The sequence below is a fragment of the Eikenella sp. NML03-A-027 genome (assembly GCF_001648395.1).
Taxonomy (GTDB): Bacteria; Pseudomonadota; Gammaproteobacteria; order Burkholderiales; family Neisseriaceae; genus Eikenella; species Eikenella exigua.
The window spans coordinates 617,118-661,035 of sequence record NZ_LXSM01000016.1; the positions used below are offsets into that span (position 1 = coordinate 617,118).

39 protein-coding genes, 1 other RNA gene and 1 pseudogene are annotated in these 43,918 nt (G+C 56.2%); 28 read left to right on the forward strand and 13 right to left on the reverse strand.

The genetic code is table 11. The annotated features are described in order from the left end of the window. Nucleotides 1-88: 88 nt before the first annotated feature. Nucleotides 89-757 (forward strand): ribose-5-phosphate isomerase RpiA, encoded by a 669-nt coding sequence (gene rpiA, locus A7P96_RS08505; RefSeq protein WP_067526268.1) that lies wholly within the window; start codon nt 89-91, stop codon nt 755-757. Between the two features lie 331 nt (nt 758-1,088). Here the strand turns inward: rpiA and queA are convergent, their stop codons facing one another. After that, nucleotides 1,089-2,120, reverse strand: coding sequence for a tRNA preQ1(34) S-adenosylmethionine ribosyltransferase-isomerase QueA (gene queA, locus A7P96_RS08510; protein ID WP_067526384.1), 1,032 nt, complete (start codon nt 2,118-2,120; stop codon nt 1,089-1,091). Nucleotides 2,121-2,358: 238 nt separating this feature from the next. Between queA and A7P96_RS08515 the strand changes: the two genes are divergently transcribed. Next, a complete protein-coding gene (locus A7P96_RS08515; RefSeq protein ID WP_067526270.1) occupies nt 2,359-4,515 on the forward strand; it encodes an AsmA family protein in 2,157 nt (718 codons plus the stop codon). Between the two features lie 238 nt (nt 4,516-4,753). Here the strand turns inward: A7P96_RS08515 and bfr (A7P96_RS08520) are convergent, their stop codons facing one another. After that, nucleotides 4,754-5,227, reverse strand: a complete 474-nt coding sequence (gene bfr, locus A7P96_RS08520; RefSeq protein WP_067526272.1) for a bacterioferritin — start codon at nt 5,225-5,227, stop codon at nt 4,754-4,756. A gap of 17 nt (nt 5,228-5,244) precedes the next feature. Then, entirely contained in the window at nt 5,245-5,709 is a 465-nt protein-coding gene (gene bfr / locus A7P96_RS08525; RefSeq protein WP_067526274.1) for a bacterioferritin, read from the reverse strand. A gap of 674 nt (nt 5,710-6,383) precedes the next feature. Between bfr (A7P96_RS08525) and thiE the strand changes: the two genes are divergently transcribed. From thiE to rnpB, 5 genes are all read left to right on the forward strand, one after another. Further along, nucleotides 6,384-7,004, forward strand: a complete 621-nt coding sequence (gene thiE / locus A7P96_RS08530) for a thiamine phosphate synthase (protein ID WP_067526276.1) — start codon at nt 6,384-6,386, stop codon at nt 7,002-7,004. A 123-nt stretch (nt 7,005-7,127) separates the two neighbouring features. Further along, on the forward strand, nt 7,128-7,874 hold the full coding sequence (gene rlmB / locus A7P96_RS08535) for a 23S rRNA (guanosine(2251)-2'-O)-methyltransferase RlmB (protein ID WP_067526278.1): 747 nt from the start codon (nt 7,128-7,130) through the stop codon (nt 7,872-7,874). Between the two features lie 178 nt (nt 7,875-8,052). Continuing rightward, nucleotides 8,053-8,988, forward strand: coding sequence for a cation diffusion facilitator family transporter (locus A7P96_RS08540; RefSeq protein WP_067526280.1), 936 nt, complete (start codon nt 8,053-8,055; stop codon nt 8,986-8,988). Nucleotides 8,989-9,358: 370 nt separating this feature from the next. Then, the gene (locus tag A7P96_RS08545; protein ID WP_067526283.1) at nt 9,359-10,264 is read left to right on the forward strand and encodes a patatin-like phospholipase family protein; all 906 of its coding nucleotides are present in this window, start codon (nt 9,359-9,361) and stop codon (nt 10,262-10,264) included. Nucleotides 10,265-10,431: 167 nt separating this feature from the next. Continuing rightward, nucleotides 10,432-10,786: RNase P RNA component class A (gene rnpB, locus A7P96_RS08550), an RNA gene on the forward strand. Nucleotides 10,787-10,952: 166 nt separating this feature from the next. On the opposite strand, the gene A7P96_RS08555 is transcribed toward rnpB, so the two are convergent. Continuing rightward, a complete protein-coding gene (locus A7P96_RS08555; RefSeq protein ID WP_067526285.1) occupies nt 10,953-11,159 on the reverse strand; it encodes a glycine zipper 2TM domain-containing protein in 207 nt (68 codons plus the stop codon). A gap of 162 nt (nt 11,160-11,321) precedes the next feature. Between A7P96_RS08555 and A7P96_RS08560 the strand changes: the two genes are divergently transcribed. The 8 genes from A7P96_RS08560 to A7P96_RS08595 all read left to right on the forward strand — a co-directional run bounded on the left by A7P96_RS08560 (nt 11,322) and on the right by A7P96_RS08595 (nt 19,433). Then, nucleotides 11,322-11,555 (forward strand): hypothetical protein, encoded by a 234-nt coding sequence (locus A7P96_RS08560; protein ID WP_067439548.1) that lies wholly within the window; start codon nt 11,322-11,324, stop codon nt 11,553-11,555. 242 nt (nt 11,556-11,797) lie between these two features. Next, a complete protein-coding gene (gene rimP / locus A7P96_RS08565; RefSeq protein WP_067526287.1) occupies nt 11,798-12,223 on the forward strand; it encodes a ribosome maturation factor RimP in 426 nt (141 codons plus the stop codon). A 39-nt stretch (nt 12,224-12,262) separates the two neighbouring features. Then, a complete protein-coding gene (gene nusA / locus A7P96_RS08570; protein ID WP_067526288.1) occupies nt 12,263-13,759 on the forward strand; it encodes a transcription termination factor NusA in 1,497 nt (498 codons plus the stop codon). A 15-nt stretch (nt 13,760-13,774) separates the two neighbouring features. Continuing rightward, nucleotides 13,775-16,492 (forward strand): translation initiation factor IF-2, encoded by a 2,718-nt coding sequence (gene infB / locus A7P96_RS08575; RefSeq protein WP_067526290.1) that lies wholly within the window; start codon nt 13,775-13,777, stop codon nt 16,490-16,492. Between the two features lie 292 nt (nt 16,493-16,784). Then, nucleotides 16,785-17,117 (forward strand): hypothetical protein, encoded by a 333-nt coding sequence (locus tag A7P96_RS08580; protein ID WP_067447331.1) that lies wholly within the window; start codon nt 16,785-16,787, stop codon nt 17,115-17,117. 21 nt (nt 17,118-17,138) lie between these two features. Continuing rightward, nucleotides 17,139-17,510, forward strand: a complete 372-nt coding sequence (gene rbfA, locus A7P96_RS08585; protein ID WP_067439562.1) for a 30S ribosome-binding factor RbfA — start codon at nt 17,139-17,141, stop codon at nt 17,508-17,510. Nucleotides 17,511-17,619: 109 nt separating this feature from the next. After that, nucleotides 17,620-18,528 (forward strand): MoxR family ATPase, encoded by a 909-nt coding sequence (locus tag A7P96_RS08590; RefSeq protein ID WP_067526292.1) that lies wholly within the window; start codon nt 17,620-17,622, stop codon nt 18,526-18,528. After that, nucleotides 18,525-19,433 (forward strand): DUF58 domain-containing protein, encoded by a 909-nt coding sequence (locus A7P96_RS08595; protein ID WP_067526294.1) that lies wholly within the window; start codon nt 18,525-18,527, stop codon nt 19,431-19,433. The genes A7P96_RS08590 and A7P96_RS08595 overlap by 4 nt, the downstream gene beginning before the upstream one ends. A gap of 127 nt (nt 19,434-19,560) precedes the next feature. On the opposite strand, the gene A7P96_RS08600 is transcribed toward A7P96_RS08595, so the two are convergent. The 8 genes and pseudogenes from A7P96_RS08600 to guaB form a co-directional block, all read right to left on the reverse strand. Continuing rightward, the gene (locus tag A7P96_RS08600; RefSeq protein WP_067526296.1) at nt 19,561-20,526 is read right to left on the reverse strand and encodes a transposase; all 966 of its coding nucleotides are present in this window, start codon (nt 20,524-20,526) and stop codon (nt 19,561-19,563) included. A 277-nt stretch (nt 20,527-20,803) separates the two neighbouring features. Then, nucleotides 20,804-21,781 (reverse strand): zonular occludens toxin domain-containing protein, encoded by a 978-nt coding sequence (locus A7P96_RS08605; protein WP_067526298.1) that lies wholly within the window; start codon nt 21,779-21,781, stop codon nt 20,804-20,806. A gap of 36 nt (nt 21,782-21,817) precedes the next feature. Next, a pseudogene (locus A7P96_RS08610) lies at nt 21,818-22,720 on the reverse strand (replication initiation factor domain-containing protein); the annotation flags it as partial. 62 nt (nt 22,721-22,782) lie between these two features. Further along, the gene (locus A7P96_RS08615) at nt 22,783-23,064 is read right to left on the reverse strand and encodes a hypothetical protein (RefSeq protein WP_067444336.1); all 282 of its coding nucleotides are present in this window, start codon (nt 23,062-23,064) and stop codon (nt 22,783-22,785) included. 187 nt (nt 23,065-23,251) lie between these two features. Further along, nucleotides 23,252-23,704, reverse strand: coding sequence for a dUTP diphosphatase (dut, locus tag A7P96_RS08620; protein WP_067526300.1), 453 nt, complete (start codon nt 23,702-23,704; stop codon nt 23,252-23,254). A 98-nt stretch (nt 23,705-23,802) separates the two neighbouring features. Then, nucleotides 23,803-24,549 carry a 3-oxoacyl-ACP reductase FabG gene (gene fabG, locus A7P96_RS08625; protein ID WP_067526302.1) on the reverse strand — a complete coding sequence of 249 codons (747 nt, stop codon included), beginning with the start codon at nt 24,547-24,549 and terminating at the stop codon, nt 23,803-23,805. A 182-nt stretch (nt 24,550-24,731) separates the two neighbouring features. Continuing rightward, complete coding sequence (gene fabD / locus A7P96_RS08630; RefSeq protein WP_067526304.1) at nt 24,732-25,655, reverse strand: ACP S-malonyltransferase; 924 nt, start codon at nt 25,653-25,655, stop codon at nt 24,732-24,734. 99 nt (nt 25,656-25,754) lie between these two features. Beyond that, nucleotides 25,755-27,221 (reverse strand): IMP dehydrogenase, encoded by a 1,467-nt coding sequence (gene guaB, locus A7P96_RS08635; protein WP_067526306.1) that lies wholly within the window; start codon nt 27,219-27,221, stop codon nt 25,755-25,757. Nucleotides 27,222-27,390: 169 nt separating this feature from the next. On the opposite strand from guaB, the gene A7P96_RS08640 reads away from it, so the two are divergent. From A7P96_RS08640 to pepN, 7 genes are all read left to right on the forward strand, one after another. Next, nucleotides 27,391-27,858, forward strand: coding sequence for a hypothetical protein (locus A7P96_RS08640; protein ID WP_067447099.1), 468 nt, complete (start codon nt 27,391-27,393; stop codon nt 27,856-27,858). Nucleotides 27,859-27,929: 71 nt separating this feature from the next. Beyond that, nucleotides 27,930-29,756, forward strand: coding sequence for an excinuclease ABC subunit UvrC (gene uvrC, locus A7P96_RS08645; RefSeq protein WP_067526308.1), 1,827 nt, complete (start codon nt 27,930-27,932; stop codon nt 29,754-29,756). An 11-nt stretch (nt 29,757-29,767) separates the two neighbouring features. Next, on the forward strand, nt 29,768-30,358 hold the full coding sequence (gene pgsA / locus A7P96_RS08650) for a CDP-diacylglycerol--glycerol-3-phosphate 3-phosphatidyltransferase (RefSeq protein ID WP_067447388.1): 591 nt from the start codon (nt 29,768-29,770) through the stop codon (nt 30,356-30,358). 288 nt (nt 30,359-30,646) lie between these two features. Beyond that, complete coding sequence (locus A7P96_RS11060; protein ID WP_067526310.1) at nt 30,647-30,841, forward strand: hypothetical protein; 195 nt, start codon at nt 30,647-30,649, stop codon at nt 30,839-30,841. 82 nt (nt 30,842-30,923) lie between these two features. Then, nucleotides 30,924-32,171: a uroporphyrinogen-III C-methyltransferase gene (locus A7P96_RS08660; protein WP_067526312.1), complete on the forward strand. Its 1,248-nt coding sequence runs from the start codon at nt 30,924-30,926 to the stop codon at nt 32,169-32,171. Further along, complete coding sequence (locus A7P96_RS08665) at nt 32,168-33,388, forward strand: heme biosynthesis HemY N-terminal domain-containing protein (protein WP_067526314.1); 1,221 nt, start codon at nt 32,168-32,170, stop codon at nt 33,386-33,388. Before A7P96_RS08660 ends, A7P96_RS08665 begins: the two co-directional genes overlap by 4 nt. Nucleotides 33,389-33,607: 219 nt before the next feature. Next, the gene (gene pepN / locus A7P96_RS08670) at nt 33,608-36,277 is read left to right on the forward strand and encodes an aminopeptidase N (protein WP_067526315.1); all 2,670 of its coding nucleotides are present in this window, start codon (nt 33,608-33,610) and stop codon (nt 36,275-36,277) included. A 285-nt stretch (nt 36,278-36,562) separates the two neighbouring features. Here the strand turns inward: pepN and A7P96_RS08675 are convergent, their stop codons facing one another. Continuing rightward, on the reverse strand, nt 36,563-37,693 hold the full coding sequence (locus A7P96_RS08675; RefSeq protein WP_067526317.1) for an anhydro-N-acetylmuramic acid kinase: 1,131 nt from the start codon (nt 37,691-37,693) through the stop codon (nt 36,563-36,565). 212 nt (nt 37,694-37,905) lie between these two features. Here A7P96_RS08675 and argH point away from each other — a divergent pair, with 212 nt between their 5' ends. The 6 genes from argH (at nt 37,906) to A7P96_RS08705 (ending at nt 43,708) form a co-directional block, all read left to right on the forward strand. Further along, nucleotides 37,906-39,294 carry an argininosuccinate lyase gene (gene argH, locus A7P96_RS08680; protein WP_067526319.1) on the forward strand — a complete coding sequence of 463 codons (1,389 nt, stop codon included), beginning with the start codon at nt 37,906-37,908 and terminating at the stop codon, nt 39,292-39,294. A 99-nt stretch (nt 39,295-39,393) separates the two neighbouring features. Then, nucleotides 39,394-39,603 carry a DUF2788 domain-containing protein gene (locus A7P96_RS08685; RefSeq protein WP_067526321.1) on the forward strand — a complete coding sequence of 70 codons (210 nt, stop codon included), beginning with the start codon at nt 39,394-39,396 and terminating at the stop codon, nt 39,601-39,603. 273 nt (nt 39,604-39,876) lie between these two features. After that, a complete protein-coding gene (gene trxA / locus A7P96_RS08690) occupies nt 39,877-40,203 on the forward strand; it encodes a thioredoxin TrxA (protein WP_067439738.1) in 327 nt (108 codons plus the stop codon). A 255-nt stretch (nt 40,204-40,458) separates the two neighbouring features. Beyond that, complete coding sequence (rho, locus tag A7P96_RS08695) at nt 40,459-41,718, forward strand: transcription termination factor Rho (protein WP_067526323.1); 1,260 nt, start codon at nt 40,459-40,461, stop codon at nt 41,716-41,718. Nucleotides 41,719-41,892: 174 nt separating this feature from the next. Continuing rightward, on the forward strand, nt 41,893-42,687 hold the full coding sequence (gene cysE / locus A7P96_RS08700) for a serine O-acetyltransferase (RefSeq protein WP_067526325.1): 795 nt from the start codon (nt 41,893-41,895) through the stop codon (nt 42,685-42,687). A gap of 133 nt (nt 42,688-42,820) precedes the next feature. Next, nucleotides 42,821-43,708: a lipid A biosynthesis lauroyl acyltransferase gene (locus A7P96_RS08705; RefSeq protein WP_067526327.1), complete on the forward strand. Its 888-nt coding sequence runs from the start codon at nt 42,821-42,823 to the stop codon at nt 43,706-43,708. Nucleotides 43,709-43,918 lie beyond the last annotated feature (210 nt).

Sequence of the window (43,918 nt, forward strand, 5' to 3'; positions counted from 1 at the left end):
TTAATCCACTATGAACCCCTGCCGCATAGTAGAATAAGGCTACCTGAAACGAAGCTAAGCTTGTCAATCCCGCTAACAGGAGAATCCTATGTCCGCTCAAGACCAACTCAAATGCACCGCCGCCCAAAAAGCCCTCGAATTCGTGCCTGAAAACGCCTATATCGGCATCGGCACCGGCAGCACCGTCAATTTCTTCATAGAAGAGTTGGCCAATAGCGGCATCCGCATTAAAGGTGCTGTTTCCACCTCCAAAGCCACCAGCGAGCTCTTGAAACAACACGGCATTCCCGAAGTATCGCTCACCGAAGCCACCGAGCTGCCCGTGTATATCGACGGCGCCGACGAAGTCAACCACAGCCTGCAAATGATTAAAGGCGGCGGCGGCGCACTCTTGGCCGAAAAAATCGTGGCCAGCGCCGCCGAAAAATTCATCTGCATCGTAGACGAGAGCAAATACGTTTCCCGGCTGGGCAAATTCCCGCTGCCGATCGAAATCATCCCCGCCGCCCGCTCGCTGGTGTCGCGCCAGCTGCTCAAATACGGCGGCAGCCCGCAGCTGCGCTTGAATTTCAACACCGACAGCGGCCACAAAATCATCGATGTGCACAATATGCCCATCAACGAGCCGCTCAAACTGGAAGACGAGCTCAACCGCATCCCGGGCATCGTCGAAAACGGCCTGTTCGCCCGCCATCCCGCCCACGTGCTGATTATCGGCCGTGCAGAAGGTGCGGAAGTGATCAAAATCGGCGGCTGATTGTAGCCGTTTGGCCTGGTCGTGCGGCACAGGCTACCTGAACATGGCAGCCTGCAGTTTGGAGCGCAAACCTAGATAAATGCCCGCACTCCATTGGATATTTCCATATTTCAGGTAGCCTTAAGCGTTCATCAGGCTACCTGAAAACATAAAACTTAAGCGGCGAGATTGTGTATTTGTAGCCAGTTTTATCCGTTGTTTAAACATGAAAAGTTCTACTTAATTAAAATGAATAATATTAAAGTTCACATAATATATATTATGTAAAATTATTATATTGGTATATAGCTTCGGTATTTGTTTATTGCTTTGGTTGTCCATAAATGCGTTTTTAGGAAGCTTCTGATCGGGTGAGCAGCATGGCATCGCCGTAGCTAAAAAAGCGGTATTGTTGCTCGATGGCGTGGCGGTAGGCGGCGCGGATGTGTTCGACGCCGGAAAAGGCGCTCACCAGCATCAGCAGGGTGGATTTGGGCAGATGGAAGTTGGTAATCAGGCCGTCGGCTACCTGAAAACGGTAGCCCGGGGTGATGAAAATATCGGTATCGCCCTTGCCTGCTTGCAGATGGCCGCTTTGGGCGGCGGCTTCCAGGCTGCGCATGGAGGTGGTGCCGACAGCCCATACGCGTTTGCCGTTTGCTTTGGTTTCCGCAATAGTTTCAACGGTTTCGGCAGGAATGCTGTACCACTCTTTGTGCATTTTGTGTTCGGCAATATTTTTGCTGCGCACGGGCTGGAAGGTGCCGGCGCCCACATGCAGGGTAATTTCGGCGCGACGGATGCCATTTGCTTGCAGCCCTGCCAACAATTCGGGGGTGAAGTGCAGGCCAGCGGTGGGTGCGGCAATGGCGCCTTGGTGTTTGGCGTAAACGGTTTGGTATCGTTCGTCGTCGGCTGCATCGGCGGCACGCTCGATATAGGGAGGCAGTGGCAGGCGGCCGGTTTGTTCGAGGATTTGGTATACGTTGAGGCTACCTGAAAACCGAAGCTTAAAAAGCTCGCCTTCGCGTTCTTCCATTTGCGCCTGAATGCTGCCGTCAAATTCTAACAAGCTGCCGGGCTTGGGCGACTTGGAGGAACGGATGTGCGCCAGGGCGCAGTGTTTGTCCAATACACGTTCAATCAAAGCTTCAATACGCCCGCCGCTCGCTTTATGCCCGAACAGGCGGGCTTTCATCACTTTGGTGTTGTTGAACACAAGTAGGTCGCCGACTTCGAGCAGGTTGGGCAGCTCGGCAAACAGGCGGTCGCATAGGGATCGGCCGGGGCGGGCATCGAGCAGTCGGCTGCTGCCGCGCTGTTCGGGCGGCTGCTGGGCAATAAGGTGTTCGGGCAGGTGAAAATCGAAATCGGCAAGCTGCATGGCGCAGTAGGCAGTCGGAGAAAAGCGGGCATTATATAACCTTTTTGCTTGGGTGTTGGGGGTTTGCATTTTCAGGTAGCCTCATACTGGCAAAGGCTACCTGAAAAATCGGCAAGCATTTTAAACAAATATTTTCAGATTGCCCTTCGCCACCTCTGAAAAAATCGGCTAAAACCCTTGCCAGACGGGCATAAAGCAGCTACCTTTCGTTTGATTTCCTATTGCGTACGGTATTTCGATGAGCAAACAGCTGTATTCCGGCAAAATTTGGAGCAAACTCTGGCTGAAAGCGCTGCTTTTCGGCCTGGTTTTGTTGGCATTGTGGCTAGGCGCATCATTCGGGTTGAGCCGATTGTTCAGTGAAGCCCGCATCCGCCAAACCGCCAATCAAATGCTTGCCGCACAAGGCCAGCAGCTGAATTTTGATGGCCGCCAAATCGAACGCGGCTGGTTCCCCTACCCTTATGTGGTGCTGCGCCAAGTGGGATTAAGCCGCACACAGGAAAGCGGTCAAACGATGGATGCCGAATCCGTGAGGCTTTCCTTCGGTTGGTCGGCCTTGTGGGGCGATGTGTCTATCCACAGCCTGTCCCTACAACATGCTAGCATCAGCGCGCGTCAGCTGGAAAGCGGGCAGTGGGAAGTGGCTGGATTCACCGCTAATCAAGCAACAAGCAGCACCCTGCCCCGCCGTATCGAACTTGATGATTGTTCCCTGCGCCTGCAGTACGGCGAACAAAAACAAACCATGCGTCAAGTATCCGGCTTTATCGATCGTGTCGATGAGAACTTCAGCCTCTCTGCCAGCCTGTTTGCCCCGCAGGAATACAGGATACAGGCCTCCGGCGCCTATAGCGGCAGCCACTTTGAACAACTACAAGCCAATCTTGCCGGCTTCCTGCCCAACGGCCAGCCCTTCACCGCCGCCTGGCAAGGCAATGCCAACTATACCGCCGAGCAAAGCCGTCTCAATACCAAAGACGGCCAGCTCAGCATCCAAGTTCCTGCCTGGTCGCTTAATATTGATGGCAATACCCGCAACTGGCAATTCTCCCCCGACAGCGTCGTTTTGCCTGAAACCCACATTGTCTTCAACGTCGACTCAGAAAATGGTCAATCCTCGGCTGAAACCGTGCGGCATAGCGGCAGCGGCAGCATCAACAAAGTTTCCTATCAAAACCGCACATTAGCAATCGCTGGTTTCCAACTCAGTGGTACAGTGGAATACGAGCAAGGCAGCAGCGGCTACAGCGCCAACGGCCGCCTCCAAGCACAGCCCGGACATTTTCAAATCGACAACCTCTACCTCAGCACCCGCCACAACGCCGCACCCGGCAGCATGCCCTATCTCTCCGGTCAATGGCATGGCCAAGCCGCCGGCAATAGCCAAAACTGGAAAGCAGAGCTGCGAGGCAGCCTTGATAACAACGAAGGCTACCTGAAAATTTCCGGTAGCCTCAACGATCAAGGCCACAACATCGAAGCGACTCTCAATCTGAGTAAACTTTCACTCAGCAGCTATCTCGAAACCAAACGCCCTGCCCCTGCCGCCGAAAACACCGCAGCCCCTTTGTGGCTGCAATACTGGCCACGCGCCCTGCGTCATCGCCAAATTCAGCTTACCCTCGATATTGGCACGCTTGAAAGCTCCGGCCTGCAAATCCAAAACTTCCACAGTACCCTGCACCTTGATGCCGACAAGCTCGAAGCCCAAACTATCAAAATGCAGATGTATGATGGCAATGCCGAGGGCAGTGCCGTGCTACACCACGGCAGCCGGCCAAAATGGGAAACCTCTATCCAATTCAACAATATCCAAATCAAACCCCTGCTGCAAGATGCCTTTCGCTTCAACCACCTCAGCGGGCGCGGTAACGCATCCTTCCGCCTGGGTGCAGAAGGCCTCAAACGCAGCGAATGGCACACCACCCTTGCCGGACAAGGCAAAATCGTGCTCGACAATGGTGCGTGGCAAGGCATCAACCTTGGCAAGCTCCTCAGCAAGCCCGACAACCTACCCGCCCAAAACCTGATCCGCTACAACGCCGAGAGCAACACCCCCTTCCGCCATTTCAGCATCGAAGCCAGCGTGGAAAACGGTATTGGCACCACGCCCAGCCTCAGCCTGCAAAGCGACAGCCTCAACCTCAGCGGCCAAGGCAGCTTCGACATTCGAGCCACCACCCTCAACTACGCCGTGCTCGCCAGTGTCGGCCAAGATCTCTGGCTGCCGTTAAAAATCAACGGCAGCATCAGCCGCCCCAACTTTGCCCTCGACTACCAACGCATCACTGGCAACCTGCAAAGCCCCGAACAAAAACAACGTGCCCTGCAAAATGTACTGCAACAGCAATGGCAGTGGATACAGAAACTGCCTGAAAATCAACAGCAATAGCTGTCTGCGTATCTCCAGGCCGCCTGCTTTGTTGGCAACAATTTTCAGGTAGCCTCAACCAGCCAAACAAAGGCTACCTGAAAGCATAAGCTTTAACGAAGTTAAAACCTGCGGCGCGATTTTTCAGGTAGCCTTTTACTGGAAGCGAATTGAATTGCACAAAACAGCCTGCTGCTGAAGCGCACAGGCTGTTGCTATTTGGAAAGGGTCTTGCCTAGTTTGGCAATGGCTTGGTGTTTTAATCCCCTTGCACCCCGAGTTGCAGGTAGTTTTGCAAACCCAAACTTTCCATCAGATCGAGCTGGGTTTCCAGCCAGTCGAGACGTTCTTCGTTTTCGTCTTTCTGTTTTTCCAAAAGCTGACGGGAAATGTAGTCCTGCTTTTCTTCGCATACGGCAATGGCTTCCACCAGTGCCTGGTGTTTGTCTTGCTCTTTTTGCCGGTCGCATTGGATGATTTCTTCGGTGTTTTCGCCAATCAGCAGTTTGCCGAGCTCTTGCAGGTTGGGCAGACCTTCCAGCAGGAGGATACGCTCAATCAGGGCATCGGCTGCTTTCATATCGGTGATGGATTGTTTGTGGAAATAACCGCCCAGCTCTTCCAAACCCCAGTTTTTCAGAATGCGAGCATGCAGGAAATACTGATTGATGGTGATAAGCAGGATGCCCAGGTTTTTATTGAGCTGGCGGATAACTTCGCGATCGCCTTTCATACGTTTTCCTTTCCGTATTACAGCTGGCTTTGCAGGTAGTTCTGCTCGCCGAGCAGGTCGATAAGGCGCAGTTGCTGTTCGAGCCAGTGGGCGTGATCTTCTTCGGTGTCTTTGAGCTGGTTGATCATCAAATCACGGGTTACATAGTCTTGTTTTTCTTCGCATAATTTAATGCCGCGTTTGAGGTTTTCGCGCACTTCGTGTTCGGTATCCAAATCAAATTGCAGCATTTCGCGCACGTTGCGGCCGATGCGCACGGGAGCAGGCACCATCTGCGGAGTGCCGCCGATCATGAGGATACGGCGGATGAAATCGGCAGCGTGCTCGGTTTCGTCTTCCATTTCATGGCCGATACGGGCGAAGAGCTTGGTGTATCCCCATTCGTCGTACATGCGGGAGTGGATGAAATATTGGTCGCGGGCGGCGAGCTCACCGGCCAAGAGTTGGTTCATGTAGTCGATAACTTCTTTGTTGCCTTGCATTGTTTTACTCCTGTGGATAAATGGAATGATGCGTGTAATGGCAGCGGTAATATATGCTGTCGTTTCAACCTAGTGGATTATACGCAGCTTGTTGCAAAAATTCTCATATTGCGCTTATTAATGCGAATAATTATCCTGAAAAGTAAGCGATTCTCTTTCGGCATGTGGTATGAAATTTCAGAAAAATAAAATGGTTAAGCAGATTAGCTTAATCAGCTGAATTTGCCAATGATTATCAATGGGCAAAATATTTACTTTTCTTTGCATTATATGGTGTGTTTTTTAGGAATCCTATTAGAAACATTATCTTGCGTATGATAACTATTGCCATTTCATTAAGCAGCCAGCCATTTGCTTATCTTGCCTTCTGTATCGGCAAAGGCTACCTGAAAATAGGTTCCCATGAGGAAAATGGTTTTCAGGTAGCCTTTTATTATATTGAGGCATAATTGTTTTCATACCAAGCAGCGAACCATGAACAATGCAGCCGGTAGGCAAAACGTGCCGACGCCGCAGCATGCCTGTTGCGACAAGGCTATATGCTCAGGCAACCGCCATATCTGCCCTAAAGGCTACCTGAAAACTCCAATCCATTTTCAGGTAGCCTTTTCCATCCCGGCCAGTGGCGGCTGCGCTATAATAGCCACCCCGCAACCACCCGCAGGCCGCCCGCTATGCAACCCTTTCCCTCCATCATCCGCCCCCTCAAATTCTACGCTGTAGTGCCCGATGCTGATTGGGTGGCGCGTATGGCCGATGCCGGCGCAGACACCGTGCAGCTGCGCAGCAAAACCCTCACCGGCGAAACCCTGCGCCGGGAAATCCGCCGTGCTATCGCCGCCACCAGCGGCTCGCACAGCCAACTTTTCATCAACGACCACTGGCAGCTCGCCCTCGAAGAAGGCGCCTACGGCGTGCACCTCGGCCAAGAAGACATGGACAGCGCCGACTTTGCCGCCCTCGCCCGCGCCGGCATCCGCTTGGGGCTGAGCACCCACGACGAAGCCGAAATGGCGCGCGCCTTGGCCGTGCAACCCAGCTACGTGGCCTGCGGCGCCGTATTCGTCACCAACACCAAAGCCATGCCCACCGAGCCTCAGGGGCTGGACAAACTGCGCCGCTACGTGCAACAAGCCGGCAACACCCCCACCGTGGCCATCGGCGGCATCACGCTGGAAAACGCGCCCGCCGTGCTCGCCACCGGCGTGTCCTCGCTGGCCGTGGTCAGCGCCGTAACCCACGCTCCTGACCCCGCCGCCGCCGTGCGCGCCTTCCAAAAATTGTGGCCGGAATAAGGCCACCCAACACGCGGCCATCAGAAAGCGCAAGCTGCCGCGTAGATTAAACCTCGATATCCAAAAGGCTACCTGAAACCATATCTGCTTTTTCAGGTAGCCTGCATCACGAAAGCAAACCATATGTCCAACCGCCGCCTGATCTATGGCTTCCACGCCGTCAACGCCCGCCTGTGGCAAAACCCCAAAAGCCTCACCGAGCTCTACGCCCTGTCCGGCCGCCACGATACCCGTATGCAGCAGGCTTTGGAGAAAGCCGAGCAGGAAAATATTCCCGTTCACTTCGTGGAAGCCGCCCGCCTTGATAATCTGTGCCGCCACGCACGCCACCAAGGCATCGCCGGCTTTATCGACGCTTCGCACAACCACGTCCACCTCGACGATGTGCTCGACAACCTTACCGGGCCGCCCCTGCTGCTCATCCTCGATGGCATCACCGACCCGCACAACCTCGGCGCCTGCCTGCGCGTGGCCGACGCCATGGGCGTGCACGCCGTGATTGCGCCAAAAAACCGCAGCGTCAGCCTGAATGCCACTGTGAGCAAAGTGGCCTGCGGCGCCGCCGAAACCGTGCCCTACATCGCCGTCACCAACCTTGCCCGCACCCTGCGCGAACTCAAAGAGCGCGACATCTGGATAGTGGGCACCGACATGGGCGGCGAAGCCGATCTGTTCCACTACGACATCCCCGCCGCCGTAGCCTGGGTGATGGGCAACGAAGGCGAAGGCATGCGTCGCCTCACCCGCGAACACTGCGACGCGCTGGTGTCCATCCCCATGCTCGGCACAGTGGAAAGCCTCAACGTATCCGTGAGCACCGGCATGGTGCTGGCCGAAACCCGCCGCCAGCGCGCGCTGAAAGCAGACTAACCCCAGCGGCTGCAAATTTTCAGGTAGCCAGTTAGGCAAGCAAGCCGTGGGATGAACACTCGCTGCCTATACATTTTTATTTCTAAGGCTACCTGAAACCACGCGGGCATTTATGCCCGCTTCTATTGTCTTCTCATTTTCAGGTAGGTAGCCCCACCCTATCCCCCAAGGAGCGTCCATGTCCTTCCACAGCCACGAACACAACCATTCCCACGTCCACAGCACCAACACCCATATCCTGCGCGTATCGTTAGCCGTGATTGCCGGCTTTATGCTGGTGGAAGCAGCGGCAGGCTGGCTCAGCGGCAGCTTGGCACTCCTCTCAGACGCGGGACATATGTTTTCCGATGCCGCCTCGCTCGCCCTGGCGCTTTTTGCCTTCAAATGGGCGGAGAAGGCTGCCAACTCGCAGAAAAGCTACGGCTATCAGCGTGTAGAAATCCTTGCCGCCACGCTCAATGGGCTTACGCTGGTGGTGATGGCGGCGTGGATTGTGGTCGAAGCCGTTATCCGCGCCTTCAAGCCCGTGCCCGTAGCAGGCGGCGTGATGCTGATGGTGGCTGCATTCGGGCTGTTGGTAAACCTGTTTATCGCGTGGTATATGCTGCGCGGCGAGAAAGACAACCTGAACATGCGCGGCGCATTTTTGCATGTGGTGGGCGATTTGCTCGGCTCCGTTGCAGCAGTGGCGGCCGGCCTGCTGATACAGTTTTACGGCTGGAACTGGGCAGATTTAGCGGCCAGCACGGCGGTGGCTCTGCTCATCGGCAAAAGCGGCTGGAGTGTGCTCGCAGGTAGCCTGCACATCCTGATGGAAGGCACGCCCCAAGGCACGGATTTGGTAAAAATTGCCGAAGACATACAGAAAATCAACGGTATATTGGGCGTACACGATTTGCACACCTGGACGATTACCAGCAAAAAACACGCCATGTCCTGCCACATCATCGTGCGTGGCGACCTAACCGTGGCACAAGCCGCCACTTTGGCGCAACAAGTGCAGGCAACGGTGCAAACTCACGGCATCGGGCACATCACCGTGCAGACCGAACCCGCAAATACCGGCGCAGCATGCTGCCAAGCGTGCGAACAGCCTACGCATGAGCATAATTAACAGCCGATATGGTTTTGGCACTTATAGTGTGACTCCTAACAGCCGACAAACCGAAGATAGCTTGAGTGGCAGTAAGAAGAGCCAACACCACATCATTCCTATTTTAACCTCTCGTTTTAGCCTCTCGTTGCAACTGCGCTTTCAGGTAGGCTTGTTCTTTAGCAATAACTCCTTATCGTTCCAACGCCAACACCAGCAACTCGCCGGCAATCATAGCTATCCGATATAGCGGACTAAATCAACTTTCGATACCAGGCGGCAAACCGCAGACAGTATAAAACTACAATAAAGCAAACCAAGGCCGTAGCGAAAATTGAGTTACTTTGCTATACAATACCGGCTCCCCCGCTTAATAACATAGGATTCCCCCATGAACAGCCTATTGCACCGCAGCCTCGGCATTTCCCTGCTCACCTTCACCCTCTCCGCCTGCAACCTCATCAGCGGCAACTCGCAGAACCCATCACGCCAGCCGCTCACCGCCACCCGTAAGCCCCAAGTCGTCATCGGCTTGGCCTTGGGCGGCGGCGCATCCAAAGGCTTCGCCCATATCGGCGTGATTAAAGTATTGGAAGAAAACAATATTCCCATAAAAATCGTTACCGGCACCAGCGCAGGCGCCCTGGTGGGCAGCCTCTATGCCTCCGGCATGAACGCCCCCCGCCTGCAGCGCGAAGCCGAAAACCTGCAACGCGCCGATTTGGTGGATCTAACCCTTTCCACCAGCGGCTTTATCCGCGGCGAAAAACTGCAAAACTACATCAACCGCCAAGTGGGCAACCGCCCCATCCAAAACCTGCCGCACAAATTCGCCGCCGTGGCCACCGAATTCGACACCGGCCGCAGCGTGGTATTCCGCAGCGGCAACACCGGCCAGGCCGTACGCGCCTCCGCCAGCATCCCCAACGTGTTCCAGCCCGCAGTAATCAACGGAAAACGCTATGTGGACGGCGGCCTCACCGCCCCCGTGCCCGTATCCGCCGCCCGCCAGATGGGCGCCAACGTGGTGATTGCGGTGGACATTTCCGCCAAACCCGCCCGCCTATCCCAAAGCGGCTTCTTCTCCTACCTCGACCAAAGTCTCAACATTATGAGCACCCCCGCCCTCAACAGCGAGCTGGCCAAGGCCGACGTGGTGATCAAACCACAGGTGCAGCATCTCGGCGCCGTAGGCGGCTTCGATGAAAAAGCCCACGCCATCAAACTCGGCGAAGACGCCGCCCGCGTCGCCCTACCGCAAATCCGCGCCGTATTGCAGCGCTATCAAGTACACTGACAAGTGTGCAGAAGGCTACCTGAAAATTTTAGCTTCACAGACACTTATTGCGCTGCATTTCAACTTCGTTGAAGTTTGACTTTAGCTCCGCATAAACTCAGCTTCCTTCGGAAACTTCGTTTTCAGGTAGCCTTTCCCGCCCAATCCGTTATAATCCCGCCCGTACCGCAGCAGACCAGACAGTCGCCACGCCTTTGGGTGGGGAGGAAAGTCCGGGCTGCACAGAGCAGGATGCCGGCTAACGGCCGGGCGCCGCGAGGCGACGGAAAGTGGAACAGAAAGCATAACCGCCGATGGCTGCGGCAACGCAGCACAGGTAAGGGTGAAATGGTGCGGTAAGAGCGCACCGTGCGGCTGGTAACAGCCCGTAGCAGGCCAAACCCCATCCGCAGCAAGACCAAACAGAATGCAACGACGCTGCTCGCCGAGCATTCGGGTAGGTTGCTTGAGCCGCTTGGTAACAATCGGCCTAGAGGAATGACTGTCCAACGACAGAACCCGGCTTACCGGCCGGCTGCGGTACACATTATCTCTAACGTTTCGATCAAACCGATACAGCCTTAGTTTACCCTGCCTCAGCCTAATTGGAATGATTTAATATCGAAACCGTACCAGTCTATAAAATATCAAAAAATTGCAGGCAGAAGTGCTTTCACACTTCCGCCCGCATCATCACAAGGGTTTAAGCTTATTGAATCAAGCTACCGGCCACACCGCCCAACGCGGCACCACCCAAGGTTGAGCCGGTATCGCCGCCGATCACGTTGCCTGCCACCCCACCCACTGCGGCACCGATGGCGGCATTGCGCTGTCTGGTGGTCATACCAGTGCAAGCGCTCAGGGAGGCGGCCAGCAGCATAATAGTGAAAATAGAAGTAACGGTAGATTTTCTCATGGTATATACCCTTTCTGTCAGTATCAGAGAGGCACGGCGAATTTAACCGCCCTACCTGCCTGTGAGAGTATCGTACTTTTCTGTGATTGCATCAAAAGGCAGGTAAATGTCTGTTTACTCCGTTGCACACATCATTCACTGATATTTTGTGCCATCATCTTCATGGGCGGGATGCTGTTTGAGTCGCTGGTTTTATCGGTACTGTACACCAAAAAAGTTAACCGCGAGGCGCAGCGCGAAACGGAACGGGTGCCGTCTGCGCAGGCAGTGAAGGTGATGCCGTGGGTGGTCAGGCTGCTGTTTCCTTCCGGCCTGGTGATGATGCACCGCTACCTGCAAATCCTGCACAACCCGATTGTGTTTCTGGCCAAAGAGATGTTTTACATTGCGTGGTAAAGAAGGCTGCCTGAAAGTGCTGCTGCAACGAAGTTAAAAAACCAAACAAAGCACCCTGCTCCATTATACTTCTTCATTGTTGCACGATTCTTACAACCCGCCCACCATCCTGTGCACCAAGCGAAAACAGAATTGCCAAACTGGCGAATATGGTTTAGAATTACACCGTTTTTCAGTTATTTATACAAGATAAATGAGAAATGGCCCCGAGGCCATTTTTTTGTTTTCCAACTAGGGAATTCATGGATATTCAAGCCGTTTTAGAAAAAACCCTGCCCGGCCTGGGCTACGAACTGGTGGATTTCGAACTCACCGCGCAAGGCGATTTGCGCGTGTTTATCGACAAACCAGAAGGAATCACTGTGGAAGACTGCGCCACCGTCAGCAACCATTTGAGCCGCCTCTTCATAGTGGAAGACGTGGACTACAAACGGCTGGAAATCTCCAGCCCCGGCCTCGACCGACCGCTGAAAAAGGCGGCCGACTTCATCCGTTTTTCAGGTAGCCTCGTCAAGCTAAAAACCCGTTTGCCGGTTGAGGGGCAGAAAAACTTCATCGGCCGCATCGAAAACTTTGAAAACGACGTGCTGATTATTGCCTTCGACGGCAAAACTGCTGTCATCGAATTATCCAATATCGACCAGGTGCGCCTGAAGCCCGAATTCTAATTTGCCTATTTATCAATTAATAATGGAGAGTTCATTCCCATGAGCCGCGAAATGTTGCAACTGGCCGAAGCATTGGCCAGCGAAAAAAACGTTGAATCCGAAGTGGTATTCGAAGCATTGGAGTTCGCCCTGTCGGTGGCTGCCAAGAAAAAGGACGACCGCGAACACATGGACGTGCGCGTGAGCATTGACCGCAATACCGGTGAATACCATACTTTCCGCCGCTGGTTAATTGTGGCCGATGAAGACTACACCTACCCCGACACGCAGAAAACCATCGAGGAAATCCAAGAAGAATTCCTCGATTCCACGCTACAAATTGGCGAGTATTACGAAGAAGAGCTGGAAAACGTGGCCTTTGGCCGCCAAGCCGCACAAACTGCCAAGCAAATCATCCTGCAACGCATCCGTGATGCCGAGCGTGAGCAAATTCTGCAAAAATTCCTTGCCCGCCGTGAAGACGTGGTAATGGGCACAGTAAAACGCGTTGAGCGCCACGGCATCATTGTGGAAGTCGGCCGTTTGGACGCACTGATTCCGCGCGACCAGTGTATCCCACGTGAAAACTTCCGCAGCGGCGATCGCATCCGTGCCCTCTTCCTGCGCGTGGACGAACAAGGCAACAGCGGGCGCAAACAAGTTATCCTCAGCCGCACCTCGCGCGAATTTTTGGTAAAACTGTTTGAGCAGGAAGTGCCGGAAATTGAAGATGGCCTGTTGGAAATAAAAGAAGTCGCCCGCGACCCCGGCCAGCGCGCTAAAATCGCCGTCAAATCCAATGATACGCGTATCGACCCACAAGGTACCTGCATCGGTGTGCGCGGCTCGCGTGTGAATGCCGTATCCAACGAATTGGCCGGCGAGCGTGTGGACGTGGTGCTGTGGTCGCCCGAAACCGCCCAATTTGTGATTAACGCGCTCTCCCCCGCCGAAGTCAGCCGCATTTTGATTGATGAAGATAACCATTCGGTAGACGTTATCGTAACCGACGACCAGCTCGCGCCCGCCATCGGACGCAGCGGCCAAAACGTGCGCCTCGCCGCCGATCTCACCGGCTGGCAGCTCAACATTATGACTGTACAGGAAGCCGAAGAGCGCCACGAAGCTGAAGACGCACAAATCCGCAACCTGTTCATGCAGCACTTGAACGTGGACGAGCAAACCGCTGACCTGCTGATTGAAGAAGGCTTCGCCGCCTTAGAAGAAGTGGCCTATGTGCCCACTGCTGAACTGGTGGAAATCGGCTTCGACGAAGCCACCGTGGAAACCCTGCACAACCGCGCCCGCGATGCCATTCTTACCCTGGCCATCATGTCGGAAGAAAAACTGGACGAAATAGAAGAAGAGCTAAAAAACCTAAACGGCATCGATCTAGACATGCTGCGCGATCTGGCACAGGCCGGCATTACCACCCGCGACAGCCTGGCTGAGCTTTCCACCGACGAATTGATTGAAATCACCGGCGTGAGCGAAGAAGATGCCAAAACCGTTATTTTGGCCGCCCGTGAACATTGGTTTGCCGAAACACAGGAATAAGGAGGCCGGAAACTTATGAGTAATACCGTACAACAATTTGCTGCTGAACTGAAAAAAACCGTACCCACACTCTTAGAGCAGCTCAAAGCCGCCGGCGTGGAGAAAAACAATGGTGCCGACAGCATCAGCCCGGCAGACAAACAAGCCCTACTGGCGTACCTACGCAAACAGAATGACAGCGGCACTGTATCCATCAGCGTGAGCCGCACCCGCACCGAACGCAGCATCGTGGCTGGCGTACAGGTAGAAACCCGCCGCCGCCGCCGTGTAGCCGTGCCGCCAATTGAATCAGCTGCTGAGCTTGTTGTACTGCCCGCTGCCGAGCCGGCCACTCCGGTTAAAACTATGGCCACTATTGTTGAAACTGCCATCGAGCCCACTGCCACAGAGATTCAAATAGCCTCCAAAAACCTTGAAGCTGACACTGTACTTGCTGCCAAAGAAAAACCAGCCAAGGCGAAAACCGAAGCTGCTGCCGAAGTCAAACCAAAACGCAGCCGCAACCCCAAAAAAGAAAAAGCACCCAAATCACTGCCGCAGCCTGTGGAAGTGGTCAGTGCCGCCGAACAGGTCATGCGTAACGAAGAAGCCCGCCGTGCCGAAGCCTTGCGTGCGCACCAGCAAGCCCTATTGAAAGAAAAACAGGAGCGCCAAGCTCGCCGAGAAGCTGCCAAACTGCAAGCGCAGCAGGAAGCCAAGCTGGCCAAAGAGCAGCAGTCTGCCCCGCGCAGTGCTGCGCCAAGCGAAAAAACCCCTCTCTCCTCTGGTAGCGCCGCCCCTGGAAGTAGCCGCCCGAAAAAAGGCGAACGTTACCAGCGCGACGACGATATGCCGCGCGGCCATTCCGCCAAAAGCAAAGGCAAAGAACGCAATAACCGTGGCGATGAAGAACGTGTGCGCAGCGGTAAAAAAAGCAAAAAACAGCTCAAGCTGGAGCCTAATCAGCACGCCTTCCAAGCCCCAACCGAGCCGGTGGTGCACGAAGTGCTCGTGCCGGAAACCATTACCGTGGCCGATTTGGCACACAAAATGGCAGTTAAGGGTGTGGAAGTAGTGAAAGCCCTGATGAAGATGGGCATGATGGTAACCATCAACCAATCGCTCGATCAGGAAACTGCGTTGATTGTGGTGGAAGAAATGGGCCACATCGGCAAACCCGCTGCTGCGGACGACCCCGAAGCCTTCTTGGACGACACCGAAACCGCGGTTCAAGCCGAGGCTCTGCCGCGCCCGCCGGTGGTAACCGTGATGGGTCACGTGGACCACGGTAAAACCTCGCTGCTCGACTACATCCGCCGCGCCAAAGTGGTGCAAGGCGAAGCCGGCGGCATTACCCAGCACATCGGTGCCTACCATGTGCAGACCCCGCGCGGTGTTATCACCTTCCTCGACACCCCGGGCCACGAAGCCTTTACTGCGATGCGTGCACGCGGCGCACAGGCCACCGATATCGTAATTCTGGTGGTGGCTGCCGACGACGGCGTAATGCCGCAAACCATCGAAGCCATCGCCCACGCCAAAGCGGCCGGTGTGCCGATGGTAGTGGCCGTGAACAAAATCGATAAGGAAGCCGCTAATCCCGAACGTATCCGCCAAGAGTTGACCGCACACGAAGTCATCCCCGATGCTTGGGGTGGTAATGTGCAGTTTATCGATGTTTCCGCCAAACAAGGCATCAATATCGATGCGCTTTTGGAAGCCGTGTTGCTAGAAGCCGAAGTGCTCGAGCTGAAAGCGCCGGTAGACGCGCCCGCCAAAGGCATCATCGTGGAAGCCCGCCTTGATAAAGGCCGCGGTGCAGTGGCTACCCTGCTGGTGCAGAGCGGTACGCTGAAAAAAGGCGATATGCTCCTGGCCGGTACCGCCTTCGGCAAAGTCCGTGCCATGGTGGACGAAAACGGCAGACAAGTACAGGAAGCCGGCCCCTCCATTCCGGTGGAAATCCTCGGCCTTTCCGACGTACCCAATGCCGGCGAAGACGCCATGGTATTGGCCGACGAGAAAAAAGCCCGCGAAATCGCTCTATTCCGCCAAGGCAAATACCGCGATGTGCGGCTGGCCAAACAGCAAGCTGCCAAGCTGGAGAACCTATTTGCCAACGCCGACGACGGCCAGGCAGCACAGCATTTGTCGGTAATCATCAAAGCCGATGTACAGGGTTCGTACGAAGCACTTTCAGGTAGCCTCAAAAAGCTGTCGAACGACGAGGTGAAAGTGGAAGTGTTGCACAGCGGCGTAGGTGGCATTACCGAAAGCGATGTAAACTTGGCCATTGCCTCCGGCGCATTCATCATCGGCTTCAACGTGCGCGCCGACGGCTCTGCCCGCAAGCTGGCCGAAAACGAAGACATCGAAATCCGCTACTACAACATCATTTACGATGCCATCGACGATGTGAAAGCAGCCATGAGCGGCATGCTCGCCCCAGAGCAGAAAGAGCAGCAGACCGGCACGGTGGAAATCCGCCAGGTCATCAATATTTCCAAAGTGGGCAACATTGCCGGCTGCATAGTTACCGATGGCATCATCAAGCGCGACAGCCGCGTGCGCCTCATCCGCGACCATGTGGTAATCCACACTGGCGAGCTCGAATCGCTAAAACGCTTCAAAGACGATGTGAAAGAAGTGCGTATGGGCTTCGAATGTGGCCTGATGCTGAAGAACTACAACGATATCCAAGAAAGCGATATGCTGGAAGCCTTCGATATTGTGGAAGTAGCCCGCACCCTGTAAACAGGCACAAGACGAAACAAGAGGCTGCCCGAACCCGTTTCAGGTAGCCTCTCGCTACATTTTCCGCACTGCAGGCTATATTGAGAGCGTTGTGGAGCAGTGAACTGTTTGGCAAATAAGAAAACGCAGCCAAACCCCACCATTCGGTTATGGTTTTTTAGCAGTTTGGCTATATATGTAAAGAAATAAATGCTTAGGCCTATACCCAGTCGGCGATGGTTATCGTATCATATCGCTTGTTTACACCGTGTTTGCCCACCATACCCACCGCTGCCCTGACGAGTACGCGAAAATGAACGACAAACAAACATATGCCTTTGAAACTTTTACCCTAATCCGCGAAATACGCCAACGCGAAAACGACGAACCGATCATCGTGGCCACCCTTGTCATGCCCGACAACTTCGTGCTCACCAGGCGGCTGCCTCTGCGCCCTGTCGATCGCGAAAATGACCTCAATATTATCCGCTTTTTGGAAAAGTCCTTCGACCTGAAGCCCTATTTCAAAACCCGCACTTTTGAAGAACAGCTGGGTGAATTCGACCAACTGCGCATCCAACACCGTAAAAAACAATACGACTCGTTGATGGATGCCCTGCTCGACCGCACCAGCGAACTGAAATAATCCCTGATCAAGAAAGACCATATGGCCAAAATCCACCGCGGCTATGCCCGCCAAGACCGCGTGCGCGAACAAATCCTGCGCGAGCTGGCCGAGCTCGTCCGCACTGGCCTCAAAGACCCGCGCGCCGGTTTCATTACCATCAACGAAGTCGAGCTTGCCCGCGACTACAGCCACGCCACCGTGTATTACACCGTGCTTGACGATGCCACGCGCGAGATTACCGCCGAAGCGCTCGAACATGCCAAGGGTCATCTGCGCAGCGAGCTTTCCCGCCGTATCAAGCTGTTTAAAACGCCCGAGTTGCACTTCAAATACGACCAATCTCTTGAACGCGGCATGAGCATCTCCCAGCTGATCGAGCAGGTTGCCGCCGAAGAGCCGGTGCAAGATTAGTCTGCCTGGGAATATGCCCTGTTGATTGAACAGGGCTTTTCTTCATACCGCCACAGCAAAAATATTTTCAGGTAGCCTCACCCACACAACAACTCAGATAATCCACACTATGAATCCCCACTTGCAAAACGTCTTCTCCCAACTCAACAGCCTGATTCTCGGCAAAGAAACCGTTTTCCAGCACCTAATGGCCTGCATCCTGGCCGACGGCCACGTTTTACTTGAAGACGTGCCCGGCGTGGGCAAAACTACTCTCGCTCATGGCTTAGCCGCCGTGCTCGGCCTCGGCTACCGCCGCGTCCAGTTCACCAACGACATGCTGCCCGCCGACCTCCTCGGCATCAACGTCTTCCAACCTGCTGACGGCCAATTCAAATTCCATCCCGGCCCCATTTTCCACCACTTCCTGCTGGCCGACGAAATCAACCGCGCCTCGCCCAAAATGCAGTCCGCCCTTTTGGAAGCCATGGAAGAAAAACAGGTTTCCGTAGACGGCAAAACCTACCGCCTGCCCAAACCCTTCTTCGTCATCGCCACTCAAAATCCCATCGAGCAGCTCGGCACCTTCCCCCTGCCCGAATCCCAGCTCGACCGCTTCATGATGCGCCTCTCCCTAGGCTACCCCTCTGCCGAAGCCGAACGCCAGCTCTACGCCCAAGGCGACCGCCGCCAACTGCTGCCCGCGCTCAAAGCCGTGTGCAACGCCGAAATCCTGCTCCAATGGCAGGCGCAGACCGCCCAAGTGAAATGCTCACAGCAGGCTGCCGATTATGTTTATCGGCTGGTGCAATCCACACGCCAGCCCGGCCTGTTCGTTACCGGCCTCAGCCCGCGTGCCGGCCTTGCCGTGGTCAAAGCCGCCAAGGCCTGGGCCTTCCTTGCCGGTCGCGATTATGTGCTGCCGGAAGACATCAAAGCCGTATGGATAGCTGTGGCCGGACACCGCCTGCAAACCTTGCAACCACAATCCATCACCCAGCTGCTGGAACAAATGCTGCTTCAGGTAGCCGTATCGTGAGCACCAACCAATACAGCCCGCGCCTGCGCGACCTGCGCCTGCGGCCCACCCGGCTCGGCATCAGCCTGGCCGCCATGATTGCCCTGTTGTGGCTCGTCGGGCTCAACTATCAGGTAAACCTCGCCTATATCGTCGCCTTCTGGCTTGCCGGCTTCCTGTTTGTCGGCACCCTGCTCAATTGCCTCCAACTGCTCGGCCTGCGCCTCGACCTCACCCTGCCCGAAGAACTCTTCCAAGGGCAGCCTGCCGATATCCAACTCTTCCCCGCCCCTTCCATCAAAGCCCGCCACCGCCAGCTTTGGTTTGCCCCCGAGAGCCGCCGCAACACCGATCCCGAATACCGCGCCGCCCTCTTCACCGCCAAGCAGCCCCAACCCTTCATCTGGCCCGTGCTGCCCGCACGGCGCGGCCTCCTCATCCTGCCCCCGCTGCGCTGCGCCAGCGTGTGGCCATTTGCCGTGAGCAGCGTGGAATGCGTATGGCACTGGCCCGACAACGGCCTCGTCTATCCCGCCCCCCAACCGCATACTGCCCCGCCCGGCAGCACGCCGGCCGAAGAAGGCGAGCCGCGCCGCAAACTTGGCGGCAACGAAGACCTCGCCTTCCTGCAAGACCACCAACCCGGCACCTCTCTGCAACATATCGCCTGGAAAAGCTACGCCAAAAGCGGCCGCCTGCTCGACAAACACTTCGAAGAACCCGCCTTCCATGCCGCCGACCACATCATCAGCTACGCCGACTACCCCGCCGGCACCAGTGCCGACCGCCTCGCCGGCCTCCTGTGCTACCGCGTGCTCGAAGCCCACGGCCGCGGCCACCGCTACACTTTAATCCTGCCCGGCCAAACCATCCCTCCGCAAAACGGCCAGCGCGAAAAATGTTTGGCCGCGCTGGCGGTGATGTAAGCACTTGTATACGACAATAAAAAAGATAGCTTATTGCATGTCAATATATCTTTACGTTTCTTTACTGCGCAACAAAGCTGCCCCTCATTGACAAATAACGTGGGCAGCCTTGTTTCTTTGCTACATCCTATTCGCTGTTAATTCCTGCCTGATACCGCTTCGGCTCAAAGTCCTGCCCGGTCTTTACCAGGTGAAAGGCAATCACGGCCAGCTTGCGCATCAAGGCCACAATGATTACTTTCGGCGGTTTTCTCTTTTGTCTAAGCCGTGCAATAAATGCCGGAAAGGCATTATCCCGATAGGCAACCATAGCAGGCATAAACAAGGCGGTACGCAAATCATTCTGGCCGAACTTGGATATCCGGCTGGGCTTATTCAGGCTGCTGCCTGATTGCTGATGCCTTGGATCTAATCCCAAATAAGCAACCAGTTCGGAAGCTTTACTGAATCGCCCGTCTTGCAGCAGCGTGAGCAGGACGGCGGCGGAAGTTAGACCAATCCCAGGAATGGTTTGCAGCCGTTTGATTTTGTCCGAATGTTCTTTATCCTGTTTCAATAGCTGTTTTATTTGCCGGTTTACTTCTTTAACCAGGTCATCCAAATAGGTAATGCTTTGATTCAGGTAGCCTTGCAGATAGTCCAGTGCGGTCTGCCGTTTGGTTTCCTCTGCCGCCCGATGCCGTTTCAGTCGTATCAGATAGCGGTTTAAATCGCGTAATTGCCGCTGTTTTTCGGTCAAAGGCTGCCACGGCTCCGGCTGTACCATTTTGCTGTATTGTGCAATCAGCTTGGCATCCTGCTTGTCGGTTTTGGATCGTTTGAATACTGCCATACCGAATGATTTTATCCAGTAGGGATTAACCACCGAAACCGTATAAAAGCGGCTGAAATATTCTGCCGCCTGTTCGTAGTAAATGCCGGTGTATTCCATGCAGACATTTAAATCCTCTTCTGCATTGTGTGCCTGTAGCCATTTGCGCAGTCTGGCATAGCCTTCCGGGTCATTGTCAATCGTGATTTCTTGCGTTTTACCGTTATTCAGTAACAAGCAGCAATCCAATCTGTGCTTCGATACGTCTATTCCAAGGTGCATAAATTTAACCTTATTAATGCGGATTCGGCCGTGGCCGTTCCAAGATAGCTTACAAATTCAGGTCAAAAAAGAATCCGTGTCCCCATCTTTTTTCCGACTTCGAGAGTCAGGCTACACCTTTCGGGCTCACGGATTCTGTGATTCGGTCATGACTCCGAATCATCTAAAAAATGCACGCAATAATGATGCCAGTTGTCTTACTACCAATGAAACGATACTGGATACAAAACGGCGTAAAACGAAATTTTTCCAGTAATGTTGCCGCATTCCTGCCCCCTTATTTATTGTGCCGAAACGGCGCATCATGGGCATAGGCTAAATTCTGTTTAGCCTCACTATCCAAAGTCCACACCGAAGCACGGCTGCCGCCTTCCGCCATGGTTGGTTGCTGCTGTGCGGATCTGTCTTGGCTGGTCTCCTTATAGGGATTGAATGGCAACCCTTCCAATGCGTACTGTCTGCACAATGCTTCCTGCACTTCTCTAACTTTGGTCGCTTGGTCGGTATAGCATGCACAGCCGCTTTTGCCACCATCTATGCAGGCAGCCACCCGTTCGAACTGCCTAACCTGTCGCACGCCGTTATACAGCGGTTTGGATTCCGGTCTTTCGGCCAAGGTGGGCACAAACATTTCCGGGGTCAGGTTGGCATTTTCTCCTCCGGGATAGGTTGCCGCCTGTGTTGCTTGCGTAATGCCGTCCACAGGGTTGCTTGGTTCGATTACCGACTGCACTTGCTGTTGTTGCTGCGCTTCTGCATTACCTTTGACCTTGAAACCCTGATAGGTTCTCCAACCCATATAGCCGACAATCGACAACATAAACAACACTACAACCGGCCCGAATACCAAGACATACCACCAACGCGAACGAACTTTCTTATTATGGCTGTGGACTTCAGCGGATTTGTAGTAATCAAAAACTTCCTCATTAATTTTATGCACGCTGGAGACGGCACGCTTGGCTTCGCTAGTCGTATTCGTTACCGCCTCATTCCACTCCAGGCGGGTCAAACCGCCCATTTGATTGGCCGTGATGTGGATATGCTTATTCACGACCTCTTTTAGGTTCAAATCGATGATTTTCGGGGATTGCGTGATAAAAATCATATCAATGCCATAATGGCCGTGTACGTTGAGAAAGGACACGTTGGGCGGCATTTTGCCGTTGCCGTAGCGTTTAGGGTATAAATCCTGCACTTCGTCAAAAACCACCAACGAGCCGATATTCTCCTCCCACTTAAGCCACTCATACATATCTTCCCAGCTATGCCCTTACTTTGCCTTCGGCGGTATCGGATATGCCCCCGACAAGTATTTGCCCGGCTTCAACAACACGTCGAGCGGAATCACAATATCTCGCGCCCTAAATTCGACTTCAAAGCGCACCCAAGGGCTTTCTTTGTCGCCAAGCTGTTTGCCTTTCTCATACACGCGGGTCAGTTTGGAGCTTTCGCGCGAGCCGATATAGAAGGTTTTGCCGCTACCGTCTTGCGAACGCCAATCCGAACCCCTGCATTCGCTTTTTGGGATGCGGTTTGTCCACGAGAAACCGCCGTTGTCCAAATCTACTAGGGCTTGTTCAGGCGTGTATTCGCCCTGAAAGAAATCATGTGCTACGTCAACGCGGGTAATTTTTGGACGGACGGCATCGGCTAAAAAATCGTACAGACGTTTTTCCCAGCCTTCTTTTGCAGCTATGTAGCCTTGGGCATTCAGTTCCACCAATACCGTTTCACGCTGGCCGCCGTAATGCAGCTTGCCGTATTGCATATCTTCAGGCCCGAGTTGGTAGCATTCGTTATAGAAAAATTTGCCGCGGTAATCGAACTTCTTGGTAATGCCGAAACCGAAAATTTCCTGTAGTGTCCGGCTGTACTGAATCAGGTATTCTTCATCTGCCACCAAGGGATGACCTGCTATCAGGCACAAGGTGCTTTCGTGAATGGTAAAGGTCAGCTGGTCGATAAAGGCGGCATCGCTTTTGCCGCGGCGGAGCGGGACTTCCAATAATTTGCCGTTACTGGAAATGACGTGAGTAAAGGTTTTAAAGGTTTCCCAGCCTTCGGCCTCCGTACCTTGCGCTTCAGGATTATTCTTTCGTTCCCCCCCTATTAGCCGAGGGGGGCGGCCTGAATCGGCATCGGCGTCAGCACCGGCACAGCCCGCTGCCGCCGATGCCGATTCAGGCCGCATGCTGGCTGCTGCAATGATGGCATCAATATCGGATGCTTCCGGTAGCTGATATTTACGCTTGCTCATAGCACGCACTCCTCCGGTACGAGGCGCACAACTTCGGATTCGGTAATGCTACGGAAAAACGGAATGCCCAATTCGATAGCGTCGATTACGTACAATGAATAGCTGTCGAGCAATTCGGGTACGACGTCTTCTGATTCGAGTTCTACTATTTCTGAATAAAGAATGTGGCCGCGCTCCGGCGTGATGTGCAGAATCAGCGTGACTTCGTAAAACAGGCCTTCTTTCGATCTGTCAATCGTGGCCGTGATATTGGGATAGGTGGGTAATTGAAGTTTCATGATTTAAGCCCCTTTGCTTGGCTGTCTTGAAATAACGGGGCTTAAAAAAACCCCGCCAACATAACCTTTGATAAGGTTTGTTAACGGGGTGCAATATATAGGGTGCAATATATAAGGCTACCTGAAATTTTAGCTTCGCAGAAACTTTTCTGCGCTGCGTTTTCAGGTAGCCTTTTTCAAACCCGCTTCACATCCGTCCGGTGCTGCCGAAACCGCCTTCACCGCGTGAGCTCTGGGCAAATTCTTCCACCACTTTAAACTGCGGCTGCACCACAGGCACGATCACCATTTGCGCCACGCGTGCCATCGGCTCGATGATGAAGGCTTCGCTGCTGCGGTTCCACAACGAGATTTTAAGCTCGCCCTGGTAATCGGAATCGATGAGGCCAACCAGGTTGCCCAACACGATGCCGTTCTTGTGACCCAGCCCGGAGCGCGGCAGCAACATGGCGGCGTAGGCAGGATCGGCTAGGTGAATGGCAATGCCGGTAGGTACGAGGAATGTGCCGCCAGACGGTAACTCTACGGCTTCGTCCAAACAGGCGCGCAAATCGAGGCCGGCAGCGCCGGGGGTGGCGTAGTGCGGCAGGTGGTCTTGCATTTTGGGGTTGAGGATTTTAAGTTCGACTGTAGGTTGCATGGCTGTCTCTATAAATGTTTGAATTCTAATGATGATAAATTTTCAGGTAGCCATTATGCCCTGCGGCAGGCTACCTGAAAATATGGCTGCTGCGCTACTTACGGCATCAGCATACCACCATTGACGTGCAGAGTTTGACCAGTAATATAGCGTGCCTGCTCGGAAGCAAGGAACAAGACGGCAGCAGCCACATCGTCAACCTCACCGAACTTACCTAGTGCCGTCTGCGCAGTAAAAGCAGCACGAACTTCCTCTGGTAGCGATTGAGTCATAACAGTATCAATAAAGCCCGGAGCAACGCAGTTAACAGTGATACCACGGCTGCCCACTTCACGTGCTAGTGATTTGGAAAACCCCATTAAGCCAGCTTTGGCAGCGGCGTAATTGCTCTGACCAGCGTTGCCCATCGCGCCCACCACGGAGGTGATACTGATGATGCGGCCGCTGCGCTGTTTCATCATACCGCGCAACACGGCTTTGCTGGCGCGGAACACAGATTTGAGATTGACCTGCATGATGTCATCCCACTCCTCTTCTTTCATGCGCATCAACAAACTATCGCGCGTAATACCGGCATTGTTTACTAAAATATCTAATCTACCAAATTCTTTTTCGATACCGGCAATCAAATTTTCGATACTATTTTCTTCATTGATTTCCAGCACACGACCATGTCCCTGCCAAGGTTCCAACTGTCGGCCAACAGCAACTGCACTTTCTTCGGTAATAGCGGTACCAATCACCGTAGCGCCAGCTTGCGCCAGCGTGAAAGCAATAGCAGCACCGATACCACGTGAAGCTCCAGTAACCAATGCAATTTTTTGAGATAGATTTTGGGTAAGCATATTGGGATTCCTTGTGTTAAAAGTTAGATATAGCAGATTAGCTTAATTTTCGCTACGATTGGCTCGCCTGCCGTACTACTGTACTGTTTATGACTCGTCACCTTGTATCAAACAGTGTATTAATCCGCTATAGGTTTCAGATAATGGTTCAATTCAGTAGCAACCAAAAGCTACCTGAAAATTTAATGGGCGGCGATAAATGCGTCCACCGCTTCCTGCGAAGTGAGCGCGGCGCACACGGCGGCTTTGTCGATGCGTTTGGCCAGGCCGGCCAGCACTTTGCCCGGGCCGCACTCGGCGGATTCGGTAATGCCTTCGCGCACGAGGAGCGCCACGGTTTCCGTCCAGCGCACCGGGCTGTACAGCTGGCGCACCAGCGCATCTTTGATTTGTGCGGGATCGGTGTAGGAGGCCACGTCCACGTTGTTGATCACGCGGATTTGCGGCGCGTTCAATGCCACGTTTTGCAGGGCGGCGGCCAGCTTTTCGGCGGCAGGCTTCATCAGGCTGCAATGAGAAGGAACCGATACGGGCAGCGGCAGGGCACGTTTGGCACCGGCTTCTTTGGCCGCGGCCATAGCGCGTTCCACCGCAGCGGCATCGCCCGCAATCACCACTTGGCCGGGCGAATTGAAGTTCACCGCCTCGGCCACCTGCCCTTGCGCGGCGGCGCAGATTTGGCGCACGGCATCGTCTTCCAGCCCCAAAATGGCGGCCATCGCGCCCTGCCCTTGCGGCACGGCCGACTGCATCAGCTCGGCACGCAGGCGCACCAGGCGCACGGCATCGGCAAAATCCAGGCTGCCTGCGGCCACCAGCGCGCTGTATTCGCCCAGGCTGTGCCCGGCCACGGCGGCGGGGGTTTTGCCGCCCGCTTCGAGGTAGGCGCGATAAGTGGCCACACCTGCGGCGAGCATCAAGGGCTGGGTGTTGACGGTTTGGCCGATGAGCGCGGCATCTTCGCCGTTCATCATCGCCCACAAATCCTCGCCCAGCGCGGCGGAAGCCTGCTCAAAGGTTTGGCGCACAACGGGCACGCCGTCGAAACCGGCCATCATGTTCAAGCTCTGTGAACCTTGGCCGGGGAAGAAAAAGGCAAAAGACATGGGGTTTCCTTCTGTATTAAGAATGTTGCTTTGGAAGCGTACAGGCTACCTGAAAGTATCGGTTTTAAAGTTTCAGGTAGCCTTTATCCAAAAGCCTAATCAGCGCCAGTGGTAGTTCGGTGCCTCTTTAGTAATCTGCACGTCGTGCACGTGCGATTCGCTCATGCCCGCAGCGGTGATTTCCACAAACTCGGCCTTTTCATGCATTTCGGCAATATTGGCGCAGCCCAAATAGCCCATGCTGGAGCGCAAGCCGCCCACCAGCTGGTGGATGATGTTCACAATCGGGCCTTTATACGGCACGCGGCCTTCGATGCCCTCGGGCACGTATTTATCTGCGCTGTCTTGTTTGTCTTGGAAATAGCGGTCGGACGAGCCTTGGCTCATCGCGCCCAGCGAGCCCATACCACGATAGGATTTGTAAGAGCGGCCTTGATAGAGCTCGATTTCGCCCGGCGCTTCGTCTGTGCCGGCAAACATGCCACCCAGCATCACGGTGGAGGCGCCGGCAGCCAGGGCTTTGGCCACATCGCCGGAGAAGCGGATGCCGCCGTCGGCAATCAGCGGCACGCCGGTGCCTTTGAGCGCCTCGGCCACGTTGTGAATCGCCGTCAGCTGCGGCACGCCCACGCCGGCCACGATGCGGGTGGTGCAAATCGAGCCCGGGCCGATGCCCACTTTCACTGCATCTGCCCCGGCAGCCACCAAATCGCGTGCCGCCTGTGCGGTGGCAATATTGCCGCCAATTACCTGCACTTGCGGGAAGTGTGCCTTCACCCAACGCACCCGATCCAAAACACCTTGGCTGTGGCCGTGTGCGGTGTCCACCACAATCACGTCCACCCCGGCAGCCACCAAAGCGGCTACGCGTTCGTCGGTTTCCGGGCCCACGCCCACCGCAGCACCAACGCGCAAGCGGCCGTCTTGGTCTTTGTTGGCATGGGGGAATTCGGTGGTTTTCAAAATATCGCGCACCGTGATCAGGCCTTTGAGCTCGTCTTGGGCGTTCACAACCAAAACACGCTCGACCTTATGCTGATGCATCAGTTCGCGCGCGTCTTCAATGCTGGTGCCTTCTGGCACGGTAACCAATTCAGCACGGGGCGTCATGATGGCGGACACCGGCTGGTCGAGGCGGGTTTCAAAGCGCAAATCGCGGTTGGTAACCAAGCCCACCAGTTTGCCGTCCTGCACCACCGGCAAGCCAGACATCTGCCGCTTGCGCTGTGCGCGCATTTCCAACAGCTGGCCAACCAACATTTCCGGCACAATCGTAATCGGATCTTTCACCACGCCGCTTTCGTGCCGTTTCACCTTGGCCACTGCTTCGGCTTGGCGTTTAATGCTCATATTCTTATGAATAATGCCGATGCCGCCCTCTTGTGCCATAGAAATGGCCAATCGCGCCTCGGTAACGGTGTCCATGGCGGCGGAAATCAAGGGCATGTTGAGGGAAATATTGCGGGTAAGGCGGGTTTGCAGCGAGACGTGCTTGGGCAGCACTTGGGAATGAGCGGGAACAAGCAATACATCATCAAAGGTGTAGGCTTTTTCAACGATTCGCATGATTAAAACCTTCTTGTCGGTTGCTAATAATGCGGCCGTATTGTAGCAAATTTGCCGGCATTTAGTAAGCAAAACGGCACAAACCGGCCTCAGGCATGACAGCAGGCCACCAGTTGAAGTACAATGGAAACCGATTGTGTAACTATGACTCAACGGGAAGACCGCTCAAATGAATAAAAAATTAACCTTGCTGGCCGCCTGCGCCGCAACCATGTTGTTTTCAGGTAGCCTGATGGCAGAGGACGTGTACCAATGGAATGGCCGCAGCCCCACCTATTCCGATGTGCCGAAAAACCTCATTCCCGCCACCAGCAACATTGTGAATGTGCGCACCCAAACCTCGCGTCCCGCCGCTGCCCCTGCCGGCCACCAACAAAACCAGCTACCACAGGTGCAGAACAACAACGGTGAAATCTCCGCTGCCGATTTACAGGCCATGGCCAACCAAAAACAGCTTGAAGAAAACAAAGCTATTGAGGATGCCAACCGCAAAGTGCGCGAAGAAAATGAGGCCGCCCGTGCCAGCGCCTGCAGCACTGCCAAAATCAACCTGCAACACGCGCAAACTGCCCGCATCCAAAACCGCGAGCAGCTCATCCAGCAATATCAGAGCAACGTAAATCAATTCTGCAACTAACGGCGCTCCAGCCGGTTTGATTCAGCCGGCCGTCCGGTCTTGCCGTTTCACTTTCCAGCAAACCTTCGGCCATGTCTGATTTCGACCCGCATGCCATTATCAGCAACCTGCCCAACCTGCCCGGCGTTTACCGCTTTTCGAATAAGGATGGGCAGGTTTTGTATGTTGGCAAAGCCGTCAACCTCAAACGCCGCGTGGGCAGCTATTTTCAAAAAAATGACTTATCCCCGCGCATTGCCCTGATGGTACGGCAGATTACTCACATCGAAATCACGGTAACCCGCTCCGAAACCGAAGCGCTGATTCTCGAAAACAACTTCATTAAGGCCTTGTCGCCGAAATACAATATCCTGTTTCGCGACGACAAGTCCTACCCCTACCTCATGCTCACCGGCCACAACTTCCCGCAAATGGCCTACTACCGCGGCAGCCTGAAGAAAACCAACCAATACTTCGGCCCCTACCCCAACAGCTACGCCGTACGCGACAGCATTCAAATTTTGCAGAAAGTTTTTCTGCTGCGCACCTGTGAAGACAGTGTGTTCGAACACCGCGACCGCCCCTGCCTGCTCTACCAAATCAAGCGTTGCTCTGCCCCCTGCGTCGGCCATATTTCGCAGGAAGACTACCGCACCAGCGTGGAAGAAGCCGCCACCTTCCTCAACGGCAAAGCCGACCGCCTGCTGCAAAGCCTCACCGCCAAAATGCAGCAGGCTGCCGAAACGCTCGACTTCGAACACGCTGCCCGCTACCGCGACCAAATCCAAGCCCTAGGCAAAATCCAGAGCCAGCAATTTATCGACAGCAACAATCCCAACGCCGCCTACAACATCGATATTCTCGCCCTCGCCACCGAGCAGGGCGGCATCTGTATCCACTGGGTCAGCATCCGCAACGGCCGGCGCGTGGGTGAAAAAAGCTTTTTCCCCGACAGCTGCCACTCCGCCCCCGAAGAAGCTGCCGCCTATGGCGAAGCCTTCGCTGCCCAGCATTATCTCGGCCGCGACAAGCCCGACATCATCATCAGCAACTTCAGGCTACCTGAAAACCTGCAAACCGCCCTAATCGAAGAGCACGGCAAACAAATCCGCTTTATTGCCAAAACCAGCGGCGAGAGGCGCGTGTGGCTGCAAATGGCCGAACAAAATGCCCTGCTCGCCCTGCGCCAGAAACAGCAGCAAAACCAAAATCAAGAACAACGCGTCCAAGCCTTGGCCGAACTGCTGCAACTGCCCACCGCCGAGCTCAACCGCATCGAATGCTTCGACATCAGCCACACCCAAGGCGAAGCCACTGTCGCCTCCTGCGTAGTATATGAAAACCAAAGCATGCGCCCCGACCAATACCGCCGCTACAACATCAAAACCGCCAAAGCCGGCGACGACTATGCCGCCATGCACGAAGTGCTCACCCGCCGCTACGGCAAACTGGCCAAAGGCAACGAAGAAGACGGCAAATGGCCCGACCTGGTGCTGATCGACGGCGGCAAAGGCCAGGTGGCCATGGCGCAGCAAGTATGGCAGGATTTAGGCATCCGCCTGCCCATGGTCGGCATTGCCAAAGGCCCCGAGCGCAAAGCCGGCCTCGAAGAGCTGATTATTCCGCACTTGGGCACCACCACCCAGCTCCCGCCGCACCACCCCGCCCTGCACCTTTTGCAAACCGTGCGCGACGAGTCCCACCGCTTCGCCATCACCGGCCACCGCCGCAAACGCGGCAAAGCCCGCGTTACCTCCTCGCTGGCCGAAATCCCCGGCGTGGGCGACAAACGCCGCCGCAGCCTGCTCACCCGCTTCGGCGGCCTGCGCGGCATCCAAGCCGCCAGCATCGACGACTTGGCCCAAACCGAAGGCATCAGCCGCGCCCTGGCCGAAAAAATCTACGAAGCCCTACATTGAAAGACCGCAACATGCCCTGGAACATCCCCATCCTGCTCACCTGGTCGCGCATCCTCATGATTCCGCTGTTTACCGCCCTTTTTTACCTGCCCGCCTCCTGGCGCGTGGGCATCCAAACCGTAAACACCTGCGCCGCCGCATTATTCGTGCTTGCCGCCGTGACCGACTGGTTCGACGGCTACCTCGCCCGCAAATGGAAGCAAACCTCCGACTTCGGCGCCTTCCTCGACCCCGTGGCCGACAAACTCATGGTGGCCGTCGCCCTCATCCTCCTCGTCCGCCTCGACCGCACCTGGGCCATCTGCGCCATCATCATCATCGGCCGCGAAATCACCATCTCCGCCCTGCGCGAATGGATGGCGCAGCTGGGCAAACGCAACAGCGTGGCCGTGGCCGCCATCGGCAAATTCAAAACCGCCGCCCAAATGGCCGCCATCACCCTGCTGCTGCTGCAAAGCTGGCCCGCCCTCGGCCTCGACTTCATCTGGCTGGGCAACGCCCTTATGTTCGCCGCCTGCGTGCTCACCCTGTGGTCAATGTTCTACTACCTCAAAATGGCCGCCAAAGAATTCAAACAGCCCCGCCCGCCCAAAACTATCTGATAGCGCAAACTTCAACGAGGTAAAAACAAACACAGCAAAACAGAACGCGCAGATAATATTTAAATATTTTTAAACATTCGAGAAGCGTATCATCTTGTTACCCCACCCACCGATGCTCTCAATATCATCAATCTTCCCTTGTTCTGCATCGGCAAAACATGAAGGTTGGATTTTTATGATTTCCAGGTAACCTGTACCAACATCTACCAACGCTTGCTGCTTGCTCCTGATTGGGCGCTATTTGCTGCTGCGCAGCCTACCGCCGCATGAATTACCTCTGCCGAACAAGTGCGCCCGCTGTTCGCCGCCGCGCCCGCAAGCCTAACCCAGCAGCTGCAATCCTTGCTATACTTCGCCCATCATCCGCGCATTGCCGAGGCACTGAGCCAAGCAGGCGCGGCACGCATCCGCCTGCTCCGTTCGGCTGCAGAGCTGGAAAACGCTTTACTTGCCGAACGGCAACACCTCACTCAGGCTACCTGAAAATTGAACTTCCAATGTGCGCAAACGCCGCACCGGCTTTCAGGTAGCCTCACAACCGATTGAATACTATGAAAGGAATAGCATGAGCCAACCGGAAAACGAATCCGTACCCGCCCCCCAGCCTCCCGCTCCCGCCCCGGCCAGCCCTGTTGCGCCGGTGGTTGTTAAATCCGGCGGCAAAGGTTTGGGCGCGTTTGCCCTCGTGCTGGCCGTGCTCGGCCTGGGCGCCAGCGGCTTTTTGTTTGTGCAGGGGCAAAACCTGCTCAAACGCCAGGAAATCCAGTTCGATCAAAAAATCAATCAGGCTGCCTTGGGCGAATCGCAAAATGCCGCCCTGTTAGCCGATGCCGGCCGCAAGCTGCAAGATAACGAAGCCCTAATCAAGCAGCTGCAAAGCGATATGCAAACCCAGCAGGCCGAGGCCGCCGCCAACAACCGTGCCCTGCAAGAGCTACTGAAAACCCGTAGCGACTGGGTGGTGGACGAAGCCGAGGCCGCGCTCAATCTAGCCGGCCAGCAGTTGGTGATTGCCGACAACGTGCCCGCCGCCGTGGCCGTGCTCGAAGGGCTGGATGCCCGTTTGGCACGTTTCGAGCAGCCGCAGCTGCTGCCTTTGAAACAGGCCGTTAGTGCCGACTTGGCCAAACTGCGCCAGCGCCCCTTCACCGACACCGCTAACGCCGCTCTGCGCTTGAGCCGCCTGGAAGCCGCCGTGGGCGCACTGCCGCTCTTGGCCGATTCCAGCCTGCGCCCGCCGCAAGCCGCCGCGCCCGCTGCTGTCTCGCCGAATGATCCGTGGTGGCGCCAAGCCTGGAACCGCACCCTCGGCGGCCTCAAAGGCATGGTGGAAATCCGCCGCCTCAATAGCACCGATGCGCTCCTGATGTCGCCGGAACAGGCGTTTTATGTGCGCGAAAACCTGCGCTTGCACCTGCTCTCCGCCCGCGTGGCCCTGATGCAGCGCCAAAACGATATTTACCAAAACGACCTGGCCGCCTCGGAAAACGCCGTGCGCCAATACTTTGACGCCGCCACCCCCGCCGCCCAATCCTGGCTGCGCGAAATCGCCCAGCTCAAAGCCATCCAGCCGGGCAGCGGCAATGTGGGCGACAGCCTTTCCGCCAGCCTGAAAGCCATCGCCGACTACCGCCAGCAGCGCCAAGGCGACATCCTCGGCCAGCCTGAAGCCGCTTCCGAAGCCGCCGCTTCGCAGCCTGCCGCGCCCGTTTCCGTGCCCGCACCGGCCAGCCAACCCACACCGGCAGTCTCCGCCCCCGCGCTTCCAACGCCGGCTCAGGCTTCCGCCGCTCACAAGGGGATTGAATCATGAAAGGCTTGATTTGGATTATCGTGCTGTTTGCTGCCGCAGTCGGCCTCACCATTGTCGCGCAGCATTACAGTGGTAACGTGTATATCGTTATCGATCAAACCCAAACCCAGATTGCGGTAAACCTGCATTTGTTTGTGGGCGCCATGCTCGTGTTCGTGGTGCTGCTCTACCTGCTGCTGCGCCTGATTAACGGCATCATCAACATTCCCGGCCGAGTGCGCCGCTTCGGCCGCAGCCGCCAGGCACATCATGCCGAAACCGCGCTCAACAAAGCCGGTCTCGCCTACTTCGAAGGCAAATTCCAACACGCCGAGCAAGAAGCCGCCAAAGTGCTGGAAAACAAAGAAGCCGGCCACAACCGCACCCTCGCCCTAATGCTCGCCGTGCACAGCGCCGACCAAATGGGCGACGATGCCAAGCGCGAAGGCTACCTGAAAGAAATCGCCCAGCTGCCGCATAAAGCCCAGCTCTCGCGCCACCTGCTCGAAGCCGAATCCGCGCTCAACCGGCAGGATTATCCCGCCGCCGAGGCCGCCTTGGCCGCCGCTGCCGCCATTAACCCCAAGCTCACCCGCCTGGTGCGCCTGCAGTTGCGCTATATGTTCGAGCAAAACAACCCCTTGGAAGTGCTCGACCGCGTCGCCAAGCTGGAAAAAGCTTCCGCCCTCAACGCCGCCGAAGCCGCCCAATACCGCGAATGGGCCTGGCGCGAACTCCTCGCCCTCACCGCCGACTATCCCTCGCTCAAAGCCTGCCTCGGCCGCATCCCCAAAGAAATCCAGGAAGGCGAACTCTGTGCCCCGATTGCCGAAAAAATGCTGCAAATCGGCCAGTATCCCCGCGTGGTGAAATGGGTGAAAACCCACTATCCCAAGCATCGTAACGCCCAACTCCTGCCGCCCATGATTGAGGCCGCCCGCTACCTCAGCCCGCGCGAACAGCAAAAAATCATGGATACCGTGGAAGGCTGGCTGCACGACGCCCCGCAAGACGCCGCCCTGCTGCTGCACCTCGGCCAAATGGCCTACGCCAAGCAACTGTGGGGCAAAGCCCAAGGCTACCTCGAAGCCAGCCTGCAAGCCCAAGCCACCCCGCAGGCACGCCTGGTGCTGGCCAAAGTGTTCGACGAAATGGACAAACCCGAGCAGGCTGAGCAGCAACGCCAACTGGTGCTGACCGAAATCACTCCGGAAGACGACGAAACCGCTGCCGAATAAGGGTACACAGCAAAAAGGCTACCTGAAAACAGTCATGGCTGACTTTCAGGTAGCCTTTATATTGTTTCATCCCCTTTCAGCAGCCCGAGATCTTTACCGCATCAGGCTACCTGAAAACGATGTTTCGGCGCAGCCGGAGCTGAGTTTCTGCGAAGCTAAAACCCGGCCCCGTTTTGCGCTAAAATACCCGCTTTCCATTCTTCCATAAGGCCGCCCGCCATGCCCCAGCAAACCGCACACTACCTCAAAGACTACCGCGCCCCCGAATACCTCGTGCCGCACATCCGCCTGAATGTCGATGTGTATGACGACCATACCGCCGTTACCGCCGAACTTTCCATCCAGCCCCAGCCCGATGCCGGCGGCACATTGGTGCTGCAAGGCTCGGCCAAGCTGGTTTCCCTCGAGCTCAACGGCCAAAGGCTACCTGAAACCGCCTACACACTAGAAAACAACACCCTATCCATCCCACACGTCCCCGCCCAGCCCTTCAAGCTGAACGTAGCCACCCGCCTTTATCCGCACCACAACAAATCCCTGATGGGGCTCTACGCCAGCGGCGGCAACCTCTACACCCAGTGCGAGCCGGAAGGCTTCCGCAAAATCACCTACCACCCCGACCGCCCCGACGTGATGGGCATCTACACCACCCGCATCAGCGCCGACCGCGCCCGCTTCCCCGTGCTGCTTTCCAACGGCAACCGCACCGGCCACGGCACACTGCCCGACAACCGCCACTGGGCCGAATGGCACGACCCCTTCGCCAAGCCCAGCTACCTGTTCGCCCTCGTGGCCGGCGATTTGGTGTGCACCCGCGACAGCTTCACCACGAAAAGCGGCCGCCAAGTGGCGCTCGAATTCTTCACCCGCGCCGAAGATGCCGGCAAAGTGCGCTTCGGCATCGAATCGCTCAAACACGCCATGCGCTGGGACGAAACCCGTTTCGGCCTCGAATACGATTTGGATATTTTCATGGTGGTGGCCGTGGGCGACTTCAACATGGGCGCGATGGAAAACAAAGGCCTGAACATTTTCAACACCGCCTGCGTGCTGGCCGACAGCCGCACCGCCACCGACGCCGATTTCGAGCGCGTGGAAGGCGTCATCGCCCACGAATACTTCCACAACTGGACCGGCAACCGCGTTACCTGCCGCGACTGGTTCCAGCTCTCGCTCAAAGAAGGCCTTACCGTATTCCGCGACCAAGAATTCTCCGCCGACCGCGCCAGCCGCGAAGTCCGCCGGATTGAAAACGTATCCTTCCTGCGTGCCCACCAATTCCCCGAAGACGCCGGCCCCACCGCCCACCCCGTGCGCCCCGCCAGCTATGTGGAAATGAACAATTTCTACACCCTCACCGTGTATGAAAAAGGCGCCGAAGTGGTGCGCATGTATCACACCTTCCTCGGCGAAGAGGGCTTCCAAAAAGGCATGAAGCTTTATTTCCAACGCCACGACGGCCAAGCCGTTACCTGCGACGACTTCCGCGCCGCCATGGCCGATGCCAACGGCTTCGATTTCGAACAATTCGCCCTGTGGTACAGCCAGGCCGGCACGCCGGTGCTGGATGTTTCAGGTAGCCTGCAAGCCGACAACCGCTTCGTGCTGAACATCCGCCAAAGCATACCGCCCACTCCCGATATGGCCGCCAAACAGCCGATGATGATTCCGCTCAAAATCGCCCTGTTCAGCGCCGACGAAGACACCTTCGGCCAGCCCATCCCCTTCAGGCTACCTGAAAACGGACATACGCAAACCGAAGCCGTGCTCACCCTGCGCCAGGCCGAAGAAAGCGTTGCCCTGCAATTTGAAGGCAACTATCAACAAGTCGTCCCCTCCCTGCTGCGCGGTTTCTCCGCCCCGGTAAACCTGCACTACGCCTACAGCGAGCACGAGCTCTCCGTGCTGCTCGCCTGCGACAGCGACCCCTTCACCCGCTGGGAAGCCGCGCAAACCCTCTACCGCCGCGCCATCGCTGCCAACGAAGCCGCCCTGCTTTCAGCTAGCCCCCTGCCCGAGCACCGCGCCCTGCTGCAAGCCATCGACTACGTTTTGCGTGCCGACATCAGCGCCGTATTCCAAGCCGCCCTGCTCGCCATTCCCAACGAAGCCGAACTCTGGGCCGGCCGCCCAAACATCGATCCGCTCATCGTCCACCGCGCCCGCGAAGCCCTGCTCGATTTAATCGCTGCACACTTCGCCGACCAATTCGCCGTACTCAACGCCGAAGCCCGCCGCATGGAAGAAGAGCAATCCGGCCTCGCCGAGCCCTACGAATACCACCCGCAGCAAGCAGGCTGGCGCGCCCTGCGCAACGCCTGCCGCGCCTTCATCCTGCGCGCCCGCCCCGGACACATCGAACAAGTGGCCGCCAACTACAATCAAATGGCACGCAACATGACCCACGAATGGGGCATCCTCAGCGCCATCAACCACAACGAGCGCCCCAAGCGCAACCGCCTTCTCGAACAATTCGCCGCCAAATTCCACAGCGACGACCTTGTGATGTGCAAATACTTCAGCCTGATTGCTGCCAGCCACCGCGCCGACACACCCGCGCAAGTGGCCGCCGCGCTCGAACACCCCGCCTTCAGCCTGGAAAACCCCAACAAAGCCCGCGCCCTGCTCGGCAGCTTCAGCCGCAACGTGCTACACTTCCACACCAAAGACGGCAGCGGCTACGCCTTCCTCGCCGGCCAAATCGAACGCATCGACCGCTTCAACCCCCAAATCGCCGCCCGCCTCGCCCAAGCCTTCAACATCTGCGCCCAGCTCGAACCGCAGCGCCGCAGCCTGATGCGCGCCGAGCTGCAAAAACTCGCCGAAAACCCAGCCCTCTCCAAAGACAGCGGCGAAATCATCGGCAAGATTTTGCAGGCTTCCGCGTAAGGGGAACACAGCAAAAGGCTACCTGAAACGCCGCGCAGTAAAGTTTCAGGTAGCCTTTAAACACAAATGCGCGGATAGCAGATATCCAGCCTATAACAAACCCACTCCACTTCTGCTACAGCATGGCTATACTTGCCATATCGCTGCACAGCCGGCGGTTTACTGCCTGTATCGAAGTGTTAATCCGCTATAAACAAAAAGGCTACCTGAAATTTCAGGTAGCCTTTTAACTCAAGCACCTAGGCAACAGAGATCTGCCCTACCGGCAGCATGGTCTGCACTGGCTCACGCGCAATGCCAAGCGCCGAGGATATAAGACTGTTTCGCGCCGGTAGCAGCGTGGGGATTGCCCGGCTCGCGGCACACGCGGCAGGCGGCGAGCCAGGCGAAGGCGGCGGCTTCCACCCATTGCGGCGGCAGGTTTAGCTCGTCGGTGGTAGCGGTGCGGATGCCGAGCGGGGCGAGCCTGCCGGAGAGCTCGGCCATCAGCACGGGATTGAACACGCCGCCGCCGCAGGCAAACACTTCGCGTACGCCGGGGGCATGGGCGGCAATGGCGTCGACAATGCTTTGTGCGGTGAGGGCGTTGAGGGTACGCACGATATCGGCGGGGGTATAACTGTTTTCTGACAATAATTCGTCGGTTTCGCTGTTTTTCAGGTAGCCTTGCAGCCAATCGAGGGAAAACAAATCGCGACCAGTGCTTTTTGGCGGGGTACGGTGGAAATAAGGGTGTGCCAGCAGAGTTTGCAGCAGTTCGGGGATAACGCGGCCGCTGCGGGCAAGGGCACCGTCTCGGTCACAGGCTTGGCCGAAACGGTGCTGCATATAGGCATCGGCCAGCATATTGCCGGGGCCGGTGTCGAAGCCGCTGGCATCGGCATGCGGTTGCAACACGCTGATGTTGGCAATGCCGCCGATATTGAGCACCACGCGGCCATACTCCGGGCTGCCGAACACGGCCTGATGGAAAGCGGGCACGAGCGGCGCGCCTTGGCCGCCACCGGCCATGTCGCGGCGGCGGAAGTCGCCCACGGTGTCGATGCCGGTAAGCTCGGCCAAGAGCGGCAGATTGATGAGCTGCACGGTGTAGCCGTGCTCGGGGGCATGGCGCACGGTTTGGCCGTGCGCGCCGATGGCGGCGATATCGCGCGGGGCAAGCTTTTGCTGCGCCAGCAGGCCATGCACGGCTTGAGCGTTGAGCGCTGCCAACTCTTGCGCGAGCATTTCGCTGCGGTGGATTTCGTTGCCGCCTAGGTTTTGCAAATCCAGCAGGCGGCGGCGCAAATCATCACTGTAGGGCACGGCAAAATGGCCGAGCGCGCCCTGCCATTGGGTGCCATTGAAGGCGGCCAGCACGGCATCTACGCCGTCCATGCTGGTGCCGGACATCAGGCCGATATAGTATTGGGTCATGGTGCGGACTATGTGGGAAAGACGGCGGCATTATATAGCGAACGGCAGCTGTTTTCAGGTAGCCCCATTTGAGGATTGGACTATAATGCCCATACTGCTTTCAGGTAGCCTCTATCCGTACGGGAGTCTACCTAAAAATAAACCAACCCGGTCATAATCTCTTAATTTGAAATATTTAAAATTGATGCAATTATGAAAAAGGATAATTTTACATGACCCACCAAAAAACCTGGTCCGGCCGTTTCAACGAACCCGTGTCCAAACTCGTCAAACAATACACCGCCTCCATCAACTTCGACCAACGCCTCGCCCGCCACGACATCCAAGGCTCGCTCGCACACGCGCAGATGCTGCACGAAGCCGGCGTGCTCTCCGCGCAAGATTTGGCCGACATCCGGCGCGGCATGGCTGAAATCCAAGCCGAAATCGAGGCAGGCAGCCTGCAATGGTCGCTCGATTTGGAAGACGTGCACATGAACATCGAACGCCGCCTCACCGACAAAATCGGCGATGCGGGCAAACGCCTGCACACTGGCCGCAGCCGCAACGACCAAGTCGCCACCGACATCCGTCTGTGGCTGCGCGACGAAATTTCCACCATCCGCCGCCTGATTAAAGACTTGCAGGCTGCCCTGCTCGATTTGGCCGAACAAAACTCCGCCACCGTCATGCCCGGCTTCACCCACCTTCAGGTAGCCCAACCCGTCAGCTTCGGCCACCACCTGCTCGCCTATGTGGAAATGTTCGGCCGCGACGACGAACGCATGGCCGACTGCCGCCGCCGCACCAACCGCATGCCGCTGGGTGCCGCCGCGCTGGCCGGCACCACCTTCCCCGTCCGCCGCGAAACCACCGCCGCGCTCCTAGGCTTCGAACAAATCTGCCAAAACTCGCTCGACGCCGTGTCCGACCGCGACTTCGCCATCGAATTCACCGCCGCCGCCTCGCTGGTGATGGTGCATTTGAGCCGCTTGTCCGAAGAACTGATTTTGTGGATGTCGCCCCGCTTCGGCTTCATCGACATCGCCGACCGCTTCTGCACCGGTTCCAGCATCATGCCGCAGAAGAAAAACCCCGATGTGCCCGAACTCGTGCGCGGCAAATCTGGCCGCGTCATCGGCCACCTCACCGGTTTGATTATGCTGATGAAATCCCAGTCGCTGGCGTACAACAAAGACAATCAGGAAGACAAAGAACCGCTCTTCGACACCGTGGACACGCTCATCGACACGCTGCGGATTTACGCCGACATGATGCGCGGCATCACCGTGAAGCCCGAAGCCATGCGCGCCGCCGTGCTGCAAGGCTTCGCCACCGCCACCGATTTGGCGGATTATCTGGTCAAAAAAGGCCTGCCCTTCCGCGACAGCCACGAAGCCGTCGCCCAAGCCGTGCGCCACGCCGAACAAGCAGGCTGCGGGCTGGAAGACCTGCCGCTCACCGTGCTGCAAGGCTTCAGTGCATTGATTGAAAACGATGTTTACCAAGTACTCACCCCCGAAGGCAGCCTGAACGCCCGCAACCACTTGGGCGGCACCGCGCCGGAGCAGGTGAAGTTTCAGGCAGCCCGCTGGCGGGAGCTGCTGAAAGAAAATGCATGATGCATATCTTTCAGATAGCCTGTTGCCGCCCCGCTGCCTTGCACAAACTTTAGCGATATAATGCGCCCTTCACACCATCTTAATTAAAAAGGAAACATCATGACCGAAGCCCAACTCTCCGCTTGGGGTATGAAAATTGGCCTCAGCGTGCTGGTTATCTTCATCAGCCTCATCATTTGGGACTTGGGCAAAAAATCCGGCGCCAGCAAATTCAGCATGGCCATGCCGTTTTTTGTGCTCGGCTTGGGCATGATGGGCTTTTTGATGAAGGAAGTGTTGGTGAATCTGATTTTGAAGCACCCTGTTTGAAAGGCTACCTGAAAACGAGGTTTCTGAAGGAAGCCGAGTTTCTGCGAAGCTAAACGAAATTTCTGCCAGAAGCTGAGTTTTTACGAAGCGAAAACGAAACTTCAACGAAGTTAAAACCACGGCTGCACATTTTCAGGTAGCCTCAATAACGCCATCTGTCGGCCATTGTTGGAAACTATAACTGCCATTGCCGATGCACGGCCGGCCTTGTTATTTTGCGGCGAAACCCGTATCTTGCCTGCCATCTGAAATCCCTATCTGAAAGGAAAAAACATGAGCAACCAAATCATCCACACCTCTGATGCTGCCTTTGAAAAAGACGTATTGAAAGCCGAGCTGCCCGTATTGCTCGACTTCTGGGCTCCTTGGTGCGGCCCCTGCAAAATGATCGCCCCGATTCTGGACGACATCGCTGCAGAATTCCAAGGCAAGCTGCAAGTAGTGAAGATGAATATCGACGAAAACGAGCAAACCCCCGCCCAATTCGGCGTGCGTGGCATTCCCACCCTGATGGTGTTCAACGGCGGCCAGCGCGTGGCCACCAAAGTGGGCGCCCTGAGCAAAGGCCAGCTCACCGATTTCTTGAACGCTTCACTGTAATACTGCCCTATTCCGCCACCGCCGCATCTTCCGGCGGTGGCTTTTCTTGACAAGCCCCACTCAATCCCCTAGAATGCCGCCGTTTTGCGCCCGACTCACTTTTGGTGCGCAGCCCCATTCTCCGGCTTACAACAGCCAAAACTCTTAAATCTTCCAAACCCATCCCCACACATATCCCCCCCATCCCTCCCCCATTATCTGAATCGCGCGTTCATTTAATCAATTTATCCATTATTCAACACAAAACATAATCTTATGCACGTTTCCGAACTACAAACCCAGCACATTTCCAAACTGTTGGAAATGGCCGAACAACACGGTATTGAAAATGCCAACCGCCTGCGCAAACAAGATTTGGTGTTTTCCATCGTCCGCCACATGATGAAACAGGGCGAGAGCTTCAGCTGCTCCGGCACGCTCGAAATCCTGCCCGACGGCTTCGGCTTCTTGCGCAGCACCGACACTTCCTATTTGGCCAGCCCCGACGATATCTACGTTTCCCCCAACCAAATCCGCCGCTTCAACCTGCACACCGGCGACACCATCGAAGGTAGCGTGCGCGTACCCAAAGACAACGAACGCTACTTCGCCCTCGTGCGCCTAGATAAAATCAACGGCGACGACCCCGAAGTGTGCAAACACAAAATCCTGTTTGAAAACCTCACCCCCCTCTTCCCCACCCGTCCGATTAAGCTCGAACGCGATATTAAGGCCGAAGAAAACATCACCGCCCGCGCCATCGATTTGGTTTCCCCCATCGGCATGGGTCAGCGCGCCCTTTTGGTGGCCCCGCCCAAAACCGGCAAAACCGTGATGCTGCAAAACATCGCCCACGCCATCACTGCCAACTATCCCGAAGTGGTACTGATTGTGCTGCTGATCGATGAGCGTCCCGAAGAAGTTACCGAAATGACCCGCTCCGTGCGCGGCGAAGTAGTGGCCTCCACCTTCGACGAGCCCGCCGCCCGCCACGTTCAAGTGGCCGAAATGGTGATTGAAAAAGCCAAGCGCATGGTGGAGCACAAAAAAGACGTGGTGATCCTGCTCGACTCCATCACCCGCCTGGCCCGCGCCTACAACACCGTTGCCCCCGCCTCCGGCAAAATCCTCACTGGCGGTATGGACGCCAACGCCCTGCACCGCCCCAAACGCTTCTTCGGCGCCGCCCGCAACATCGAAGAAGGCGGCTCGCTCACCATCATCGCCACCGCGCTGGTGGAAACTGGCAGCCGCATGGACGACGTGATTTTTGAAGAATTCAAGGGCACCGGCAACATGGAGCTGCACCTCGACCGCCGCATGGCCGAAAAACGCGTTTTCCCCGCCATCAACATCAACAAATCCGGCACCCGCCGAGAAGAAATGCTCGTTTCCAACGACCGCCTGCAACGCATGTGGCTGCTGCGCAAATTCCTCCACCCGATGGACGACCTCGAAGCCACCGAATTCCTAGTGGGCAAACTCAAAGACAGCAAAACCAACGATGAGTTTTTCGAGCTGATGCGCGGCAAATAAGCCCGCCGTATTTCAGGTAGCCTCCCAAGCTACCTGAAACCCATTCCGCATTCGCCCAAAAGCCAGCTATCGCCACTTCAAACAAAACAATACAAGGCGGCGAGCCGTAGGCAGTACAGCCAGTACGGCAAGGCGAGCCAATGCGGTAGTATTCTTGTTTTAAGCAACGATAAAATGACCACCCTCGACTACGCCGACAGCCGCACCCTGTGGCAAACCATCCTGGCCGAAACCGCCCAAGCCGCCCAAAGCGAGCCTATGCTCGCCAGCTTCCTGCACCAAACCGTGCTGCGTCACAGCAGCATCGACCGTGTGCTCGCCTTCCACCTCTCCAGCAAGCTCGCCAGCCCCGTGATGGACAGCCGCGCGCTCAACGAAATTTTCTTCCAGGCACTCGACAGCGACACCCGCATTTCCAAAGCCATGCAGGCCGACATCGTCGCCTACTACGAACGCGACCCAGCCTGCGATGCCTACTACCTGCCGCTGCTCTACTACAAAGGCTTCCACGCCGTGCAGGCCCACCGCATCAACCACTGGCTGTGGCAGCACGGCCGCAAAACCCTCGCCTACTTCCTGCAAAACCGCGCCTCCGAAGTATTCGGTATCGACATCCACCCCGCCGCCTGTTTCGGCCACGGCATTATGGTCGACCACGGCACCGGCCTTGTGGTGGGTGAAACCGCCGTTTTGGGCAACGACATCTCCATCCTGCACGGCGTTACCCTCGGCGGCTCCGGCAAAGAAGGCGGCGACCGTCACCCCAAAATCAGCGACGGCGTGATGATTGGCGCCAATGCCTCCATCCTCGGCAACATCCGCGTGAACGAATGCGCCAAAGTCGGCGCCGGCAGCGTGGTGGTGCACGACGTACCCGCCCACAGCACCGTAGTCGGCGTGCCCGCCCGCGTGATCGGTCAAGGCAACGTGCGCCCCTCCGCCGATATGGATCAAAGCTTGGATTCATGATGGCAGATAAAGGCTACCTGAAAACAAACAGCACAGCTTTCTGCCCGCCCAACATGCCGGCAGATGATTTCAGGTAGCCCTTCCGCCGGCCCGCCGCTGTATAATCCCGCTACCCGCCCGATTGCACCCGCCCATGAAAGCTGCCTTTTTCTTTCTTTACCTCATCCAACTCCTGCCCTTCGCCGCCATCCAAAAGCTGGCTGACGCCATCGGCAGCCTCGCCTATTATGCCGTCGCCCCACGCCGCCGCATCGGCGAAATCAACCTGCGCCTGTGCTTCCCCGAATTGAGCGAGAAACAGCGCAAAACCCTGCTCAAACGCCACTTCCGCCACATGGCCAAGCTCATTCTCGAATACGGCCTCTATTGGTATGGCAGCGCCAAGCGGCTTAAATCCCTCGTCCACTATCAAAATAAACACCATCTCGACAACGAACTCGCCGCCGGGAATAAAGTTATCCTGCTTTATCCCCACTTCACCGCCTTCGAGCTTGCCGTGTACGCGCTCAACCAAGACGTGCCGCTCACCAGCATGTATTCCCACCAGAAAAACCCCGCGCTCGACCAGCAAATCCTGCGCGGCCGCCACCGCTACAACAACGTCTTCCTCATCGGCCGCACCGAAGGCCTACGCGCCATCATCAAACACCTGCGCGCTGCCCCCGCCCCCTTCCTCTACCTGCCCGACCAAGACTTCGGCCCCAAAGATTCCATCTTTGCCGATTTCTTCGGCATCCCCACCGCCACCATCGCCGGCCTCCCCCGCATTGCCGCCCTCACCCAAGCCAAAGTCGTGCCCGCCATCCCCACCCGCCAGCCCAATGGCCACGTTACCCTGCGCTTCTACCCCGCCTGGGAAAACTTTCCCAGCGAAGACGTGCAAGCCGACGTACAGCGCATGAACCACTTCATCGAAGAACGCGTGCGCGAACAACCCGAGCAATACTTCTGGCTGCACAAACGCTTCAAAACCCGCCCCGCAGGCAGCCCCGATTTCTACGCCAAATCCGGCTGCGCCTAACAATACAGGCCGTTGGAAACCAATCTTCCAACGGCCTGTTTTCTGCCCATTCCAGCCAAAAGGCTACCTGAAAACATTTCAGGTAGCCTTTTCAGCCTCAAACGGCAGGTTTTATTCCTGCCCGTACACGCTGTGGTCGTAGCCCACGCAGAAAGCCGTGCCTTCTGCGCCCTTTCCGGTTTCGATTTCGGAATAAAAACAGCGGTCATC

Bases quoted from the DNA above. Each gene is read 5' to 3' on its own strand.
- uvrC (WP_067526308.1), top strand. From the start codon at position 27,930: ATGTCTGATTTCGACCCGCATGCCATTATCAGCAACCTGCCCAACCTG.
- A7P96_RS08685 (WP_067526321.1), top strand. From the start codon at position 39,394: ATGACCGAAGCCCAACTCTCCGCTTGGGGTATGAAAATTGGCCTCAGC.
- bfr (WP_067526272.1), bottom strand. From the start codon at position 5,227: ATGAAAGGCGATCGCGAAGTTATCCGCCAGCTCAATAAAAACCTGGGC.
- thiE (WP_067526276.1), top strand. From the start codon at position 6,384: ATGCAACCCTTTCCCTCCATCATCCGCCCCCTCAAATTCTACGCTGTA.
- rlmB (WP_067526278.1), top strand. From the start codon at position 7,128: ATGTCCAACCGCCGCCTGATCTATGGCTTCCACGCCGTCAACGCCCGC.
- A7P96_RS08705 (WP_067526327.1), top strand. From the start codon at position 42,821: ATGAAAGCTGCCTTTTTCTTTCTTTACCTCATCCAACTCCTGCCCTTC.
- A7P96_RS08605 (WP_067526298.1), bottom strand. From the start codon at position 21,781: ATGTATGAGTGGCTTAAGTGGGAGGAGAATATCGGCTCGTTGGTGGTT.
- A7P96_RS08660 (WP_067526312.1), top strand. From the start codon at position 30,924: ATGAGCCAACCGGAAAACGAATCCGTACCCGCCCCCCAGCCTCCCGCT.
- A7P96_RS08640 (WP_067447099.1), top strand. From the start codon at position 27,391: ATGAATAAAAAATTAACCTTGCTGGCCGCCTGCGCCGCAACCATGTTG.
- A7P96_RS08555 (WP_067526285.1), bottom strand. From the start codon at position 11,159: ATGAGAAAATCTACCGTTACTTCTATTTTCACTATTATGCTGCTGGCC.
- rbfA (WP_067439562.1), top strand. From the start codon at position 17,139: ATGGCCAAAATCCACCGCGGCTATGCCCGCCAAGACCGCGTGCGCGAA.
- queA (WP_067526384.1), bottom strand. From the start codon at position 2,120: ATGCAGCTTGCCGATTTCGATTTTCACCTGCCCGAACACCTTATTGCC.
- A7P96_RS08580 (WP_067447331.1), top strand. From the start codon at position 16,785: ATGAACGACAAACAAACATATGCCTTTGAAACTTTTACCCTAATCCGC.
- A7P96_RS08600 (WP_067526296.1), bottom strand. From the start codon at position 20,526: ATGCACCTTGGAATAGACGTATCGAAGCACAGATTGGATTGCTGCTTG.
- argH (WP_067526319.1), top strand. From the start codon at position 37,906: ATGACCCACCAAAAAACCTGGTCCGGCCGTTTCAACGAACCCGTGTCC.
- bfr (WP_067526274.1), bottom strand. From the start codon at position 5,709: ATGCAAGGCAACAAAGAAGTTATCGACTACATGAACCAACTCTTGGCC.
- dut (WP_067526300.1), bottom strand. From the start codon at position 23,704: ATGCAACCTACAGTCGAACTTAAAATCCTCAACCCCAAAATGCAAGAC.
- A7P96_RS08615 (WP_067444336.1), bottom strand. From the start codon at position 23,064: ATGAAACTTCAATTACCCACCTATCCCAATATCACGGCCACGATTGAC.
- pepN (WP_067526315.1), top strand. From the start codon at position 33,608: ATGCCCCAGCAAACCGCACACTACCTCAAAGACTACCGCGCCCCCGAA.
- trxA (WP_067439738.1), top strand. From the start codon at position 39,877: ATGAGCAACCAAATCATCCACACCTCTGATGCTGCCTTTGAAAAAGAC.
- A7P96_RS08545 (WP_067526283.1), top strand. From the start codon at position 9,359: ATGAACAGCCTATTGCACCGCAGCCTCGGCATTTCCCTGCTCACCTTC.
- rpiA (WP_067526268.1), top strand. From the start codon at position 89: ATGTCCGCTCAAGACCAACTCAAATGCACCGCCGCCCAAAAAGCCCTC.
- A7P96_RS08515 (WP_067526270.1), top strand. From the start codon at position 2,359: ATGAGCAAACAGCTGTATTCCGGCAAAATTTGGAGCAAACTCTGGCTG.
- fabD (WP_067526304.1), bottom strand. From the start codon at position 25,655: ATGTCTTTTGCCTTTTTCTTCCCCGGCCAAGGTTCACAGAGCTTGAAC.
- fabG (WP_067526302.1), bottom strand. From the start codon at position 24,549: ATGCTTACCCAAAATCTATCTCAAAAAATTGCATTGGTTACTGGAGCT.
- rimP (WP_067526287.1), top strand. From the start codon at position 11,798: ATGGATATTCAAGCCGTTTTAGAAAAAACCCTGCCCGGCCTGGGCTAC.
- rho (WP_067526323.1), top strand. From the start codon at position 40,459: ATGCACGTTTCCGAACTACAAACCCAGCACATTTCCAAACTGTTGGAA.
- nusA (WP_067526288.1), top strand. From the start codon at position 12,263: ATGAGCCGCGAAATGTTGCAACTGGCCGAAGCATTGGCCAGCGAAAAA.
- A7P96_RS08540 (WP_067526280.1), top strand. From the start codon at position 8,053: ATGTCCTTCCACAGCCACGAACACAACCATTCCCACGTCCACAGCACC.
- A7P96_RS08665 (WP_067526314.1), top strand. From the start codon at position 32,168: ATGAAAGGCTTGATTTGGATTATCGTGCTGTTTGCTGCCGCAGTCGGC.
- guaB (WP_067526306.1), bottom strand. From the start codon at position 27,221: ATGCGAATCGTTGAAAAAGCCTACACCTTTGATGATGTATTGCTTGTT.
- cysE (WP_067526325.1), top strand. From the start codon at position 41,893: ATGACCACCCTCGACTACGCCGACAGCCGCACCCTGTGGCAAACCATC.
- A7P96_RS08675 (WP_067526317.1), bottom strand. From the start codon at position 37,693: ATGACCCAATACTATATCGGCCTGATGTCCGGCACCAGCATGGACGGC.
- infB (WP_067526290.1), top strand. From the start codon at position 13,775: ATGAGTAATACCGTACAACAATTTGCTGCTGAACTGAAAAAAACCGTA.
- pgsA (WP_067447388.1), top strand. From the start codon at position 29,768: ATGCCCTGGAACATCCCCATCCTGCTCACCTGGTCGCGCATCCTCATG.
- A7P96_RS08590 (WP_067526292.1), top strand. From the start codon at position 17,620: ATGAATCCCCACTTGCAAAACGTCTTCTCCCAACTCAACAGCCTGATT.
- A7P96_RS08560 (WP_067439548.1), top strand. From the start codon at position 11,322: ATGGGCGGGATGCTGTTTGAGTCGCTGGTTTTATCGGTACTGTACACC.